This window comes from Serratia sp. BNK-12 (genome assembly GCF_047456085.1).
Taxonomy (GTDB): domain Bacteria; phylum Pseudomonadota; class Gammaproteobacteria; order Enterobacterales; family Enterobacteriaceae; genus Serratia; species Serratia liquefaciens.
In genome coordinates this window covers 1326446-1381678 of record NZ_CP179896.1, presented here as the reverse complement: position 1 = coordinate 1381678, position 55233 = coordinate 1326446, and the positions used below count along the sequence as shown (strand labels likewise).

General features: G+C 55.3%; 55 protein-coding genes and 7 tRNA genes (2 of these 62 only partly in view). 24 read left to right on the top strand and 38 right to left on the bottom strand.

Annotation, left to right across the window (positions count from 1 at the left end):
• The 5 genes from ACMGG1_RS06255 to prmB all read right to left on the bottom strand — a co-directional run.
• A protein-coding gene (locus tag ACMGG1_RS06255) for an elongation factor P hydroxylase (protein WP_020827907.1) crosses the window boundary here: on the bottom strand, positions 1-103 show its start. 455 nt of this gene lie to the left of the window's left edge; the window shows 103 of its 558 coding nt (coding positions 1-103); its start codon is at positions 101-103; its stop codon lies beyond the left edge, outside the window.
• A 66-nt stretch (positions 104-169) separates the two neighbouring features.
• On the bottom strand, positions 170-970 hold the full coding sequence (locus tag ACMGG1_RS06250; protein WP_046373022.1) for a sulfite exporter TauE/SafE family protein: 801 nt from the start codon (positions 968-970) through the stop codon (positions 170-172).
• A gap of 128 nt (positions 971-1098) precedes the next feature.
• Positions 1099-1926, bottom strand: coding sequence for a penicillin-insensitive murein endopeptidase (mepA, locus tag ACMGG1_RS06245; protein WP_115058389.1), 828 nt, complete (start codon positions 1924-1926; stop codon positions 1099-1101).
• Positions 1927-1931: 5 nt separating this feature from the next.
• Complete coding sequence (gene aroC / locus ACMGG1_RS06240) at positions 1932-3017, bottom strand: chorismate synthase (protein WP_020827910.1); 1086 nt, start codon at positions 3015-3017, stop codon at positions 1932-1934.
• 62 nt (positions 3018-3079) lie between these two features.
• A complete protein-coding gene (gene prmB, locus ACMGG1_RS06235; RefSeq protein ID WP_041415542.1) occupies positions 3080-4012 on the bottom strand; it encodes a 50S ribosomal protein L3 N(5)-glutamine methyltransferase in 933 nt (310 codons plus the stop codon).
• Positions 4013-4182: 170 nt separating this feature from the next.
• Between prmB and smrB the strand changes: the two genes are divergently transcribed.
• On the top strand, positions 4183-4713 hold the full coding sequence (gene smrB / locus ACMGG1_RS06230; protein ID WP_187961723.1) for an endonuclease SmrB: 531 nt from the start codon (positions 4183-4185) through the stop codon (positions 4711-4713).
• A 66-nt stretch (positions 4714-4779) separates the two neighbouring features.
• Here the strand turns inward: smrB and sixA are convergent, their stop codons facing one another.
• The 4 genes from sixA to ACMGG1_RS06210 form a co-directional block, all read right to left on the bottom strand.
• Complete coding sequence (gene sixA, locus ACMGG1_RS06225; RefSeq protein ID WP_041414795.1) at positions 4780-5262, bottom strand: phosphohistidine phosphatase SixA; 483 nt, start codon at positions 5260-5262, stop codon at positions 4780-4782.
• Between the two features lie 405 nt (positions 5263-5667).
• Positions 5668-7833, bottom strand: a complete 2166-nt coding sequence (fadJ, locus tag ACMGG1_RS06220) for a fatty acid oxidation complex subunit alpha FadJ (RefSeq protein ID WP_048762974.1) — start codon at positions 7831-7833, stop codon at positions 5668-5670.
• Positions 7833-9143 (bottom strand): acetyl-CoA C-acyltransferase FadI, encoded by a 1311-nt coding sequence (fadI, locus tag ACMGG1_RS06215; protein ID WP_044552712.1) that lies wholly within the window; start codon positions 9141-9143, stop codon positions 7833-7835. Before fadI ends, fadJ begins: the two co-directional genes overlap by 1 nt.
• 193 nt (positions 9144-9336) lie before the next feature.
• Entirely contained in the window at positions 9337-9633 is a 297-nt protein-coding gene (locus ACMGG1_RS06210) for a YfcZ/YiiS family protein (RefSeq protein WP_142814749.1), read from the bottom strand.
• A 405-nt stretch (positions 9634-10038) separates the two neighbouring features.
• On the opposite strand from ACMGG1_RS06210, the gene fadL reads away from it, so the two are divergent.
• Positions 10039-11361, top strand: coding sequence for a long-chain fatty acid transporter FadL (gene fadL / locus ACMGG1_RS06205; protein ID WP_048762973.1), 1323 nt, complete (start codon positions 10039-10041; stop codon positions 11359-11361).
• A 116-nt stretch (positions 11362-11477) separates the two neighbouring features.
• Here fadL and mlaA read toward each other — a convergent pair whose 3' ends face one another.
• The 10 genes from mlaA to ccmA form a co-directional block, all read right to left on the bottom strand.
• Entirely contained in the window at positions 11478-12236 is a 759-nt protein-coding gene (gene mlaA / locus ACMGG1_RS06200; protein WP_020827918.1) for a phospholipid-binding lipoprotein MlaA, read from the bottom strand.
• A gap of 35 nt (positions 12237-12271) precedes the next feature.
• On the bottom strand, positions 12272-13483 hold the full coding sequence (gene ccmI / locus ACMGG1_RS06195) for a c-type cytochrome biogenesis protein CcmI (protein ID WP_414161222.1): 1212 nt from the start codon (positions 13481-13483) through the stop codon (positions 12272-12274).
• Entirely contained in the window at positions 13483-13956 is a 474-nt protein-coding gene (locus ACMGG1_RS06190) for a cytochrome c-type biogenesis protein CcmH (RefSeq protein ID WP_020827920.1), read from the bottom strand. The genes ccmI and ACMGG1_RS06190 overlap by 1 nt, the downstream gene beginning before the upstream one ends.
• Positions 13953-14504: a DsbE family thiol:disulfide interchange protein gene (locus tag ACMGG1_RS06185; RefSeq protein ID WP_020827921.1), complete on the bottom strand. Its 552-nt coding sequence runs from the start codon at positions 14502-14504 to the stop codon at positions 13953-13955. Before ACMGG1_RS06185 ends, ACMGG1_RS06190 begins: the two co-directional genes overlap by 4 nt.
• On the bottom strand, positions 14501-16471 hold the full coding sequence (locus ACMGG1_RS06180; protein ID WP_020827922.1) for a heme lyase CcmF/NrfE family subunit: 1971 nt from the start codon (positions 16469-16471) through the stop codon (positions 14501-14503). Before ACMGG1_RS06180 ends, ACMGG1_RS06185 begins: the two co-directional genes overlap by 4 nt.
• Positions 16468-16962, bottom strand: a complete 495-nt coding sequence (ccmE, locus tag ACMGG1_RS06175; RefSeq protein ID WP_012146100.1) for a cytochrome c maturation protein CcmE — start codon at positions 16960-16962, stop codon at positions 16468-16470. The genes ACMGG1_RS06180 and ccmE overlap by 4 nt, the downstream gene beginning before the upstream one ends.
• Positions 16959-17195, bottom strand: a complete 237-nt coding sequence (gene ccmD / locus ACMGG1_RS06170) for a heme exporter protein CcmD (protein WP_020827923.1) — start codon at positions 17193-17195, stop codon at positions 16959-16961. Before ccmD ends, ccmE begins: the two co-directional genes overlap by 4 nt.
• The gene (locus ACMGG1_RS06165; RefSeq protein ID WP_020827924.1) at positions 17192-17929 is read right to left on the bottom strand and encodes a heme ABC transporter permease; all 738 of its coding nucleotides are present in this window, start codon (positions 17927-17929) and stop codon (positions 17192-17194) included. Before ACMGG1_RS06165 ends, ccmD begins: the two co-directional genes overlap by 4 nt.
• 118 nt (positions 17930-18047) lie before the next feature.
• Positions 18048-18707 carry a heme exporter protein CcmB gene (gene ccmB / locus ACMGG1_RS06160; RefSeq protein WP_044552718.1) on the bottom strand — a complete coding sequence of 220 codons (660 nt, stop codon included), beginning with the start codon at positions 18705-18707 and terminating at the stop codon, positions 18048-18050.
• Positions 18707-19339, bottom strand: coding sequence for a cytochrome c biogenesis heme-transporting ATPase CcmA (ccmA, locus tag ACMGG1_RS06155; protein ID WP_020827926.1), 633 nt, complete (start codon positions 19337-19339; stop codon positions 18707-18709). Before ccmA ends, ccmB begins: the two co-directional genes overlap by 1 nt.
• Before the next feature lie 251 nt (positions 19340-19590).
• On the opposite strand from ccmA, the gene ACMGG1_RS06150 reads away from it, so the two are divergent.
• From ACMGG1_RS06150 to dsdC, 4 genes are all read left to right on the top strand, one after another.
• Positions 19591-20520 carry a formate/nitrite transporter family protein gene (locus ACMGG1_RS06150; protein WP_198639930.1) on the top strand — a complete coding sequence of 310 codons (930 nt, stop codon included), beginning with the start codon at positions 19591-19593 and terminating at the stop codon, positions 20518-20520.
• A gap of 129 nt (positions 20521-20649) precedes the next feature.
• Positions 20650-20724, top strand: a tRNA-Arg gene (locus ACMGG1_RS06145).
• Positions 20725-20925: 201 nt separating this feature from the next.
• On the top strand, positions 20926-21465 hold the full coding sequence (locus ACMGG1_RS06140; protein ID WP_020827932.1) for a DUF2058 domain-containing protein: 540 nt from the start codon (positions 20926-20928) through the stop codon (positions 21463-21465).
• A gap of 247 nt (positions 21466-21712) precedes the next feature.
• Positions 21713-22642, top strand: coding sequence for a DNA-binding transcriptional regulator DsdC (dsdC, locus tag ACMGG1_RS06135; RefSeq protein WP_020827933.1), 930 nt, complete (start codon positions 21713-21715; stop codon positions 22640-22642).
• 28 nt (positions 22643-22670) lie between these two features.
• On the opposite strand, the gene ACMGG1_RS06130 is transcribed toward dsdC, so the two are convergent.
• From ACMGG1_RS06130 to ACMGG1_RS06120, 3 genes are all read right to left on the bottom strand, one after another.
• Positions 22671-22970 carry a hypothetical protein gene (locus tag ACMGG1_RS06130; RefSeq protein ID WP_048762969.1) on the bottom strand — a complete coding sequence of 100 codons (300 nt, stop codon included), beginning with the start codon at positions 22968-22970 and terminating at the stop codon, positions 22671-22673.
• Positions 22971-22973: 3 nt separating this feature from the next.
• A complete protein-coding gene (locus ACMGG1_RS06125) occupies positions 22974-23897 on the bottom strand; it encodes a DMT family transporter (RefSeq protein WP_414161221.1) in 924 nt (307 codons plus the stop codon).
• 94 nt (positions 23898-23991) lie between these two features.
• Positions 23992-24282: a hypothetical protein gene (locus ACMGG1_RS06120; RefSeq protein WP_414161220.1), complete on the bottom strand. Its 291-nt coding sequence runs from the start codon at positions 24280-24282 to the stop codon at positions 23992-23994.
• Positions 24283-24701: 419 nt separating this feature from the next.
• Between ACMGG1_RS06120 and ACMGG1_RS06115 the strand changes: the two genes are divergently transcribed.
• On the top strand, positions 24702-25853 hold the full coding sequence (locus ACMGG1_RS06115) for a porin (protein ID WP_020827937.1): 1152 nt from the start codon (positions 24702-24704) through the stop codon (positions 25851-25853).
• Positions 25854-26056: 203 nt separating this feature from the next.
• On the opposite strand, the gene mltB is transcribed toward ACMGG1_RS06115, so the two are convergent.
• The gene (mltB, locus tag ACMGG1_RS06110) at positions 26057-27142 is read right to left on the bottom strand and encodes a lytic murein transglycosylase B (RefSeq protein WP_414161219.1); all 1086 of its coding nucleotides are present in this window, start codon (positions 27140-27142) and stop codon (positions 26057-26059) included.
• Positions 27143-27435: 293 nt separating this feature from the next.
• On the opposite strand from mltB, the gene ACMGG1_RS06105 reads away from it, so the two are divergent.
• From ACMGG1_RS06105 to ypdK, 3 genes are all read left to right on the top strand, one after another.
• The gene (locus tag ACMGG1_RS06105; protein WP_401423894.1) at positions 27436-27876 is read left to right on the top strand and encodes a hypothetical protein; all 441 of its coding nucleotides are present in this window, start codon (positions 27436-27438) and stop codon (positions 27874-27876) included.
• Between the two features lie 74 nt (positions 27877-27950).
• Positions 27951-28391, top strand: a complete 441-nt coding sequence (locus tag ACMGG1_RS06100; RefSeq protein WP_130015424.1) for a hypothetical protein — start codon at positions 27951-27953, stop codon at positions 28389-28391.
• Between the two features lie 558 nt (positions 28392-28949).
• The gene (gene ypdK / locus ACMGG1_RS06095; protein ID WP_104410986.1) at positions 28950-29024 is read left to right on the top strand and encodes a membrane protein YpdK; all 75 of its coding nucleotides are present in this window, start codon (positions 28950-28952) and stop codon (positions 29022-29024) included.
• Between the two features lie 67 nt (positions 29025-29091).
• On the opposite strand, the gene ACMGG1_RS06090 is transcribed toward ypdK, so the two are convergent.
• The 3 genes from ACMGG1_RS06090 to ACMGG1_RS06080 form a co-directional block, all read right to left on the bottom strand.
• Complete coding sequence (locus tag ACMGG1_RS06090) at positions 29092-29616, bottom strand: cytochrome b (RefSeq protein ID WP_048762963.1); 525 nt, start codon at positions 29614-29616, stop codon at positions 29092-29094.
• Positions 29617-29726: 110 nt separating this feature from the next.
• The gene (gene alaC, locus ACMGG1_RS06085) at positions 29727-30965 is read right to left on the bottom strand and encodes an alanine transaminase (protein WP_258090612.1); all 1239 of its coding nucleotides are present in this window, start codon (positions 30963-30965) and stop codon (positions 29727-29729) included.
• A gap of 121 nt (positions 30966-31086) precedes the next feature.
• A complete protein-coding gene (locus ACMGG1_RS06080) occupies positions 31087-31626 on the bottom strand; it encodes a GNAT family N-acetyltransferase (protein ID WP_115058379.1) in 540 nt (179 codons plus the stop codon).
• A 169-nt stretch (positions 31627-31795) separates the two neighbouring features.
• On the opposite strand from ACMGG1_RS06080, the gene ACMGG1_RS06075 reads away from it, so the two are divergent.
• The 3 genes from ACMGG1_RS06075 to ACMGG1_RS06065 all read left to right on the top strand — a co-directional run bounded on the left by ACMGG1_RS06075 (position 31796) and on the right by ACMGG1_RS06065 (position 35571).
• Positions 31796-33040, top strand: a complete 1245-nt coding sequence (locus tag ACMGG1_RS06075; RefSeq protein ID WP_046373009.1) for a DUF1479 domain-containing protein — start codon at positions 31796-31798, stop codon at positions 33038-33040.
• 108 nt (positions 33041-33148) lie between these two features.
• Positions 33149-34840 (top strand): sensor histidine kinase, encoded by a 1692-nt coding sequence (locus ACMGG1_RS06070; RefSeq protein WP_041415550.1) that lies wholly within the window; start codon positions 33149-33151, stop codon positions 34838-34840.
• Positions 34837-35571, top strand: coding sequence for a LytR/AlgR family response regulator transcription factor (locus tag ACMGG1_RS06065; RefSeq protein ID WP_020827947.1), 735 nt, complete (start codon positions 34837-34839; stop codon positions 35569-35571). Before ACMGG1_RS06070 ends, ACMGG1_RS06065 begins: the two co-directional genes overlap by 4 nt.
• A gap of 10 nt (positions 35572-35581) precedes the next feature.
• Here the strand turns inward: ACMGG1_RS06065 and ACMGG1_RS06060 are convergent, their stop codons facing one another.
• Positions 35582-35914, bottom strand: a complete 333-nt coding sequence (locus ACMGG1_RS06060; RefSeq protein WP_122079940.1) for a DUF2502 domain-containing protein — start codon at positions 35912-35914, stop codon at positions 35582-35584.
• Positions 35915-36311: 397 nt separating this feature from the next.
• On the opposite strand from ACMGG1_RS06060, the gene ACMGG1_RS06055 reads away from it, so the two are divergent.
• Positions 36312-37538 carry an OFA family MFS transporter gene (locus tag ACMGG1_RS06055; protein ID WP_122079941.1) on the top strand — a complete coding sequence of 409 codons (1227 nt, stop codon included), beginning with the start codon at positions 36312-36314 and terminating at the stop codon, positions 37536-37538.
• Positions 37539-37603: 65 nt separating this feature from the next.
• On the opposite strand, the gene glk is transcribed toward ACMGG1_RS06055, so the two are convergent.
• The gene (glk, locus tag ACMGG1_RS06050) at positions 37604-38569 is read right to left on the bottom strand and encodes a glucokinase (RefSeq protein WP_371078266.1); all 966 of its coding nucleotides are present in this window, start codon (positions 38567-38569) and stop codon (positions 37604-37606) included.
• Positions 38570-38911: 342 nt separating this feature from the next.
• On the opposite strand from glk, the gene ACMGG1_RS06045 reads away from it, so the two are divergent.
• Positions 38912-40165: an ion channel protein gene (locus ACMGG1_RS06045; RefSeq protein ID WP_142814737.1), complete on the top strand. Its 1254-nt coding sequence runs from the start codon at positions 38912-38914 to the stop codon at positions 40163-40165.
• Here the strand turns inward: ACMGG1_RS06045 and ACMGG1_RS06040 are convergent.
• Together ACMGG1_RS06040 and ACMGG1_RS06035 are read right to left on the bottom strand one after the other, a co-directional pair.
• On the bottom strand, positions 40162-40854 hold the full coding sequence (locus tag ACMGG1_RS06040) for an aspartate/glutamate racemase family protein (protein WP_115058375.1): 693 nt from the start codon (positions 40852-40854) through the stop codon (positions 40162-40164). The two genes, ACMGG1_RS06045 and ACMGG1_RS06040, sit on opposite strands and share 4 nt — an antisense overlap.
• A 67-nt stretch (positions 40855-40921) precedes the next feature.
• Positions 40922-41374, bottom strand: a complete 453-nt coding sequence (locus ACMGG1_RS06035) for a multidrug/biocide efflux PACE transporter (RefSeq protein ID WP_020827953.1) — start codon at positions 41372-41374, stop codon at positions 40922-40924.
• A 158-nt stretch (positions 41375-41532) separates the two neighbouring features.
• On the opposite strand from ACMGG1_RS06035, the gene ACMGG1_RS06030 reads away from it, so the two are divergent.
• Positions 41533-42393: a LysR family transcriptional regulator gene (locus ACMGG1_RS06030; protein ID WP_020827954.1), complete on the top strand. Its 861-nt coding sequence runs from the start codon at positions 41533-41535 to the stop codon at positions 42391-42393.
• 5 nt (positions 42394-42398) lie between these two features.
• On the opposite strand, the gene ACMGG1_RS06025 is transcribed toward ACMGG1_RS06030, so the two are convergent.
• A complete protein-coding gene (locus tag ACMGG1_RS06025; protein WP_115058374.1) occupies positions 42399-44060 on the bottom strand; it encodes an alpha-keto acid decarboxylase family protein in 1662 nt (553 codons plus the stop codon).
• A gap of 245 nt (positions 44061-44305) precedes the next feature.
• Between ACMGG1_RS06025 and mgrA the strand changes: the two genes are divergently transcribed.
• Both mgrA and ACMGG1_RS06015 read left to right on the top strand, forming a co-directional pair.
• Positions 44306-45295, top strand: a complete 990-nt coding sequence (mgrA, locus tag ACMGG1_RS06020; protein WP_128864636.1) for an L-glyceraldehyde 3-phosphate reductase — start codon at positions 44306-44308, stop codon at positions 45293-45295.
• Positions 45296-45525: 230 nt separating this feature from the next.
• Complete coding sequence (locus tag ACMGG1_RS06015; protein WP_020827957.1) at positions 45526-45927, top strand: DUF2502 domain-containing protein; 402 nt, start codon at positions 45526-45528, stop codon at positions 45925-45927.
• 134 nt (positions 45928-46061) lie between these two features.
• Here ACMGG1_RS06015 and ACMGG1_RS06010 read toward each other — a convergent pair whose 3' ends face one another.
• Positions 46062-47294, bottom strand: a complete 1233-nt coding sequence (locus ACMGG1_RS06010) for an Nramp family divalent metal transporter (protein WP_020827958.1) — start codon at positions 47292-47294, stop codon at positions 46062-46064.
• Positions 47295-47672: 378 nt separating this feature from the next.
• Between ACMGG1_RS06010 and ACMGG1_RS06005 the strand changes: the two genes are divergently transcribed.
• Positions 47673-48860 (top strand): NupC/NupG family nucleoside CNT transporter, encoded by a 1188-nt coding sequence (locus ACMGG1_RS06005; RefSeq protein WP_020827959.1) that lies wholly within the window; start codon positions 47673-47675, stop codon positions 48858-48860.
• Positions 48861-49015: 155 nt separating this feature from the next.
• Here ACMGG1_RS06005 and ACMGG1_RS06000 read toward each other — a convergent pair.
• Positions 49016-49091: transfer RNA gene (locus ACMGG1_RS06000), tRNA-Ala, on the bottom strand.
• Between the two features lie 60 nt (positions 49092-49151).
• Positions 49152-49227, bottom strand: a tRNA-Ala gene (locus tag ACMGG1_RS05995).
• A 307-nt stretch (positions 49228-49534) separates the two neighbouring features.
• Here ACMGG1_RS05995 and ACMGG1_RS05990 point away from each other — a divergent pair.
• On the top strand, positions 49535-50320 hold the full coding sequence (locus ACMGG1_RS05990; protein WP_217331684.1) for a formate/nitrite transporter family protein: 786 nt from the start codon (positions 49535-49537) through the stop codon (positions 50318-50320).
• A gap of 66 nt (positions 50321-50386) precedes the next feature.
• On the opposite strand, the gene gltX is transcribed toward ACMGG1_RS05990, so the two are convergent.
• Complete coding sequence (gene gltX / locus ACMGG1_RS05985) at positions 50387-51802, bottom strand: glutamate--tRNA ligase (protein WP_020827961.1); 1416 nt, start codon at positions 51800-51802, stop codon at positions 50387-50389.
• A 292-nt stretch (positions 51803-52094) separates the two neighbouring features.
• On the opposite strand from gltX, the gene ACMGG1_RS05980 reads away from it, so the two are divergent.
• From ACMGG1_RS05980 to ACMGG1_RS05965, 4 genes are all read left to right on the top strand, one after another.
• A tRNA-Val gene (locus ACMGG1_RS05980) sits at positions 52095-52170 on the top strand.
• 40 nt (positions 52171-52210) lie between these two features.
• Positions 52211-52286, top strand: a tRNA-Val gene (locus tag ACMGG1_RS05975).
• Positions 52287-52325: 39 nt separating this feature from the next.
• Positions 52326-52401, top strand: a tRNA-Val gene (locus tag ACMGG1_RS05970).
• Positions 52402-52408: 7 nt separating this feature from the next.
• Positions 52409-52484 (top strand) — tRNA-Lys (locus ACMGG1_RS05965).
• A gap of 170 nt (positions 52485-52654) precedes the next feature.
• Here the strand turns inward: ACMGG1_RS05965 and dhbA are convergent.
• The 3 genes in view from dhbA to ACMGG1_RS05950 are tightly spaced (at most 3 nt apart) and all read right to left on the bottom strand, a layout consistent with a single transcriptional unit that may run on beyond the window.
• On the bottom strand, positions 52655-53413 hold the full coding sequence (gene dhbA / locus ACMGG1_RS05960; protein WP_046373002.1) for a 2,3-dihydro-2,3-dihydroxybenzoate dehydrogenase: 759 nt from the start codon (positions 53411-53413) through the stop codon (positions 52655-52657).
• A complete protein-coding gene (locus ACMGG1_RS05955) occupies positions 53413-54267 on the bottom strand; it encodes an isochorismatase (protein WP_020827963.1) in 855 nt (284 codons plus the stop codon). Before ACMGG1_RS05955 ends, dhbA begins: the two co-directional genes overlap by 1 nt.
• A 3-nt stretch (positions 54268-54270) precedes the next feature.
• A protein-coding gene (locus ACMGG1_RS05950; protein WP_414161218.1) for a (2,3-dihydroxybenzoyl)adenylate synthase crosses the window boundary here: on the bottom strand, positions 54271-55233 show its 3' portion. The gene runs 666 nt beyond the window's last position; the window shows 963 of its 1629 coding nt (coding positions 667-1629); its start codon lies beyond the right edge, outside the window; the stop codon is at positions 54271-54273.

The following is a 55233-nucleotide window of genomic DNA, read 5'->3' as shown; positions in this document are numbered from 1 at the left end:
CATCGTCGCCTTTGACCAGTCGCGTGTTGTATTCATCGCTGAAGCACTGATTAAAAATTTCAATCAGTTGCTCATATTGATGGGTAGCCTGTGTGTCTGACATAAATAAAAATCCAATAACCACAAAAATAAAGAGGTAATTATTTCATTTTACCGCTCTTTTAGCATGCTAAAAATGCAGGGCCAGCCACTGCTGAATTTCAGCGCCGTGGTTGTCGTACAAGAGCTTGCAGCTCATCACCAGTGAAACGATAACGATCATCGGTCGGATCAGCTTTTGCCCGCGGGTCATCACCATGTGAGCCCCGAGGCGCGCACCGAGCACCTGCCCAACCAGCATCACCAGGCCAATACCCCACAGCACTTTGCCGCCAATGATAAACAACACCAGGCTGCCAAAGTTGGAAGTGAAGTTCAGCACCTTGGCGTGCGCGGTGGATTTGGCCAGGTTAAAACCGCACAGCGTCACGTAGGCCAGCGCATAGAAGGAACCGGCACCGGGCCCAAAGAAGCCATCGTAAAAACCGACGCAGCCACCGGCCACCAGCCCGAACGGCAAGGCGCTCAAACGGCGCTGCCGATCGTTTTCCCCCAACCGCGGCGTCAGCAGGAAGTACAGGCCGATGCCGATCACCAATAACGGCAGCATTTGCCGCAGCAGATCGGCGCGCATGTGCTGCACCAGCACAGCCCCGGCAACGGAACCGATCAGGGCCAGCAAAATGGTCAGCTTCTGATCGTTGAGATCGACCGCTCGTCGGCGGATAAAATACAGACTGGCGGAGAGGGAACCGCCCACCGACTGCAGCTTGTTGGTCGCCAGCGCCTGTGCCGGGGGAACCCCCACCGCCAGCAGCGCCGGTACGGTTAACAGCCCGCCGCCGCCGGCGATAGAGTCGATAAAGCCTGCGAGTAACGCCACCACAAACAAAACCCCGAGCATCTCGGGGCCAACGACGAACCAGTCCATTTATACCCCTCTTACTTGAAGCTGCATCTGTGTTGGTTGCACTCACTCACCCGAATCACTTACTCGTGTAAGCTCATCGGGATTCCTTCCCTTACCGCCTTGATGCAACTCCAATTACTTTGGGTATATTATTCCGCAGCGAAATGGTTATCCAGCAAAGCCTGACAGGTCGGCGGTAACGGCGGCGGCACCGGTTTACCCGGTTTGGCGCTCGGCTGATGCGGCACGAACCAGCTTGCCAGCTCGGCACCGCAACCGTCGCCCGGCGGCGGCGTATCCTGTTCTTTACATTCCAGGCTGCCTGCCGGGCAGCGCAGACGCACGTGCATGTGGGCACGATGACCAAACCACGGGCGCACCTTGTGCAGCCAGTCGCGATCGGCACCGGCATCCAGACACAGACGCTGCTTGATCGCCGGGTTAACGAAGATGCGCGTCACTTCCTGATCCTGTGCCGCCGCTTTGATCAGCGATTCAATCTGCGGCTGCCACTGGCGAGCAACCACCTGCTTGCCGTCGCTGGAAACCAGATCGATCGGCTGCGGCTTCAGCAACTGCTGCGCACTCCAACGCTGGCGCGGCAACTGTAACCAGATGTCGACATCAAGCCCGGACTGATGGCTGGCATGGCCGCTGCTAAAGCGCCCACCGGCCGGCATCGCCATATCGCCGATCAGCACCGTGCCCAGATTTCTTTGGTTGGCTTTGCTGCTCAGCCGCTGGATAAACGCCAGCAGATCCGGGTGGCCGAAGTAGCGGCGTTGATCGGGCCGCATCACCTGATAATCCGGTGAGTTCAGCGGTAACGGCTGAGCGCCGATAATGCAACCATTGGCAAAACCGCCCACTGCCTGCGGCGCGCCGGCCACCGGGTGGTCGATCTTCTGCCACGGCGTCAGCGCCAGGGCGGAGCCCGAAGCCATCAGGGCAAGGATGCCCAACATCCAGTTTTTCATGGGAATTACCAGCGTGGAACGTTAGAGACCACATCACCGTTTTGCGCACGCTGGCGCAGCAGGTGATCCATCAGCACAATCGCCATCATCGCTTCGGCAATCGGCACCGCACGAATGCCTACGCAAGGATCGTGACGGCCACGGGTGACCATCTCCACCGCTTCGCCCTGACGGTTAATGGTTCTGCCCGGCACCATAATGCTGGAGGTGGGTTTCAGCGCCAGGTGAGCAATGACCGGCTGACCGCTGCTGATGCCACCGAGAATGCCGCCTGCATGGTTGCTCTGGAAGCCTTCCGGAGTGATCTCATCACGGTTTTCGCTGCCGCGCTTGTTGACCACCGCGAAACCGTCGCCGATTTCCACGCCTTTCACCGCATTGATGCTCATCAACGCATGGGCCAGATCCGCGTCGAGGCGGTCAAACACCGGCTCACCGAGGCCAACCGGCACGTTTTCGGCAATCACGCTGACCTTGGCGCCAATGGAGTCGCCCTCTTTCTTCAGCGCACGCATCAGTTCATCCAGGGCTTCCAGCTTATCGGGATCCGGGCAGAAGAACGGGTTCTGTTCAACCTGCTCCCAATCTTTCAGCTCACAGACCACGTCGCCGATCTGCGCCAGATAGCCGCGCACCTGTACGCCATATTTCTGCAGCAGGTATTTCTTGGCAATAGCCCCTGCCGCAACGCGCATGGCGGTTTCACGAGCCGAAGAACGACCACCGCCGCGATAATCGCGCACGCCGTATTTCTGCTCGTAGGTGTAATCCGCATGCCCCGGACGGAACACGTCTTTGATCGCGCCGTAATCTTGTGAACGCTGGTCAGTGTTTTCTATCATCAGCCCAATGCTGGTGCCGGTGGTCACACCTTCAAACACGCCAGAAAGAATACGTACCTGATCCGGTTCGCGACGTTGAGTGGTATAGCGAGAGGTGCCTGGACGGCGACGGTCCAGGTCGTGCTGCAGATCGGCTTCGGTAAGCGGGATACCCGGCGGTACACCGTCTACGATACATCCCAGCGCCACACCGTGAGATTCACCAAATGTGGTGACGCGGAAAATCTGCCCAATACTGTTTCCTGCCATCGCGGCTCCTTACCCTTAATTATTATCTTTGTGGGGCCCGCCAAAGCAGGCCCGAAGAATGCTTAGCTGCGGTAGAGGCTGAAGTGCTCTTTGCAATCCACCAGTTGCTGCTTGGTCAGCATGAACACGCCGTCACCGCCGTTTTCAAACTCCAGCCAGGTGAACGGAATATCCGGATACTGTTCCATCAGATGTACCATGCTGTTACCCACTTCACAAATCAGCACGCCGTCGTCGCTCAGGTAGTCCGGCGCGCAGGCCAGAATACGGCGCACCAGCTTCAGGCCATCGCTGCCGGCCGCCAGGCCCAACTCTGGCTCAAAGCGGAATTCCTGCGGCAGGTCGGACATGTCTTCCGCATCCACGTACGGCGGATTGGTGACGATCAGATCGTACTGGATCGCGGGAACATCGCGGAACAGATCGGAACGGATCGGGATCACCTGTTGTTCAACGCCCAGCGCCTGAATATTGCGCTCGGTCACCGCCAGTACGTCGCTGGAGATATCGACCGCGTCAACTTCCGCTTCCGGGAAAGCGTAGCTGCAGGCAATGGCGATACAGCCGCTGCCGGTACACATGTCGAGAATATGGCGCGGCGGGTGCGGGATCAGGGCGCTGAAGCGATCGTTGATCAGTTCGCCAATCGGGGAACGCGGGACCAGCACACGCTCATCAACGTAGAATTCCAGATCGCAGAACCAGGCTTTGTTGGTCAGATAGGCTACCGGGACACGTTCGTTGACGCGGCGGATCACGCGCTCAACGATGCGGTGGCGCTCGCTGGAGGTCAAACGGGCGGTGTGCATGTCCTCTGGAATATCCAGCGGCAGGAACAGGCTTGGCAGCACCAATTGCACCGCTTCGTCCCACGGATTATCGGTTCCGTGACCATAGTAGATATCAGCGGCGTTAAAACGGCTGACCGTCCAGCGCAGCATATCTTGAATGGTGTGCAGTTCGTTCACTGCTTCCTCGACGAAAATTTTGTCCAATTTGCCCTCCGGCAGGCACTGTGATTCATGATTTAGCCGCATAGTTTGCCATGAAGCCCGCGACAAATCACGCTAACCCCTTGCGCTTTTCATTCTGGCGTGAATTTTGCGTCGACAGAGACCCGCGACAAGGTAAACTATCGCGATAAATGATTTCCGGTGAATTCCAAATGAAGAACAAGCACCCTCTGAGCAAAGATGAATTGCAGCTCTTCAGAGAGTCGGTAGTAGACGCAAAAAAGCTGCGTCAGGACACCATCGTCCACCGTAAACCCAAGCCTGTCACCAAAAAAGTTGCTCCTCAGCGCCTGCTGCAGGAACAGGTAGACGCCAGTTATTATTTCTCGGATGAATACCAGCCGCAGTTGGAAGAGGAAGGCCCGACGCGCTATGTGCGCCCCGGTTACAGTGCCTTTGAACTGAAAAAGCTGCGTCGCGGCGATTATTCACCGGAGCTGTTTCTCGATCTTCATGGCCTGACCCAGATGCAGGCCAAGCAAGAGCTGGGGGCGCTGATCGCCGCCTGCAAGCGCGAACACGTGCACTGCGCCTGCGTGATGCACGGTCACGGCAAGCACATTCTCAAACAGCAGACGCCGCTATGGTTGGCGCAGCACCCTGACGTGCTGGTGTTTCACCAGGCGCCCAAAGAATGGGGCGGCAGCGCGGCGATTTTACTGCTGGTCGAACTGGCTGAGTGAACGGCAGAAATGACAAAGGGCGATGTTTGACATCGCCCTTTCGTTTTGGCCCCGCCCTGGGGTGCCTTATACTTTAGCCATCACCTGCGATGGACTCACCTGCCACTCAAATTTACCGTAGCTGCCGTCGGCGGCCAAATCGACATTGGCAATTGCCGAGGTCGCGAACATCGGCGGGCATTCGCCCGGACAGAGTTCCGCCACCAGGTAACCCACCAGCGGTAAGTGGGAGACGATCAGCACCGCGTGAACCCCCTGCTGCGCCAGCGCCTGCAGGTAGCTGCCGACCAGGCTGGCATCTCCGCCCGGCGTCAGCTCAGGCAGCACTTCTTCGCTTGCCGGCAGGGTCAAGGCTTCGCGAACCGTAGCCAGCGTCTGCTCTGCCCGCAGGTACGGGCTGACCAGCACGCGTTCAATATCCACAGACTTGGTATTTAACCAGGCCGCCATCTGACGTGACTCATCACGGCCACAAACAGTAAGAGGTCTTACCGAATCGCTGGCCGCATCAAGTGCCGCCTCTCCGTGACGCATAATCAAAACTTGCATATTGCACCGCTGTTGTTGACAAAATAACGCTATACAGAAACGCCGAGCGTGCTGTATCGCCGAGTTTTACAACCCCAAAGCAAACGCTTTGAAACGATAACGCGCCGTCTCTTTATGGCGGCCGGGCATTTTGCCTGAAAGTTCACGTAAAGAAAATGCTGTTTTTTACATCAATGGCGCCTTAACGGGAATTCAGCGCTCACATAACAACCAATTCAACAGGTTAAATTTCAACCTTCTCATCATGAATTTTATTGATGGCGGCCAGCCTTTCACCGCCATCAGGCTACGTTACCTCGTCCCTATCTCCCTGTATAGGGTCAGGGAATACCGGTATTGCAAGGAGTGATAGTGATCACATGCAACCTTGATCCTACTCTAGTACAAATCACGTCGCCGCGCCGCTCAGGTCCCCTGCGGATAGAAGCGTTCACCCTGCTGAGCCATGCGCTGCAGGCGTTCGCAAGGCGCAAAATATTCACCGTGCTGCCGCTGCAGGTACTCCAGCGTTTTAACCACCTTATCGGCCCCCAACTGATCCATATAGCGGAAAGGCCCGCCGAGGAATGGAGGAAAACCAATGCCGAACACCGCGCCGATATCGCCGTCGCGCGCGCTGCGGATCACGCCTTCATCCAGACAACGTGCGGCTTCATTGAGCATCATCATTACGCAACGCTGCGCGATGACGGCCGGTTGTAAATGCGACTTCGGCGTGATGCCCAGCAAAAGATAGACCGAGGTATCAGCGCGCTTGCTCCGCTGACGCTGCTGGCCTTCACTGGGGTAGAGATAAAAACCACGGCCGTTTTTGCGCCCTTTGCGTCCGTCTTTCAACACCGCCTCGAAGGCGGCTGGAGCGGCAAAGCGCGGCCCTAACTGCTCTACCAGCACCGGGATAATCTTGGTACCGACGTCGATGCCCACTTCATCCAGCAGAGTTATCGGCCCAACCGGGAAACCGAAATCCACCAGCGCCTTGTCCAGCGCTTCAATCGGTTCGCCTTCCAGCAGGCAACGAGTCGCTTCATTTATATAAGGAGCCAGAATACGGTTAACGTAGAAACCGGCGCGGTCGGCCACTACAATCGCCGTTTTGCCCTGCTTGTGCGCCAGCGCCACGGTGGTGGCTATGGTTTCTTCGCTGGTGGTGGCGTGTGGGATCACCTCAACCAACGGCATTTTATCCACCGGGCTGAAATAATGCAGGCCGATCACCTGCTCAGGGCGCTGCGCCTTGGCGGCAATCTGGCCAATCGGCAGCGATGAGGTATTGGAGGCAAAGATGGTGTGTGGCGCCGCGTGCTGTTCTATCTCGGCCACCATCTGCTGCTTCAGCGCCAGGTCTTCGAACACCGCCTCAATCACCACGTCCACCCGTTCAAAACCGGTGTAATCGGTCGAACCGGAGATCAGCATCATCTGTTTTTGCCGTTCCGCCGGGCGCATGCGTTTACTGCGTACCCGCTTGCCGAGCACGTCCCAACTGTATTTTAACGCGTGGTTAATGCCCGTTTCGTTAACGTCTTTAATCCGCACCGGCAAACCACCCCGCGTGGCGGTCACACAGGCGATACCGCCGCCCATCAGGCCGCCACCCAGAATGCCGATACGGTGCAGTTCATGAGGTTGTGCATTGCCACCGCGTTCTTTCTTCAAGGAGGTAGAGGCAAAGAACAGGCTGCGCAACGCGGCGGACTGCGGGGTCATGGCCAATTCGCCAAACGCCCGCGCCTCGGCTTCATAACCGCTGGCGCTGCCGTGATCCAGACCGGTACGCACCACCTGAATAATGCGTTCTGCGGCAGGATAATTGCCGTGCGTTTTCTCCAGCGTTTTCTTGCGCACAATGCTGAACAGCAGGCTTTTACCTAGCGGGCCGTTGAGCAAACGCTCCTGCCACGGCAATTCGCGCCGGCTCTGCCAGCCTTGCTTGACCCGTTCGACGGCAGCCTGCAATAAAATTGACTGGGGCACGGCATCGTCCACTAACCCCATACGCAACGCCTGACGCGCCCGAATGTGTTTGCCGGTCAGGATCATGTCCAACGCCTTGCTGGCACCAATCAACCGCGGCAAACGCTGGGTGCCACCGGAACCCGGCAGCAAACCTAGCTGCACTTCCGGCAGGCCGAGTGCGGTTTTGTCATCCAGAGAACAAACGCGACTGTGGCACGCCAACGCCAGCTCCAGCCCACCGCCTAAGCAGGCGCCGTGAATAGCCGCCACCACAGGGACCTGGAATGCGGCAATCTGTGCCAGCGTACTTTGGCCTTTTTTCGCCAGCGCTTCGGCCTCTTTGGCAGTGGTACAGGCGGCAATCATGCTGATATCCGCCCCGGCAATAAACGAATCCGGCTTGCCGGAGATAATCACCAGCCCTTCCAGCGCCGGATGCTGCTGCGCGCGGATCAGTACGTCGTTGACCTGCTCGACAAACTCGGCCTTCAGGGTGTTTACCTTCTCCCCCGGAACATCGATGGTGATCACACCAATGTTGTCCGGACGAAGGGTCAGTTGAAAGGCCGAGGGTTTGGCCCGCTGTTCATGCAATGCGTTTTCAAAGCTCATTATTCCACCTCTACGATCATTGCGGCCCCTAACCCTCCGGCTGCGCAGGCGGTCGTCAGCCCCAGTCCGCCGCCACGACGCTTCAGCTCGTGCAACGTTTGGGTGATCATGCGCGCGCCGGTAGCGGCAAATGGGTGACCATAAGCAATTGAGCCACCCAATACGTTGAATTTTTCCATGTCCACTTCGCCAATCGCCCGGCTGCGGCCCAGCTTTTTCTGAGCAAATTCGTCGCTGGCAAACATTTTCAGGTTCGCCAGGGTCTGGGCAGCAAAAGCTTCATGCATGTCAATGAGGGTCAGGTCGGCCAGGCCGATGCCGGCGCGATCCAGCGCCAGCGGCGTAGCGTAAGACGGCCCGAGCAGCATATCTTCCCACACATCGATGGCGGAGAAGGCAAAGCTGCGCAGATAACCCAGCGGTTGCAACCCCAACTCTTTCGCTCGCGACTCACTCATCATCAGCACCGCTGCCGCGCCGTCGGTCAACGGCGTACTGTTGGCTGCGGTAACGCTGCCGTGCTTGCGATCGAATGCCGGTTTCAGCTTTGCGTAGGACGCCAGGCTGGAATCTTTGCGAACGTTGTTGTCTTCGGTGATTTGCGTACGGTATGGCGGCACATAGGCCGTCATCACCTCGTCGCGCAGCAGCCCCTGCTCCCAGGCTTTGGCAGCCAGTTGGTGAGAGCGGTGCGCCAGCGCATCCTGCTCTTCCCGGGTGATGCCGTGGCTTTTCGCCATTTGCTCTGCGGTATCGCCCATGCGCAGCCCTGTGGAATATTCCGCCACTGCCGGCGGCACCGGCATCAGGTCACGGAACTTCAGTCGGCTAAACAGCTTGAGACGCTGCGACAGGGTACGGGCTTTGTTGACGTCCACCAGCGTGCGCGCCAGCGCTTTACTGACGCCGATAGGCAGAACGGAAGAAGAGTCAGCGCCACCGGCGATGCCGATACTGATGCTGCCTGCCATGATGCTTTCCGCCACGTTGGCAATCGCCTGGAAGCTGGTAGCGCAGGCACGCGACACGCTATAAGCATCGGTATGCACGCTCATGCCGGTACCGAGCACGATTTCACGCGCAATATTCGGCGCCTCAGGCATTTGCACCACCTGGCCGAACACCAGTTGTTCAATCAGCGCCGGATCGATACCGCTGCGGGCTAACAGTTCACTTACCGCCGTTTTCCCCAGATCCACCGCTGGAATGCCGTGATAAGCGGTCGCCTGTTTGGCAAAGGGGGTCCGCAGTCCATTTACAATCGCAATACGGTCACCGTGACGGGTCACCAACGGCAGTGCCTTACTCATAAACGCTCCTGAAGAAAATAACGCCAGCGCAACGGTCAAGAAGAGGTCTGACCTGATGGGGTCATTGTTAACCAAATGTTTACATTTGGCAAACCGGCAGAAGTGAAAACTGAGAGCAGGAGCAACTTTCTAGAGGGGGATTGAGGAGGAAGCGAGCGGCGCGGGATGACCCCGCACCGTTTTAAAGCCGTGATTAACGCAGGCCGAGTTGGAAAATCAGGGTTTCTGCCTGGCAGGCGAAGGTGAAATCAGCCACCAGTTCCACGCCACCGTCAACCGGTTTAATGCTACTGCTGATGTCGCAAGGGTCGGATTCCACACCGCGGGCTTTTTCGGTCAGCGTGGCCAACATTTTTTCTGCATCCTGCTGATTGGTAAACACCTGGCTGTAGGAGGCGGTGCAATCGGTATTGTCCATCACGGTACCGACATCAACACAGCAACAGGCGGCAGTTTCCTGGGCACTACATTTATTAATTGGATTGGACATGATTCATTCTCCTCAGGGACCGCCGTTACGCGAGTCCAAATTGCCATTTAGCTACTGGCGCAAAGACACAAGATTCTGCGTTTATTTTACTCTGCGATGAAACCGATCACTAGCACTTACTTTTTATAGGTGTTTTAAGTGATGGAAATCACAAATGAAAATCGACGTCTGCTAAGGAATGGTAAGAATATTGTTATGCATCGCTGGTTTTTTGTTATGCAGATCTCCTTTTTGATATCAATTTGGAAATATCTCAAAAACATTGTTGCAACATTTTCACAGGTCGGACCTATAATTCAGCCACTGGTCTGATTTGTCTGAATGATAACGGACCCTACAATCCCGCGCTCCTTGTTACTTTGAGTAACATAGTTTAAATAATAAACACATAATGAGGTTTTGGTCATGAGCCAGAAAAACCTATTTACTAAATCAGCTCTCGCAGCTGCAGTGGCAATTATTTCTTCAAACGTGTCTGCCGCAGGATTCCAGCTGAATGAGTTTTCATCAGCTGGTTTAGGACGTTCGTATTCTGGCGAGGGCGCCATGGCGGATACTGCAGCTTCCGCCAGCCGCAACCCGGCCCTGCTGATGATGTACACCCGCCCGGAACTTTCCTTCGGTGCGGTGTTTATCGATCCGGATGTAGATATCTCCGGCAAGTCACCTTCCGGTGCCAGCCTCGATTCCAAGAACATCGCCCCTACCGCCTGGGTGCCAAACCTGCATTATGTTCAACCGATTAACGATCAGTTTGCCGTAGGCGGCTCGGTCACCAGCAACTACGGCCTGGCGACAGAATTCAACGACGGTTACACCGCAGGGGCTTACGGCGGTAAAACTGACCTGACCACACTTAACCTGAACCTGAGCGGTGCTTACCGTCTGAACCAACAATTCAGCTTCGGTCTGGGCTTTGACGCGGTTTACGCCAAAGCCAAGCTCGAGCGTTATGCCGGTGAATTGCCAAAGTTGATCGCAGGTTCTGGCCAGTTGCCACCTCAATTGGCCGGCCCGGTCTCACAGATCCCGGCGGATACTCAAATTTCTCACCTGAAGGGTGACAAATGGGGCTTTGGCTGGAACGCCGGCATTCTGTACGAAGTGGATGAAAACAACCGTTACGGTTTCACCTACCGTTCCGAAGTCAAAATCAAGTTTGACGGCGACTACAAGAGCAGCCTGCCATCCGCCTATAACTCGCGCCTTGGCGCTCTCGGCCTGCCAATGGGCACCGACGGCACCACCATCCCAGGCTCTTTGGATCTGAACCTGCCGGAAATGTGGGAAATCTCGGGTTACAACAAGGTTGCACCGCAGTGGGCTATCCACTACAGCCTGGCTTACACCAGTTGGAGCCAGTTCCAGGAGCTGAAAGCTACCGGCAACAACGGTCAAACCCTGTTTGAGAAGCACGAAGGCTTTAAAGACGCTTACCGCATCGCACTGGGTACTACCTACTTCTACGACGATAACTGGACCTTCCGTACCGGTATCGCCTTCGATGACAGCCCGGTGCCGGCCCAGAACCGTTCTATCTCTATCCCGGATCAGGACCGCTTCTGGTTGAGCGCAGGTACCAGCTACGCATTCAACAAAGACGCCTCTGTTGACGTCGGTGTTTCCTACATGCACGGCCAGAAAGTCACCATCAAAGAAGGTCCATATACCTTCGAATCCGTGGGCAAGGCCTGGCTGTACGGCGCCAACTTCAACTACCGCTTCTAATCTTTTCGATGACGAAGTCAGGAGCGCCCTTCTTAGGGCGCTTTTTTTTGCCCGCCGATCTCAAAGCATAAAAAAACCCGCCATCAAAGCGGGTTCTTTCTCTTCGCCAAGCGAGATTACTGCGAGTCGATCTCGTCCAGATCGCCCTGGATCGCCTGAGCGTTCGGGTTGATCTCAGGTTTCAGCGAGCCGCCGTTCGCCAGGAAGTCGTTACGCTGGAAGTAGGCTTCGCGCACCATCAGGTACGGATCGGAAGAGTTGCGCAGCAGGCCGTCGGAATCCAACAGCTCGGCACGGGTTTCAATCCCTTCAACCACCCATTTGCCCGCCGACATCCAGAAGGTCAGGTAGCTCAGCACCGGATAGACCGTATCCGCCCAGTCACCGCCCTCTTCACGCAGGGTGAAACTGCCGTAGCCCGGCAACATCACATAAGGACCGTAGCCGACGCCATAATGCCCCAGGGTGCTGCCGAAACGGTTAGGCTCTTCGCGAGCCAGTTTCGGGTTAGCCATCCCGGCCACGTCGATCAGACCGCCCATCCCCAGAAGGGTGTTGAGGAAGAAACGGTTAAAGTGGATCATCCCCTTATAGGGGTCGCCTTTCAGGAAGGAGTTGACCATGCTGGCCGGCTCTTCCAGGTTAGACGTAAAGTTGCTTATCCCATTACGCGCCGGCATGGGCAGGTAGTTGCGCCAGGCCACGGCCACCGGGCGAAGTACATACGGATCCAGGACGTTATAGTTGAAGTTGAACATCGTCCGGTTAAATCCTTCCAGAGGATCGGATCGCCCTTGTGGTTCATCTTGTGGCGCGCTGGCACAGCCCACCAATAACACCGTTGTGAAAGCCAGCCCAGTCAGGCGAAAGTTCATATTTTTCTCCATAAAAACACGTTCGGTCTTTTTATTTAAGGGACCTGTTTGTTTATCTGAACGTCAATCTGCTCTTTACCGCTGAAATTCTGCAGCGCACTCTCGCCGAACCAATCACCCGCCTGTGGCGTGGCCAGACCATCCTGAGAAATTCGCACCCGCACCTTGACCTGATGCTGAGCCGAAAGCAGGCGTTCAGGCATCATGGCGTTGCTGTCATCCAGAGAAAATGACAGCGGGAAACGGCTTAAGGGCAGTTGTTTTACCGCAACCGGCACTGGATTGGTGCCATCGGTCACTGAAATTACCAGCGTCCCCTGCTGCGGCAAAGCGTTCGTCGCCTGTGGCGATAACGTCACGTTAATGCCAAGTTTAACAGTTTCTTCGCCCGCCTGTGTTTTTGCTTGTTCAATGCTGCGCTTTATCACTTCGGCGCGTTGATCATTGGCTGGCAACAACTTCAGCATAACCTGCCAGGCGCCAATCGCCTGCTTGAAATCCCCCTGTTCGAAGGCGTTGAACGCCAACAGGCTCAGCACGCGCATATTGGTGTGATCTTCGGCGATCATCTTGCGCAGCATCTGAGTGGCCTGCTTGTTATCCTCCGGATCGCTGGATCTCGTCAAGACTTCTGCATAGCCGAGACGGACTTCCAGACTATTCGGATCAAGTTGATAAGCATGAGCAAATGCCTGAGTGGCGGTGGTGGCATTATTCAGCGCCATCCCCACACGACCCAGCATCATCCAGTCGTTGATATTGCGATCGTCCTGCTGCAACGCGGTACGCAGCCCCAGCCCGAGGCGAGCAATCTCTTCCATGCTCAACGGTTGGGCGCGCTCATTAGCGACGCGCGCGCGCAGATCCGGCATTTGCGCCTCGACCTGTTGCCAGTCCAATACCTGCGCCAACCCACCGGTTTTCAGATAAAAGCCAAGGGTGACCACCACCAGCAAGGCAACCCCAGGCACCAATGCCCAGCGGTTAATGGGTTTCTCCTGCGTATCCTGCTGGCCGGGGATGTCATTGAGCAGGTTTTGCTGCAGCTCTTTCACCAGTTCAGGGCGCTCAGCAACCACGCCCTGCTGTTCGTCCTGCTCCAGCTCATGCAGACGATCCTGATAAAACGCCTTGTTCAGCGTATCGCGGCTCGCAGCGGTGCTTTTACCGCTATGGCGCATCGCCGGTACCACCAGCAACGCCGCAGCGCCCACCAGCAGGACAATAATAATCAGCCAAAAAGCCATTAGGGTTTCTTCCTGTCAGTCTCTTTCAGCAGCGCCGCCAGACGCTGTTGCTCCTGCTCGGAGAATTCATCGTTAGCGTTAACAGCACCGGTACGACGGTGGCGGGTGCGCAGTATCACTACCGCACCGCCGATCAACACAAACAGCAACGGGCCTACCCACAGGATCAGCGTCGCCGGGGTCACCGGCGGTTCGTAGGTGACGAAATTACCGTAGCGCGCCACCATATAGTCGATAATCTGCTGCTTGTTCTGCCCCTGCATCATCAACTCGTACACCTTGGTACGCATATCGGCCGCGATGATGGCGTTAGAGTCGGCGATGCTGTTGTTCTGGCATTTCGGGCAACGCAGCTGTTCGGTCAGCTCCCGGTATTGCTGTTCCTGCTCGACCGAATTGAACCGATAAGTGTCGATAGCCGCCGCGGCGCTCCAACTCAGTAACGCGGCAAATATCAGGGTCAGCAGCCTCATGCCTCACCCCCATATTTTTTGTACAGCGGCAGCACTTCCTGCTGCCAAACGCGCTCGTTCATGTCTCCGGCGTGGCGGTAGCGGATAATGCCCTGCCCGTCGATCAGGAAGGTTTCCGGTGCGCCGTACACGCCCAAATCCAACCCCAGCATGCCGTCGCCGTCGTACAGGCTGAGCGCGTATGGGTTGCCCAGCGAGTTCAGCCAGGTCACCGCTTTGCCGCGATCGTCTTTATAGTTCAGCCCCACCACGCGAATGCCGCGCGCGGCCAGCGTATTGAGGTATTGATGTTCGGCGCGGCACGTCGGGCACCAGGTCGCCCAGACGTTCAGCAGCATGGGTTTGCCATTGCGCAGCACCGCTTGGTCGTAAGTTTTGCCAGGCTGGTCGAGGGATTCCAGCTTGAAAGCCGGCACCGGCTTGCCGATCAACGCCGATTCCAGCATGGTCGGGTCTTCGCCACCGGCGTTGCGCGTCAGCTGCACCATAAACGCCGCCACCAGCAGCAGGAACAGGATTAATGGGATAAACAGCAACTTACGGTTCATGCCTGCTCCTCCAGCTTGCCTTCACGCTTGAGTTTTTTGCTCATCCGATAGCGCGGATCGAGTATGCACAGGATACCGCCCAGCGCCATAAACACCCCGCCGAACCAGATCCAGCGTACGAAAGGTTTGTAGTACAACCGCACTGCCCAAGAGCCGTCGTCCAGCTCTTCGCCCAGCGCGGCGTACAGGTCGCGGCTGAAGCCGCCGTCAATCGCCGCTTCGGTCATCATGCTGCGCGCCACGCTGTAATAGCGTTTTTCCGCGTGCAACGTCGCTTCCGGTTTGCCGTTGCGCGTGACATCGATAATGCCGACGCCGCCGCTGTAGTTCGGCCCACGAATATCGTGCACGTCACGGAACACAAAGTGATAGTTATGGATATCCACGCTGTCGCCGGCTTTCATGCGGACATCACGTTCCACACTGTAGTTTTGGCTGAAGGCAATGCCGATTACCGTTACCGCCACGCCAAGGTGACCCAGCACCATCCCCCAGTGGCTGCGGGAAAGATGGCTCAGCCCACGCCAGAAACCGTGGCGATGCGTTGCACGTTCGTGCAGTTCCATCAGCGTCAGGATTATCACCCAAACGGCCATGATCAGCCCCACCACCGTCATGCCGGCGATGCTGTCTTGCAACAGCCACGGCAGCAGGATCGACAGCACCAGCGTAATCACCAGCGCCACGCTCAGGCGACGCCACAACTTGGTCGGCTCGTCGCGGCGCCAACGCACCAACGGGCCAATCCCCATCAGTAACGCCATCGGTGCCATCAGCCAGGTGAACATGGTGTTGAAGAACGGTTCGCCGATAGAAATGCTGCCCAGGCCCAACTGCTTATGCACCAGCGGCAGCAGCGTCCCCAACAGCACCACCAGCATGGCGGCGATCAGCAGTACGTTATTGCCCAGCAAGAAGGTTTCACGCGAGAAGGTTTCGTGCTGCACCCGGCTGCGCACTTGCCCGCCCTTGACCGCATACAGCAGCAGAGAACCGCCTATCACGATCACCAGATAAGCGAGGATAAACATGCCGCGTGCCGGGTCGGAAGCAAAGGAGTGCACCGAAACCAGCACCCCGGAGCGCACCAGGAAGGTGCCCAGCAGGCACAATGAGAAGGCGGTAATCGCCAGCAATACCGTCCAGGCTTTGAAAGTGCCGCGTTTCTCGGTCACCGCCAACGAGTGCATCAGCGCGGTACCGGCCAGCCACGGCATAAATGAAGCGTTCTCGACCGGATCCCAGAACCACCAGCCGCCCCAGCCCAGTTCATAATAGGCCCAGGCGGAGCCCAGCACGATGCCCATGGTGAGGAACACCCAGGCGGCCGTGGTCCACGGCCGCGACCAGCGTGCCCAGGCCGTATCCAGGCGACCGGCCATCAGTGAAGCGATGGCGAAAGCAAAGGCCACCGAGAAACCGACATACCCCATGTACAGCAGCGGCGGATGGAAAATCAGGCCGATATCCTGCAGCAGCGGGTTAAGGTCGCTACCGTCGATCGGGAAGTTCGGCAGCGTACGGGTGAAGGGGTTGGAGGTCATGATGATAAACAGCAGGAAACCTGCCGTGATCATGCCCATCACCGACAATACGCGCGCCACGGCATCTTGCGGCATCGAACGGCTGCACAGCGCCACCGCCAGCGACCAGCAGCTCAGCAACAGCACCCACAGCAGCAGCGATCCCTCGTGGGCGCCCCAGGTGGCGGCAATACGGTAATACACCGGCAGTTGGGTGTTGGAGTTGGCGGCCACATAGGCCACGGTAAAGTCATTAACGACAAAGGCGTGCACCAGACAGATGAACGCCAGGGCGATAGCCGCAAACATGCCGTAGGTCAGTGGGCGCGCCACCGCCATCATGCGACGGTCCTGACGCGCCGCGCCCCACTGCGGGTAAATGCTCAGCAGCAGCGAAATCGCCAGCGCCAGGCATAGCAGAAAACTTCCCGTTTCCGGCATCATGATTTAGCGCCCTCGTTCTGCGGGGTGGCGTAGGCCGAAGCCGGTCCCTTATGGTTTTCTTTCATCGCGTCGGCCACTTCCGGCGGCGTGTATTTTTCATCGTGTTTCGCCAACACTTCACGCGCATTCACCACGTTGCCTTCGCCCAGCACGCCCTGTGCCACCACGCCCTGCCCCTCACGGAACAGATCCGGCAGAATGCCGGTGTAAGTGACGTCGATTGCACCGCGTGCATCATAAACTTTGAAACTGACCTGCAGCGTTTTCTGATCGCGCTTTACCGAACCCGGCATCACCATGCCACCGATGCGCAGGCGTTGGCCCACCTCCGGCTTCTCATGATTTTCGCCCTTGCCCTGCAGAATTTCGCTTGGGGTATAAAACAGATCGATGTTGGAGCGCAGCGCATACAGCATCAGGGTCGCGGTCAGCGCAACGCCGATCAGCACTACGATCGCCAAATACAGGCGACTTTTACGACGAGGATTCACAATGATTTCTCCCGCGGGTTAGCGGTTTTTTGTTTCGACTGCTGCGAATGACGAATACGTCGTTCGCGTGCCTGACGGCGTCCAATCTCATCCAGCAATTGCCGGCGCTGCCAGAAAGTGTGGGCCACCAGCCCCAGCAACGAGAGCAGGGTTACGGCTACCGCCAACCAAACGTAGAAGGCATAGCCGCCCATGGCGAAAAACGCCTGCCAGGAAGTAAAGGCTGCATTCATGGTTGACGCTCCTTGTTAACCAGCCCTGCCACCCAAGGGCGCTGGCGTTCCTGAGACAAAATCAGATTGCGCAAGCGCAGCAAGGTGAGAGTGATGAAAAACAGCAGGTAACCGAGGATTGCCCAACGCAGCGGGGTGCGCATGCTTGGCGCGATGCTCTGTTGCATATTGGTGGAACCCTGATGCAGCGTGTTCCACCATTCGACCGAGAAGTGAATGATCGGGATGTTCACCACCCCGACCAGCACCAGAATGCCGGCGGCGCGGCCCGCCAGGCGGCGGTCCTCAAAGGCGTTGTACAGCGCAATGATGCCAATATAAAGAAACAGCAACACCAGTTCAGACGTCAGGCGGGCGTCCCACACCCACCAGGTACCCCACATCGGCTTGCCCCAGGCGGAGCCGGTGACCAGCGCAATAAAGGTAAACACCGCGCCGACCGGTGCCATCGCCGCCACCACGGTATCGGACATTTTCATCTGCCACACCAGGCCGATAAACGCCGCTACCGCCATTGAGCCATAGATCCCCATCGACCACATCGCCGCCGGCACATGGATATACATGATGCGGAAGCTATCGCCCTGCTGGTAATCCTTGGGTGCGAAACCGAATCCCCAGACCCAGCCCAGCAACAGGCAAGCCGCTCCGGCTAGTCCCAGCCAGGGGATAAAGCGGCCACAGACGTGATACAGCCGTTCAGGCTGGGCAAACTGATGTAACCATTTCCACATTGTCGTCATTGCTCACGGTAAATTTATACGGTGGCCGCCCCGTTTACCGGGGCGACGAAAATTGCTTGTGCGGTGGAACACGCTCTTGATGGCGTTAACCCGCGTTTCAATAAGTTAGCTAGTGTACGCTCACTCGCAGCGCTGCTGCGGTGGCGAAAGGCGCCAGCGTTATGCTTCCCGCCAGCATCGCACCCAGTATCGCCAGGTAACCGTCTATCGGCATGCCCATAGAGGCGGCGTCGATAGCGGCGGTAGAAAATATCAGCACCGGGATATACAGCGGCAGCACCAGCAGGCTCAGCAGCACGCCCCCTTTGCGCAACCCGACGGTCAGCGCCACGCCGATAGCGCCAATCAGGCTCAGCGTCGGCGTACCCAGCAACAGCGTAAACGCCACCGCCAGCCAGGTGTGAGTGTCCAACGACAGCAGCAGCGCCACCAGCGGCGACAGGATCAACAGGGGTAAGCCCGTTACTACCCAGTGAGCACACACTTTGCCTAACACCGTCATCGGCAGCGGCGTTGGCAATAACAACAGTTGTTCCAGCGAGCCGTCGAGGAAATCATCGCGAAACAAACGCTCCAGCGACAGCAGGGCCGCCAGCAGCGCCGCCACCCAGATAATCCCCGGCGATATACGCGCCAGCAGTTGCGGTTCTGGCCCAATCCCTAACGGAAACAGCGTGATAACGATCAGGAAAAACCACAACGGATTAACGATTTCCGACCCTTTGCGAAAGGCAATCTTCAGCTCACGGCGCAATACAGTCAAAAACATTAAAGAGTCTCCACGCGGTTTTCCGTCAGGCTTATTTTCCCTACCGCCTGCGTTGCGCCGGCCAAATCCTGATGCGTGGTCAACAATACCATGCCGCCCTGCTGAGCATGTTGCTCAAAAAGGCTTATTAATTCAGCCACACCCTGCTTGTCTATCGCCGTCAGCGGCTCATCCAGGATCCACAGCGGACTACTGCTGAGCCACAACCGCGCCAACGCCACACGCCGCTGTTGACCGGCGGAAAGCTGCGCCACCGGTAAATCCTCATAACCCACCAGACCGACCTGCTCCAGCGCTTGCCAAATGGCCTGACGATCGGGCGCACCCCGCACCGCCTGGTAAAACTGCAGGTTCTCAAAGGGCGTCAACATGGTTTTAATCCCCGGCTGATGGCCGAGGAATAACAAATCCTGATAATAACGTTCGCGATGACGCAACGTATTTTGCCCGTGCCAGCAGACTTCTCCGCTTTCCGGTCTTGCCAAGCCCGCCAGAATGCGCAGCAGGCTGGTTTTTCCCGCGCCGTTCGGCCCTTCTACCTGAATAATGTCGCCCGGTTTTACCGTAAAGCTTAACGCGCTAAACAGGGTGCGTTCATCACGGACGCAACTCAGATTTTTAGCTTCCAGCATCGGGAGAACTCATATTTTTCTTTGGGATAGCGATCATAGCATAAGCCATCTGTGGCTCGTAGCCCGCAGCCGGTCACTCAACTACTCCAATAGGGGTAATATTGCGCCCCAGATCAAAAATGCGTAGAAAAACCCGGCAACGTTAAACTCTTGTTACTTTTTTCTGCAATTTGCCACATCGCTTTCACAGCTTCCCTGAGCCAACTACGCTTAATCATGACCCTGACAGTCTTTGATGGAGATAACGGATAATGAGCAATCAGCAGCAGCGCCCGGATGCAGAGCAGGAAAATAGCCTGCAGGTAGAAAGCAAAGAGCATGAACAGGGCAAGAGCGAAATTGAGGTAAAGGAAGAGAACTTGCCCTCGCGCGCAGCGGCAGTGCATGAGCTGATCCGCATGGAGGGCGAAAAAGAGCTGGAGCGCGACTGGCTGGCACTGCTGTGGTCAGCGGTGGCCGCCGGGCTGTCGATGGGGGCCTCACTGATGGCGAAAGGCATCTTCCACGCCCGCCTGCCGGACGATCCCAGCCGCTTCTTTATCGAAAATATCGGCTACACCTTTGGCTTTATCATCGTGATCATGGCCCGCCAACAGCTGTTTACCGAAAATACCGTCACCGCGGTACTGCCGATCATGCAAAAACCGACGTCGAGAAACCTCTTGCTTCTGTTTCGCCTGTGGGGCGTGGTGCTGCTGGGGAACCTGGTGGGGACCGGGCTGGCGTCGCTGGCGTTTATCCACATGCCGATTTTCGACGAGAACACCCGCAGCGCCTTCGTTAGCCTGTCGGAAGAAGTGATGAAAAACTCGCCGTCTGAAATGTTCGCCAACGGCATTCTGGCGGGCTGGATCATCGCCACCATGGTGTGGATGTTCCCTTCCGCCGGGGCCGCCAAGATTTGGGTGATTGTACTGATGACCTACCTGGTGGCGATCTGCGATCTGACCCACATCGTGGTGGGATCGGTAGAGATCCTTTATCTGGTGTTTAGTGGCGTCATTCCCTGGCAAGATTTTATCTACCCGTTCGCTATTCCAACGCTGGCCGGCAACATTATTGGCGGCACCTTTATCTTTGCGTTGATCAGCCATGCGCAGATCCGCAACGACATGAGCGACAAAAACAAGGCAGAGCGGCTGGTGGCGGAAAAACAAACCGACAAGGCGAGAAAACCGTGATCGCGATCAGCGCAGCGCGCGAAAATCACCGCATATTGGCGAGGGAATGAGCAAACGCACCGCTAAGCGCTTATTCTGCGGGTAAAAAAAGGTATACTGCCCCGGCAGCCTAGGTTGCCGGCCCGCAGCGTCCCCGTAGTTAAACGGATATAACAAGCCCCTCCTAAGGGCTAGTTACTGGTTCGATTCCAGTCGGGGACACCATAAATTTATATACTCACCTCTACCGCACCCACTAACCCACGACGTACGCCCCCTCCAATCCTGAGCGATTTATCGAACTTCAAATTTGGTCAATAAACCCCGTTTTATCAGAATGATGCATCCTCTCGCCCACAATCTGGCACAACGTCGAATATTAAAGGTATAATCTCAGATACTATTTGATCGATTTTAGAAACGAACATGACAAAGCTGACATTACAAGAGCAGATGCTCAAAGCGGGATTAGTAAGCAGTAAAAAGCTGGAGAAAGTACAAAGAACCACGAAAAAATCACGCGTTCAGGCTCGCGAGGCAAGAGAAGCCGTTGAAATCAACAAAAAGGCGCAAATAGAGCGCGATAAACAGCTGAGTGAACAGCAAAAGCAGGCCGCTTTATCTAAAGAATATAAAGCTCAGGTAAAACAGCTGATTGAAATGAACAGGATCGTCATTTCAAATGGTGACATTAGTTATAATTTCACAGACAACAATTTAATTAAAAATGTACGCGTAGATAAACTGACTCAATCTCAGTTAATTAATGGGCGTCTCGCCATTGCACGGCTGGTTAGTGATAATAACCCTGAGGGTGAATATGCCATTATCCCTGCGGTCGTGGCCAATAAAATTGCACAGCGAGATGCAAGCTATATTGTACTGAGCGCTGAACTCAGCCAGGAAGCCAAAGACGAAGAAGATCCTTACGCCGATTTTGTCGTCCCTGATGATTTGATGTGGTAATCAGAACTTTAGGGCAACGGACTCTCCCTCTTGCCCTAACATCAAAAATCCGTATTCCTGCCGCACCACGAAAAGGTCACTTACTGCAAATCAATGATTAGTGTCCGCAGGCTAAAAAATATTTTCATCACGCTTAAAACTGACAAATTAAACGGTCACACCTACAGCATTAAAAAACTTAAAATCGTATTTTAGTTCCCTTCGTTAAAATGTTAATATTGGCAAATGATCCGGATGGAGTAATAGCATGTTTCCCAACAAAAAATATTCACGACGAGCAAACCCGCTGACCAGCTATCAATTTTCTCGTCTGCATACTTTTGAATGCGTCGCCCGTCATTTATCTTTTTCACTGGCGGCAGAAGAACTGTCTATTACTCCCAGCGCCGTAAGCCACAGAATTAACCTGCTGGAAAAAGAGCTGGGGTTTCTTTTATTTCAACGATTCCACCGCAGAATTACGTTAACGCCGGATGGCGAGAGAATGCAATGGGCGTTAAATCATTCCTTCGATGCCCTGACACAGGAAATCCTGGATATCAAAAACCGCGAGCTGACGGGCAGCCTGACCATTTATTCTCACCCGTCTCTGGTCCAGTGTTTGCTGATACCCCGCATCGGCGATTTTATTGCTCTGCATCCGACCATTCATTTAAACATTCTCACCGGGCAGGAAAATATCAATTTGGCCAATCGGGGCGTGGATTTAGCCATGTATTTTGGCCGTCCACCATCGGATAAACAGCTGGACGAAATCTTTATGCGGGAGTCCATGGTTCCAATCTGCACGGAGAAATACGCCAAAACGCATAACCTTTATAATGCGCCTGGGAACCTGGCAGACTGCACTCTATTGCATGACAGATACAACTCCGGTGAAGACGAGTGGCAGATCTGGTCACAGCATTTTGATTTGGGCCTGGATACCGACGCCAAAAGCATGGAGTTCGACCGTTCGGACCTGGCGGTGTTGGCGGCAACTCAGCATCTTGGCGTGGCGATGGGGCGACTCAATCTGGTGCAGGACTGGATCAAAAGCGGCGAACTGATTATCCCGTTTACCGACATGATCTTGCCCTGCGAACACAGCTATTTTATGTCGACGCTCTCTGGGCGTCAGTGGCCTAAGATTATCGCATTCAAAGAATGGATGATGAAAATAACCCCTCTGGTCTGAGGGGCTAAAGGCGAAAAGATCGAAATGATCACCATTTTTTCGGAGTATACGAAAACTCAAGCGCACAGCTGTACAATCGTCCGGCCTTTGAATAATAAATATGCTTGCGGTTGTTATCCCACACCACAGCATAGTTATTAGCAAAGTTTATTATTTCAACCGGAGTTTGGTTTGATAATTTCCCCCGTTTCGTATTTTTCACCACAAAGAAATCACCATTATCGCTTAAGGTGATCAAAGGATAACCCCAGGCATATTTTGACACTTGTACAGTAATAATGAATTGGCTTTCACAGTTTATCTGATAGGTATGAATATCAACGTCCATAGTTTATATTTTTGGTGCAATCCTTCTGGTAAAATAAAACAAATATGAGCAGCTCACGACAATAAGCCCCAAAACGATCAGCACTGAACCCAAGACGAACTCGATCTGCAGCGGTTCTCCCAAGATCACCACGCCAGCCAGAATGCCAAAAATAGGCGTCATAAACGTCAGGATACCCAGCGAAGAAGCCTGGTAATGACGCAGCAGGGAGAACCAAATTAAATAACTGATAAATGAGACGATAACCGTTTGAAATACCAAACTGCTCCAGGCCACGGAACTCAGCGTGAAATGTACGTTCTGCATCGTCATCGCCAGCAGGGATAGCACAATGCAGGCGCCCGTCAGTTGGAACAGCAGCGTCTGTTTTGACGAGCAATTCGCCAAACCGGTTGTTCGAATAAGGATTGTAGAGCCGCCCCAGGATAACCCCGCTAATAAGCCATAAATATCCCCACGCAGCTGATTCACGCCCCCAGAGCTCTCGCCCATAGCGGAAATCGCAAGCACCACACCGCCGAAAGCGATGGCAATACCGGCCCACTGTACAGCCGACAAACGCTCGTGCCTGATGAAAAAATGCAGTCCGATGGCAGAAAAAAGGGGGGCAGTGTACAGAAAGACCGCCATGTGCGAGGCGCTGGTATAGCGCAAACCTTCAGAAACGAAAAAGAACTCCAGCGCGAACGACAGCCCAACGCCGAAACCGGCTAACAGCGTGCGGGGATCGAATAAAAGCTTTTCGCCTTTAAAACGCGCCAAGAGATAGACTGCCAAAGCGGCAATCCCTGATCGGATGGCAATTTGCAGCACGGCGGAAATATCCGGCTCGGCTGCCTTGATCGCCACCTGCTGCAGCCCCCATATGGCGCATATCATCACCATGGCGGCGCCAGCTTTGCCGTCTATATTATTTCTGGCACTCATCTAGCCTCCCGCAAACCGCTGAGTTATAAATGCACGTCTCCCTCACCACAAATAATCAGGTGATATACAATAAAATCGAGGGAAGCCGAAAAAATTATTCTTTAAAGACCAATATTTCCTGGTACATTTTAATCACTTCACTGTCGCTGTCAGTATCCCCGGTATATTCAGTTTGTTGTGCCACATGAATGACCTTCCAACCTCGTTTAGCGAGATCCGGAATAGTCATGCGGCCAATGTCGCGACAGTTAAACAAGGTATCATCACTCAACCGCATCTCACCGACACTGGCATAATCATAATATTTTGACTGACAAACATGCGACTCAGCCGCCATTAACGGCATTGAAAAAAGCCCGATTAACAGTATGAAACATACTTTCATAATAACCTCCACAACCCTTATCAATTTCATCTGACTTGTAAATAACCCGTGTTAAATAACAAGGCGTAAAATCCATTTAAATATATTTCGTTACGATGAAATTACACGGTATATGCCATTCTCTGACAAGTGATAAATATAGAGCTTTGTGTTAGATGAATTCATCCGAAGATTGACCTCCCCCACGCCCTTCAATTGAGCATGTTTCGCACACCTCGCCTCTCCCCAGCATCGAGCCGGTTAAAAACAAACCAAATAATTAGCAAGAAAAGTAACTCATTGTGACGCACATTGTGTTACATATGCGTTCCGCTTTACTCACGCCAAAAAACAATGAAAACGCTCAGAAAACAGCCTGGGCAACTCACTGATGCCAGAGGGTTTCGGAGAGGTTGGCAATCTATACACAGGGATAAAAAATGACATACAAATTGCGTACATTAACTCAGGCTATTGCTCTGGGACTGGTCGTTGGCAGTGCTTCTTTCGCTGCCCAGGCTGAGATCACATTGTTGAAGCAAGACCCGCAGGCCGGCGATCCGTTGAGCCGTCTTAACTTTACCGTTGGCGGCAGCATCCGCCCGCAGTTCAACAATATGACCGGCGATGGCGATAAGGGCTCTTACAAACGTAACGGTTTCGACGGCGGCACCCGCTTCCGTTTTGCCGCCGATTACTACCTGTTCGACGATATTAGCTGGATCAGCTATTACGAGCTGGGTGTCAATATTCCTGCGCTGTTCAACTGGGATAACCACTACGCCGACGGCGCCAATGACACCAGCCGCCGTATGCTCTACACCGGCCTGAAAAGCAAAACCTGGGGGCAACTGACCTTCGGCCAGCAAAACAGCATTTACTATGACGTGGTCGGTGCCAAAACCGATATCTGGGACTATGACATGTTGGCTCAGGCGCCAGGCAACGGCATCAACGGCGACTACGACGGTTCCTACCGTTCACGCAAGATGCTGAAGTACAAAAACAGCTTCGGCGATGCGGATGTTTATGCCTCTTACCTGTTCAGCGATGGCGAATACCTGCCGGGCAACGGTCTGCGCTATAAACGCCAGGGCGGCGGCTCACTGGGCGTGGACTACCATCTGACACCGGATCTGACCTGGGGTACCGCGTGGAACTATACCCGCGCCGAGATGCGCAATCCTTCCACCAGCGGCTCGAAAAATTACGATCAGAATATTGTCGGTACGGCGATCAGCTGGAAGCCGGACAACTGGACCCTGACCTTCGGCGGCGGTTGGTACAACAACTTCCTGACCACCAAAAAAGCCAACGTTAACGACTACTTCGCTGGCGATGCCTGGGGGATTGAATATCTGGCGGGGTATACTGTGCCGGTAGGCCAATATGCGGTGAAATCCGTGATGCCGTACTTTATGGGTGACCGTCTTGAGTACGTAACCGGCCGCAACTATCAGCGTATCGATAACGGTCTTGGCGTGACGGTACAATTTGATTACGGTTTCCGTGTGGACGTGGAACACGTACTGACGTCCAGCACCGATAACCTCGGCGACATGACTCTGGTGCGTTTGCGCTACGATTTCTGATTATCACCGATGTAAAAAAGGCCGCTTATGCGGCCTCTGACTGCTGACAAAATCCTCTGCACTTAAACGTTATGTTTTGTGCGCTCATAGAAACAAAGGATTCGGTCTTCAGGGTTTCCCCAAACACCCGAAAACCACGCTTTTCGGGTGTTTGTCATCTAACTAAGGCCGCTTATGCGGCCTTTTTCATTGCTGATCCGGTATCAGAATCCGCCGCGTGCCGACCGGCCCACCGCTTCACCCAACTGCCAAACCGCCATCGCATAATGGGTGCTGTGGTTGTAGCGAGTGATGGTGTAGAAGTTTGGCAGACCGTACCAATACTGATAACCGGTGCCAACATCCAGACGCAGCAGGCTGGCTTCCTGATTGTCGCCCAGCGATCCCTGTGGGCTCAACCCGGCCTCCGCCAGACTGGCGACGGAATAGCGGGTTTTAAACCCATTTTCCAATCCTGGCGCCTGGCCATTTGCCTGTACTGCCACGGGTTCGCCCTTGGCCCAACCGTGTGCTTTAAAGTAGTTGGCAACGCTGCCGATGGCATCCACCGGATCCCACAGGTTGATGTGGCCGTCACCGTTGAAGTCAACCGCATAGCTCTTGAATGAAGACGGCATAAACTGACCGTAACCCATTGCCCCGGCGAATGAACCTCGCAGCTCCAGCGGGTCATCCCCTTCTGTGCGCGACATCAGCAAGAAGGTTTCCAGCTCGCCGGCAAAGTAGTCGGCGCGACGCGGATAGTCGAAGGCCAGCGTCGCCAGCGCATCGATAATGCGGGTTTTACCCATCACGCGGCCCCAACGGGTTTCAACGCCGATAATGCCGACAATGATCTCCGGCGGCACGCCGTAAACCTGATAGGCACGCTGCAACGCGTCCTGGTACTGATTCCAGAACTGCACGCCGTTTTGCACGTTGTCCGGGGTGATGAATTTATTACGATAACGCAACCAGGAGCCGTTTGGCCCGGTCGGTCCCTGGGTGCTTGGCGTCGGCGCCTGACGATCCATCAGCCGCAGCACGGAATCCAGCCGACGGGCCTGCGCCAATACATCATGCAGTTGCTGGCGATCGAAACCGTGCTCCCGCACCATTTTATCGATAAAGCGGGCGGTGTTCGGGTTATTGGCAAAATCGCCGCCCAACGGCTGACCGGAATGCGCCGGCGTCAACAGGAATCCTCCTTTTACGGTGTTGTCCTGAGGCACGGCCGGGGTCGACTTCGGCCCGCTGCTACAGGCAGTGAGTAAGGTAAGCAGAGGGAGAAGAACAACTAAATGACGCATCGGATATCCATATAAGCCAGGCCAGTGATAAGTGTGGGTTATGTTAATCCATTGTCGGGTGCGAAAAAACTGGATTATGTCGCTCATCACAGAGCAACAAGTCGAAGTATTTTCGAAATGTGATGCAAGGCACAGAAACAAAGCACCACTTAGGGTAGGTCCGCGATACAGACAAAAACCTAAACCTTGATTAAATGAGATAAACTCTCATTTTGACTCGACGCAAAGCCTCCCTACGCTGCTTTTTTAGCGGCTCTTCCCGTCGGCAATGACTGATACAACGGAGTGTAATTTTGGATTCTCTCGGACAGATCGCTAAAAACACCTTTAAAAAATGTATTACTCGCCGCACCTACCTTTTCTCCATGCTTATTTTCGCCGCTGGCCTGACCTTGTTGTCCTATCTATCGCCCTATCTGGATGAAAATCGGTTTCGTGTCTACGCACACAGCGACATCGGCGAGTTTTTTGCGGTGTTCGTCTACCTGCTGTGCATAATGCTGTGGTCGCTGGGCTGGATAGGGTTAACCCTGTGGTTTGTCGCCCGTACCGCCTTTCGGCTCAACGACATCGGCACGCTCGGTTGGCCGCTGGCCCTGATACTGTATGGACTTAGCGTGGTGAATAACTACCATCCCGGCCCTGTCGAACGCTGGCTGATCCTGATAAGCCTGTTAGGGCTGCTGTGCGCACTGCTGCTGCCCTCAGGGTTCCTGGCACGTAAGGCCGGTTAGGCGCGTCGCCGCTGGCTATCTGCGGGGCAAGCGGTCACAATGCCACATCTCTCCCGGCCCAAACAGGAAATGCCATGTCTTGCCACTACCCCGCCCATTACGCCTTCGATAACGAAAGCGACGCCTGGCAGATTCACTTTCGCGATTTTCCTGAACAGCAGGCCGCCTGCTATAAACGTGAAGATATCGAGCTGGAAGCGCAGGAAAGCCTGCTGCTTGCCATCGCCATGGAAATGGAAGAAGGCCGTACGGTGCCAGCCCCTTCCCCTGCTCTGCCGGATGAATTGGCTATCCACCTGCCGGTGTTGGTGAAGCTAAAACTCGAACTGCATAACATTATGCTGGCCAGTGCCACCTCCAAAGCCGATCTGGCGCGCAAACTGGGCTTTAACGCCGGCCAGATGGATCGCCTGCTGGATGTGGCCTATGCCTCGAAGGTGGAAGCGCTGGAACAGGCGCTTTACCTGTTGGGCTATGAAGTCCAGACCTCGGTAGCAGAAGTTTGTCGGGGTTAAGAAAAATATTTTTGTCGGGGGCTAAATATTCTTCACTTTTCGCCGATGTGTTCGTTACCGAATCACCAAAAGCAAAAAGTGAAGGCTAAAAATGGAGTGGAGTCGCCGCAATATCTGGACCGTTATTCTGCTGTCGTGCCTTGTCTTCTGGGTCATCCTGCTGACCGGCGCCAACGCCGTCGCCTGATCCCTTTTCATAACATCACAGCAAGCATAATTATAAGGCCCGCGTCAGCGGGCTAATCCTCTATTGCCTGATAAAAAAGGTAAATAAAAATCGTTTAAAAACAGTCAGCGCTGGTTAAGAAATCGCCAAAAAATGTGATCAAAAACACAGTATTGTAATCAGGCTGGCAATGGGAGTACATTAGCGCCGATCCTGTCGTGGTTCATGTTTTACCTCAAGGACTATGAAGCGCGACGACCGGGTAATCCGTGGCCGAGGACGTTGTTCTTCCTTTTGAAGGATCCGCCTATTAGCCCTGGACTACCCACAAAACACTCAGCACAACAATCGGGATCATTGGCTTGCGAGGGACTCCAAACGGGAGTTGTTCAGTGAAATATTTTGTTATGGGCGTTTCATTCATGTTGGTGACATGGATTGGCACCTTTATGCTGATGGTTGCATAACCAAGGCATGACCGGGAATTTAGATAAAGGGGCGCACCAGCGCCCCTTTGTTGTTTCTGCTCCCCGGCTATTTCCCCGGCATCATGCGGCGCAAGGTATCGTCCTTACGCAGATAGTGGTGGTACAGCGCCGCCAACGCATGCGCGCCAATAATAAAGTAACCGGTATTGGCCAGGGTCTCATGCGTACTTTTGATTATCCGGCGCAACCACGGATCCGGCGTAACGAACTGCGGGACCTGCCAGCCCAGCAAAACCCACTCCTTTCCCCCGTAAGCCAGCGTCAGTACACCCAACACCGGCAACGTTAGAAACAGCAGATAGAGCAACGCATGAAAGATTTTTGCGCCCCATTCCTGCCACTCTTCCAGCGGCGGTGTGGTTGCCGGCGTAGCATAACGCCGACGTAATCCCAGCCGGATGAACATCAGCAAAAAGACCGCCAGGCCAAAGTTAAAATGCAGATTTTTTACCAGCGACGCCAGATCCTCCGGTACCGAGTTCTTCAGCAGCATCGCCGCATAGGTGAGGATCACCATCAGCAGCGTCAGCCAGTGCAAAACAATTTGCGATTTTGCGTAACGATTACCCATACAGGCTTCCAAATAAATAAAGAAAATCTTATTGGATCATAGTGGGTAAATAATGAAGAAAACCTTAGCGGGAAGAAAAAAGCCGGCGCGAATGCACCGGCCTGAAGGCATTACTTGGTCGCGGCCGGGGTGCTGCTCTTGACCGGCTTTATCAACCCGTCAGCACGGAACATCGCTTTGATACCGCGAACCGCCTGGCGAATACGATCCTGATTTTCAATCAATGCAAAACGCACGTGGGTGTCGCCGTAATCGCCAAAGCCAATGCCTGGCGATACGCAAACCTTGGCCTCCGCCAACAGGCGTTTGGCAAACTCAAGCGAACCGAGATGCGCATAAGGCTCGGGGATTTTGGCCCAAACGTACATCGAAGCTTTCGGATTTTCCACCATCCATCCCGCCTCATGCAGCCCTTTGACCAGCACGTTACGGCGCTGGCGATACTGTTCTGCAATATCCAGCACGCATTGTTGGTCGCCTTCCAGCGCAGCAATCGCGGCGACCTGCAGCGGGGTGAACGTCCCGTAGTCGTGATAGCTCTTGATGCGTGACAGTGCGTTGACCAGCTCCGGGTTGCCGACCATAAAGCCGATGCGCCAACCCGCCATGTTGTAGCTTTTCGACAGGGTGAAAAATTCTACCGCGATATCTTTGGCACCCGGCACCTGCATGATCGACGGCGCTTTCCAGCCGTCATAAACGATGTCGGCGTAAGCCAGATCGTGGATCACCAGCACGTCGTATTGCTTGGCCAGCGCCACCACGCGTTCGAAGAAGTCCAGCTCAACGCACTGGGCGGTAGGGTTCGACGGGAAGCCGAGGATCATCATTTTCGGACGCGGAATGGTTTCACGAATGGCGCGCTCCAGCTCACCAAAGAAATCCACGCCGTCCACCAGCGGCACAGAACGCACCTGCGCGCCGGCGATCACCGCACCGTAAATATGGATCGGGTAACTCGGGTTCGGCACCAGCACGGTATCGCCATGATCGAGCGTCGCCAGCATCAGGTGCGCCAGGCCTTCTTTCGAACCAATGGTGACAATGGCTTCAGTTTCGGGATCGATCTCCACCTGGTAGCGGTCGGCATACCAGCGTGAAATCGCACGGCGCAAACGCGGGATACCGCGCGAGGTAGAATAGCCGTGGGTGTCGTCACGCTGCGCAACGGTGCAGAGTTTTTCCACAATGTGCGGCGGCGTCGGCCCGTCGGGGTTGCCCATGCTGAAATCGATAATATCCTCGCCGCGACGGCGTGCAGCCATCTTGAGTTCGGCGGTGATGTTGAATACGTAAGGGGGGAGACGTTCAATACGCGTGAAACGGCGTTGCGGACTATTATCAGCCATAGGGACCTCAAAGTGACGTTAGCGCCCGGACCATCCGAGCGACGCTGGCCAATCTGTCGATTGACCGGATATTGAACATATCTCAGCCCCGGCAGGCTTGTCGATACCTCGCGCAATATTTTTATTTACCGGCCCTGAACTCCCTCGCCAACAGCCCGAACTGCCAGTCATCGCGCCATTGCCCCGCCAGCCGGTAGTTATCGCGCAACGTCCCCTCCAGCAAGAAACCGCATGACTCCAGCAGTCGGCGCGAGGCGATATTACCTTCGGTCACGGTGGCCGTCAGCTTATGAAAATCGCAGGCGTTAAAACCGAAATCCAGCACCGCCCGCAACGACTCCTTGCCGTAGCCCTTGCCCTGCCCGGACGGCAAACTGCCATAGCCCACTTCCGCCTGTTGGTAAGGTAACCACTGCGGACGAAAACCGGTCATCCCTACCACTTCTCCACTGGCCTTTTCTCGCATTACCAGGCACAACCACTGCTCCCCATATTTGTCCCAGACAGGGAGTCTGGCTTCAAAGCGCGTGCGAATTTCTGCTTCACTGAGCGGATCGGCGATATAACGAATCACCTCGGGATCCTGATACAAGCGCAGAAACAGCGGCCAATCGTTGGCCGTTATCGACTGCAGGGTCAAACGTTCAGTGACCAGTTTCATCTAAAATCTCCGAAAAACGAAAATGAGGAAGTTACGAATGAAAGATATCCCTTTATTTTCCTCTATTAAATTCAGATAATCATTAACGTCAAAACAACAAAACCATAACGCCTTACCCGGTCCCCTACAACCGTCCGTCGTTGCCCAGCGGCAGCGCGAGGAGAACACCATGGCTTCCTTACTGATTGACGATATTCCCAGCGCCATTACCGCCGTTAAACGGCAATTGCGACAGGCTTTGCCAAATTACCGCGAAACCTTTCTGGCGCTGGAAGACAACATCCGCCAGCAGGTTGAACAAATTCGCCAGGAACTGGCCGCCGGTCAGAACCCGGTGCCGCAAATCGATGCCGAAGATATTCTGCAGCAACGCGTCAGCGAGCAGCAAAAAGCCTTGATCAAACAGCGTGGTGCCTGCGCCATCCGCGGCGTGTTTCCTCGCGATAAAGCCGAAGCCTGGAACCGGGAAGTCGGCAACTACCTGGAGCGCAACAACTTCGTTGAACGCCTGAAAGGCGCTGCCGAAGATAACTACTTCGGTAAACTGGCCGCCAGCAAACCGCAAATCTACGGTATTTACTGGTCAAAACCGCAGGTGGAAGCGCGTCAGGACGCGCGCATGCACGCAGTGCAGGTGTTCCTCAACAGCCTGTGGGAAACCGAGAGTAACGGCAAACAGCACTTTGACCCGACGCGCGTTACCACCTATGCCGATCGCACCCGCCGCCGTCCGCCAAACTCCTCTTCGCTCGGCCTGTCGCCGCACGTCGACAGCGGCACCATCGAACGCTGGCTGGATGAGAATTTCCGTTACGTCTATCGTCACGTGTTCTCAGGCAACTGGCAGGCTTACGATCCCTTTGCCGCCGATGGTCGCACCGAAGTTCGTGAAATCGCGTCACCGGCGGTGTGTTCGATGTTCCGCACCTTCCAGGGCTGGACAGCATTAACGCCGCAGCGTACCCACGCCGGCACGCTGAACCTGGTGCCGATTGCCAACGCCATGGCCTACGTGTTGCTGCGTGCGCTGCAGGATGACGTCGCGGATGACGATTTGTGCGATGCCGCACCAGGCCGGGCGCTGTCGATCTCCGAAAAATGGCATCCCCTTTTATTAAGTGGAATTTCCCCTATTCCCGATTTGGAACCGGGCGACACGGTGTTCTGGCACTGCGACGTGATCCATGCGGTGGAAAACGAGCATAACGGCGAGTTCGACAGCAACGTGATGTACATCGCCGCCGCACCGGGCTGCGAGAAGAACGACGCTTACCTGCAACGCCAACTGCCCAGTTTTATGAGCGGCAAAACACCGCCGGACTTCGCCCCCGATGATTTCGAGGTGGATTTCGACGGGCGCGCCACGGTCGACCTGCTGACCCCACTCGGCAAAGAACAGTTAGGCATCAAATAACCGCGTCCCCGTGGTGCGCCGCCGGCCGCCACGGGGCCAATCCGCTGTGATATACTCCGCCCTATCTTTCCGCCGCAGCGAGAGTCCGTCGTGCACCCTTTTTTTGAAATGCTGTTAGCGGTATTCGATCGCGCAGCGCTGATGCTGATCTGCCTGTTTTTCCTCACCCGCACCCGGTTGTTCCGCCAGTTGCTGCAAAAAGAGGACCATACGCCGCTTGAACTGGGCATGGTCACCGCCATTTTCTCGCTGTTTGCGCTGTTCAGCACCTATTCAGGCGTCAACGTGGAAGGCTCGCTGGTCAACGTGCGGGTGATCGCCATCATGGCCGGCGGCATCCTGTTCGGCCCCTGGGTAGGGATAGTCACGGGGATTATCGCCGGGGTGCACCGCTACCTGATTGATATCGACGGTATCACCTCGGTTCCCTGTCTGATCACCAGCATCATTGCCGGTATCAGCGCCGGCTATATCAACCTGAAGGTGAAGAAAGAGCAGCGTTGGCGCGCCGGGATCGTCGGCGGCATGCTGTGCGAATGTCTGACCATGCTGTTGATTGTGCTGTGGGCCAAGCCGACCGAGCTGGGGCTGGATATTGTCTCCAAAATCGCCCTGCCGATGATCCTCGGCACGGTGTGCATCGGCCTGATCGTGCTGCTGGTGCAGAGCGTGGAAGACGAAAAAGAAGTGATTGCCGCGCGGCAAGCCAAGCTGGCGCTGGATATTGCCCGCAAAACGCTGCCCTATTTCCGTAATATCAACAGCGAAACGCTGGCCACCATTTGCGACATCATTCGTCATGACATTCAGGCCGATGCGGTGGCCATCACGGATACCCACCAGGTGCTGGCCTACGTCGGCGTGGGCGAAGAGGCATACCCCATTGGGCGTGAAGGGCTGAGTCGCGTCACCCGCGAAAGCATCCGGCACGGCAAGATCATCATCAAAAATAACCTGGAAAACCCGGCCACGCCGCAGATCCACTCGCAGTTGGTGATCCCGCTGTGGGAAAAGGGAGAAGTGACCGGCGCGCTGAAAATTTACTACTGCCACGCCCACCAGATCACCAATACGCTGAAGGTGATGGCGGTCGGTCTGTCGCAGATCATCTCCACCCAAATGGAGGTCTCGCGTATTGAGCATCTGCGTCAAATGGCGGACAAGGCGGAAATGCGCGCCCTGCAGAGCAAAATTAATCCCCATTTCCTGTTCAACGCCCTGAACGCCATTTCGTCCTCGATCCGCATCAATCCGGACACCGCTCGTCAGCTGATTATCAACCTGTCGCGCTACCTGCGTTATAATTTGGAGCTGAACGACGAGTTGATCGACATCCGCAAGGAACTGCATCAAATTCAGGATTACATCGCCATCGAACAGGCGCGTTTCGGCGCCAAGCTGACGGTGATCTATGATATCGATGACGACATCTCGGTGCGTATTCCCAGCCTGCTGATCCAGCCGCTGGTCGAGAACGCCATTGTGCACGGCATTCAACCGTGCAAGGGCAAAGGGGTAGTGGTGATTGCGGTGAAAGATCAGGGCGATCGAGTCAGGATTTCGGTCAAAGATACCGGTCACGGTATCGACCCGCAGGTCATCGAACGCGTCGCCCGCAATGAGATGCCTGGGCACAATATCGGCCTGCTGAACGTGCATCATCGCGTCTCCCTGCTGTACGGCGAAGGGTTGCGAATTCGCCGTCTGGAACCCGGCACCGAGATTGCCTTTTACATCAGCAAAAACGGCGGCAAACTGCCGGTGGATAACAGCGCGCTGCCAGCCGGAGAGCCATCATGAAAGCCATCATTGTCGAAGACGAGTTTCTCGCTCAGGAGGAGCTCAGTTATCTGATCAAGAAACACAGCAATATCGTCATCGAAGCCACCTTCGATGACGGGCTGGACGTGCTGAAATACCTGCAAAACCACCAGGTAGACGCCATTTTCCTCGACATCAATATTCCGTCATTGGACGGCGTACTGCTGGCGCAAAACATCAGCAAATTTGCGCACCGGCCTTCGATAGTGTTTATCACCGCCTATAAAGAACATGCGGTGGAAGCGTTCGAAATCGAAGCGTTTGACTACATTCTCAAGCCCTATCACGAGGCACGCATCGTCACCATGCTGCAAAAGCTGGAGGCGCTGCATAACCGCCCGGCCAACCTGCCGGAACAGGCCAGCGCACCGAACCGCAGCAGCCACAGCATTAACCTGATCAAAGACGAGCGGATTATCGTTACCGACATCAACGACATTTACTATGCCGCCGCCGATGAGAAAGTGACGCGGGTTTACACCCGGCGCGAAGAGTTTGTGATGCCGATGAACATCACCGAATTTTACGGCCGCCTGCCTGAGGAGCATTTCTTCCGCTGCCACCGCTCCTACTGCGTCAACCTGTCAAAAATTCGCGAGATCGTCCCTTGGTTCAATAACACCTATATTCTGCGGCTGAGCGACCTCGATTTTGAAGTGCCGGTCAGCCGCAGCAAGGTCAAAGAGTTTCGCAAGCTGATGCGCCTGTAATCGCCAGCGGCTACCAGCGTGGCCCCGGCCCGTAGTAATAACCTGGCGGTGGCGGAGGCGGCATGCGGTAATGTGGGCGTTCGCGCCATTCGCGCCGTGGCGGACCGTAATAGATCACCCGCGGTGGTGGGCCATAGTAATAGCCACGCGGACGTTCATAGCCACGATGTTCAGCCCACCAGCGTGGATCGCGCCAGCGACCGCCGTCCCAATAGTGACCGCGATTATCGCGATCGCCGATATGCAACGAAAGCCCCGGCACATTCACACCGATGGACACGTCCGCATGGCTCACTAACGGCAGCGACAGCAGTGCGGCCAGTAACAACACTGTTTTTTTCATCTTAACGACTCCTGCAAAGCGGAACCCGTCCGTTCACCGCTAACATAGGCCTGTGCCCGCCGCCGCTCTATAGGAACAGTGCCCATTTACGCCTTTCGCACACATCCTTCACAATTTACCCACAATCTTGCACCGATGATTTACAATAAATCGCTGATATTCTTGATGTAGATCACGTGGCATCAGCTGCATTTCATCCCCTTTTCCCCCCTAAAACGGCAACTCATGCGCTGCCAGATGCATTTCATTCCTTCCCTTGTGCAACTCATTCCCGATCCGCCGCCGAGTGGTACTACCAGCCATATAATATGCCCATACCGCGGGGCTACAGACGCTACCGCAAATTCTCGCCAACGGCTGACCGCCCGGCAATACACACACAGGAAGGAGACCGGCCATGAACACTAAACCGGTAAATCGCAGCTTAATCGTTCTGGGCACCATCATCTGCCAGATGGGTCTCGGCACTATCTATACCTGGAGCCTGTTCAACCAGCCGCTGGTCGACAAGTTCCACTGGGGCCTCGGTGACGTCGCCACCACCTTCTCCATCACCAGCTTCTTCCTGGCCTTCGCCACCCTGTTTGCCGGCAAACTGCAGGAACGCTTCGGCATCCGTAACCTGACGCTGTTCTCCGGTATCCTGGTAGGTCTTGGGCTGATTGCCAGCGCCTACGTCAGCTCGCTGGACATGATTTACCTGCTGGCCGGCGTGGTGGTCGGTTTCGCGGTAGGTATCGCCTATATCTCTACCCTGTCCAACCTGATCAAATGGTTCCCGGCCAACAAAGGCTTGATCTCGGGTATCTCTGTGGGGGCTTTTGGTAGCGGCAGCCTGTTGTTCAAATACGTCAACGCCGCGCTGATTGCCGACGTGGGCGTCTCCAGTGCCTTCTTCTACTGGGGTGCCATTGTTATGGCGCTGATTGTTCTGGGCTCCCTGCTGCTGAAAGAACCCGTACTGGCAAGCAAATCCGCACAGCAGAGCGCGGGTAACCTGGGCAACGACTTCAGCGTACGCCAGATGCTGGCGACCAAAGAAGCCTACCTGCTGTTCATGATTTTCTTCGCTGCCTGCATGAGTGGTCTCTACCTGATCGGTATCGTCAAAGACATGGGCGTGCAACTGGCCGGAATGGACCTGGCGACCGCCGCCAACACCGTGTCCGCCGTCGCTATCTTTAACACCGCAGGCCGCATCATTCTGGGCACGCTGTCTGACAAAGTGGGCCGCATGCGCGTCATCAGCTTCACCATGCTGGTTACCGTGCTGGCGATTGTGGCGCTGAGCTTCCTCACCCTGAATCACACACTGTTCTTTATCTGCGTCGGCGCAGTCGCCTTCTGCTTCGGGGGCAACATCACCGTGTTCCCAGCGATTGTCGGTGACTTCTTCGGCCTGAAAAACCACAGCAAAAACTACGGCATCATCTATCAAGGCTTCGGTTTGGGCGCGCTGGCGGGTTCATTTGTCGCCAAATACTTCGGCGGCTTCCACGCGACCTTTATGGTGATTGGCGTGCTGTCCATCGCTTCCCTGATTATCACCTTGTTCATCAAGGCACCGAAAGCGGTAGCGCAGGAAGAAGAAGCATTCGAGCCGGCGCATCTGGCTAAAGCCTGATAGCTTAGACGGCAAAAAGGGGCGCAACCCACTGGGTTGCGCCCCTTTTTTATCGCTGCGTCAGGTTACAGATGCATCCCCAGCGTCTGGCGCAGGTGGGCACCGGCACCCAGCAAGCCCGGTTGGTCATGGGTAATCATGAATACCGGGATCTCACGTACATAATCTTTGAAACGTCCTTTATCCTCGAACGCCGCACGGAAACCGGAAGCTTTAAAGAATTCCATAAAGCGCGGCACAATGCCCCCGGCGATGTAAACGCCGCCAAAGGTCCCCAGGTTCAACGCCAGATTGCCGCCGAAACGGCCCAAAATTACGCAAAACAGCGACAGGGCACGGCGGCAATCGATGCAGCTGTCGGCCAATGCGCGCTCGGTAATGTCCTTCGGCTCCAGCTTTTCCGGCAGCCGGTTATCCGACTTGACGATAGCGCGGTAAAGATTGACCAGGCCGGGACCGGACAGGACGCGTTCGGCGGAGACATGACCCACTTCGGCGCGCAACACCTCCAGAATGATGTCCTCCTCTTCGCTGTTCGGCGCAAAGTCCACATGACCGCCCTCGCCCGGCAGGCTCACCCAGCGGCGGTTGACGTGCACCAGATGCGCCACCCCCAGGCCAGTCCCGGCACCGTATACCGCAATAGGTTTGTCTTTTTGCGCGTTACCGCCGCCGAACTGCAACACGTCGTCTTCTGACAGCATCGGGATCGCCATCGACACGGCGGTGAAGTCATTAATCACTTCCAGATGGCTCAGCCCCAGGTTGGCCTTCATCTCTTTAATCGAAAACGCCCAGGTGTGATTGGTCATGGCAACCCAGTCTTCGGTGACCGGGCAGGCAATCGCGATACAGGCGTCCTGCACCTGAATATCATGCTCTTGCAAATATTGGCGGATCACCGCCTCCAGACTGTCAAACTCCAGGCCGGAATAGGTTTTCGCCTGGGTAATTTCACCCGTCGCCACAGTGCACAACGCCAGGCGGGCATTGGTGCCGCCTACATCACCTACGAGGGCATAGGTCATCAGTATCTTCTCCGCAAAATGAATAATAGAAAGCTGCCCACACTGTAAAATCCCGCCGCAAAAACAACAATCACCATCCTCCGCGCTGCCGTCCATTAGCGATCCAGATCACAAAAAACGTTTCAGCCTGGCGGCTTCAAGGCGATTTGAAACAAATTGCGGCAAAAAACGTCGCGCAGTGGCTGTTAACCGTCATAACTCGTAGGCACTATTACTCCGCTGTGGACCTGGCCCAGCCGGAAATTTCTTTGCGTGCCAGCGTGTCGATTGTCTGGCAAGCTAGCGCTATAACCCAATCACCCGTTCGCCCTGCCAGCCAGAGGGCCATTGACAAGGGATCCCCGCATGTTGCACCCGCGCGCCAATGCCATGTTGGCCTTCGCTCTGCCTGCTCTCATTATCGGTTCTGCCTCAAGTTTGGTGCTCATTCTGGTGATGAAGTTCGCCGAGGCCCTGCAACGGCTGCTCTGGGTCAATGTTCCCGCAGCGTTGAATATCGACACTCACTCCCCCTGGTGGCTGGTGGGCATGTTAACGCTCACCGGCGTCGCCGTCGGGCTGATTATCCGTTTTCTCCCCGGCCATGCAGGGCCGGATCCGGCGACCGAGTCTTTGATCGGTATGCCGTTGCCGCTTTCTGCGGTGCCTGGGCTGGGGCTGGCGTTGATTATTGGCCTGGCGGGCGGCGTCAGTTTGGGACCGGAAAATCCGATCACCGCCATCAATATTGCGCTGGTGGTGGCGGCAGGTTCGCGTTTGCTGCCGAAAGTGCCGCGTATGGACTGGATTATTCTCGCGGCGGCCGGCACCATCGGCGCGCTGTTTGGCACCCCGGTCGCCGCGGCGCTGATCTTTTCGCAAACCCTGGCGGGCAATAATGACGTTCCCTTGTGGGACAGGCTATTTGCCCCGCTGATGGCGGCAGCGGCGGGAGCGGTCACCACCCAGCTATTTTTCACCCCGAATTTCTCACTGCAAATTGATGCCTATGCCGCGACCCGGCTGGCAGATATTTTCAGCGGCTCGGTAGTCGCCCTGATCGCCATCGCGCTGGGTATGGTAGCCGTGTGGAGTTTTCCGCACATTCATCGCCTATTTCATTCGATTAAGAATCCGGTGCTGATGCTGGGGTTAGGCGGCTTTGTGCTCGGCCTGCTGGCGCTGATCGGCGGTGAAATCACGCTGTTCAAAGGGCTGGACGAAATGAAGCAGTTAGCCATCGGTGAGAATTTCTCCGTCACGGAACTGATGCTGATTACGCTGACTAAACTGGCGGCGCTGGTGATTGCCGCTGCCAGTGGTTTTCGCGGCGGGCGCATCTTCCCAGCGGTGTTTGTCGGCGTAGCCTTGGGGCTGATGCTGCATCAGCACGTGCCGGCCGTGCCGGCAGCCATTACCGTTTCCTGCGCCATTATGGGGTTGGTACTGGTGGTCACGCGTGACGGCTGGCTCAGCCTGTTTATGGCCGTTGCGGTGGTGCCGGAGCTGCATCTGCTGCCGGTGCTGTGCATCGTGATGCTGCCCGCCTGGCTGGTGCTGGCGGGCAAACCGCTGATGCTGGTGGGCAAGGGCAAACAGCTTCCCCCGCGCGAAGATTAAGCCAGCGCGAATTCCGCTGCGGCGCGCGCATGGATGTCGGTGGTGTCGAATACCGGCACTGACGCATCTTGCGCGCTGACCAGCAGGCCAATTTCGGTACAGCCGAAAATAATGCCCTGAGCCCCCTGCTGCTCCAGATCACCGATAATGCGGCGATACTCGTCACGCGACGCATCGCGGATTTTACCCAGGCACAGTTCTTCATAAATAATGCGGTGCACAATGTCACGATCGGCGGCTACGGGAGTGACCACCTCGATACCGTGCTTTTCCTGCAGTCGCCCACGGTAGAACTCCTGCTCCATGGTAAAGCGCGTACCGAGCAGCCCAACGCGACGAATATCCTGTTGGCGCACCTGCAGCGCAGTGGCGTCGGCGATGTGGATCAGCGGTAAACCGCTGGCCTGCTCGACCGCATCCGCCACCTTGTGCATGGTGTTGGTGCAAATGACAATGGCCTGCGCACCGGCGGCGCGTAACGAGGTCGCCGCGTCAGCCAACAAGCGCCCGGCGCCGTCCCAGTCGCCCTGATGCTGCAGGCGTTCCACCTCGTGAAAGTCGACGCTGTAGAGCACGATTTTAGCGGAATGCAGACCGCCCAGCCGTTGCTTAACCTGTTCATTGATCGTGCGGTAATAAGGAATGGTCGATTCCCAGCTCATACCGCCCAGCAGTCCCAGCACTTTCATCATTGCTCCTCGTTTTCATCGCCGTAATTCTTCGACATTACCTCAGAATCACGGCGGATACGACGGCTTATTTCGCACCGGAATTCACCGGCTGGCGCGCCTCGAACCAGCGCTGACGCAGCGTGTCGTACACCCAGTTATAGAGCATGGTGTACGGCAGGAAGAACAGGAAGAAACCGATCTCCAGCATAAAGGCCTGAACGAAAGAAATGCTCAGCATCCAGGCGGCAATCGGCACGCCGATCAGCACAAAACCGGCCTCAAAGCCCAGCGCGTGAAACACCCGCACTTTAAGGTTACGTGCCACACGGCTCACCGGCCACAGGCGGTCAAATACCGTGTTATAAACCATGTTCCAAACCATGGCGACGGTGGATAACATCACCGCCAACGCACCGATCTGCACCATCGAACGGTTGAGCAGCCAGGCGCCCAGCGGGGCGCAAATCATCACTGCGATAGCTTCAAAACCGACGGCGTGGACGATACGTTCAATGAAAGACTTGTTTTGCAGTTGCATACATCACCTGTTTTTTTACCTTATTAATTTATAGGGGCGCTGCAAGCCGCGCCCGTGTTACCAGGAGCGGATTTATTCGCCTCCTATGAAAACCAGGTGATTATCATCGAGTTTTTGAGTAGATTAAAGATAGATTCCATCTATAAAGTAGATACATCATGCGCTACTCCCCCGAAGCTTTGCTGGCCTTCGTTGAAGCCGCCGCCCTGGGCTCTTTTTCCGCCGCGGCCCGTAAGCTGCGTAAAAGCCAGTCAACCATCAGTACCGCCATCGCCAATCTTGAGGCCGATCTGGGTTTGATCCTGTTCGATCGCCAGGCACGCCAGCCGGTACTGACAGCCGCTGGGCGGAAAGTGCTGGGCCATGTACAGGAAATTCTTGCGGCCAGCGAACGGTTGGATGCCCTGAGCATTCGGCTGGCGGACAATATAGAGCCGCGCTTAAGCGTAGTGTTTTCCGATACCTATCAGCCGAAACACCATGACCGGCTGATGCAGCAGTTCGAGCAGCGTTATCAGGATATCGAACTGGAGTGGATGATCGCTGAAGAAGGTGACGTGATTGACCTGCTGCAAATCGGTCGCGCGCACCTGGGCATGGTTGAGGTGCAAAAACAGTATCCGCCAGACATCGCCTTTGCCCGGCTGCCGGAGCAAACCGAAATGGGGCTGTTCGTCGCACATTCGCACCCGATGGCGCAAACTGCCTCGCCCACGCCTGAACAACTGTCCAGCACGCGGCAACTTATCCTGAACACCTATACCGGTGCCGAAACCGCCCGCTCTGGCGGGCTGGTATGGTCAGCCCCCAGCTATCTGCTGTTGCTGGAAATGGCGGAACAAGGGTTTGGCTGGGCGGTACTGCCTCGCTGGCTGGTGCAGCAATACGGTCACAACAGGCTCACCGAGCTGCGTCCGCGCGGCTGGCCCAAGCTGATATCGGTGGATGCGGTTTGGTCTAAGCTGACCCCGCCGGGACCGGCGGGGTACTGGATGCTGGAGCGGCTTTTGGAAAGCTAACAGGTTCAGGCCGCCGCGTTACGTGACTGAAGGGCACTTGAGATCGTTTGCAGCAGTTCGGGAATGTCCATCTTCGGCAGCACCACTTCGACAAAGGCCAGCTGTGGGCTGTCGGCCACTTCGCTCAGCGCCTGGCGCAGCTGTTCCGGTTCGCTAACGCGTAACGCTTTCACTTGGCGTTCAGCACCTAACGCCTGCGGCAGTTGGGTCCAGTTCCAATGAGCGATGTCGTTATAACGCTGGTTCGGGCCGTGGATTGCCCGTTCAATGGTGTATCCGTCATTATTCAGCAGGAAGATCACCGGCTTCAGCCCATCGCGTAACATCGATCCCAATTCCTGCACCGTCAGCTGTGCTGAACCATCGCCGATCAGCAGCACCACTCGCCGCTCCGGCTCCGCCGTCTGTGCACCGAACGCCGCCGGCAGTGTGTAACCGATAGATCCCCACAGCGACTGGACGATGAAACGGCAGCCTTGTGGCAAGCTTAACGATGCCGCGCCAAAACAGGCAGATCCCTGCTCGGCGAGCAGGATATCGCCCGGCCGCAAAAAGCCCTGTATCTGTTGCCAGAAACCGTGCTGATCCAGACCGCTGCCGTTCGGATCCGGCAACGCTGAACGTTTAATCTCTGACCGTTGCCATTGGTTGGCCAGCGACAACGTTAACTGGTGTAACGCGATAACCGCGTCACGCATCGGGATTTGACTGAATACCTGCTGCCCCACACGCGCTTCAAAGGGCTGAAGATCAATACATTTCTCGGCAGGAAGGTGCTGACTGAATCCGGCGGTAATGGTATCGGTAAAACGTACGCCAACATTAATGATCACGTCGGCGTTCTCAATCAGCTGTTTTACCTGTGGCTCGCTAGCCGCACCGACGTAGGTCCCGGTGAAACAGGCATGAGTTTCGTCCAATACGCTCTTGCCAAGCAGCAAGGTTGAATGCGGCATATCCACCTCATTCATCCACTGCTCCAGCACCTTTTCAGCACCGAAGCGTTCGGCCAGGAAATCGGCCAACAGAGAAACCCGCCGTGCCGGTAACAGCAACTCCCGTGCGGCGGCGATAAAGCCCTGCAGTGATGCCGGTGAAAGATTGGCCTGTCGTAGCATTAATGGGGCAGGCTTTGACACCAGCGGCGCTTCAGCTACGTCGCTCGGCAGCAGCAGATAGACCGGACGACGCTCGAACAGCGCGGTAGTCAGCAGGCGATCTATTTCCCCTTCGGCGTTATCGGCGGTGAGGCTGGCCTGAGCCACGGTCACCTCTTTCGCCATGCGGGCGAAGTGACCAAAATCCCCGTCGCCCAGGGAGTGATGCAACAATTCACCAGCCCGTTGCGCACGCAGAGCCGGGGCGCCCACCACGTGGATCACCGGCAGGTATTCGGCATAGCTGCCGGCAATACCGTTGACTGCGCTCAGTTCACCTACGCCAAAAGTCGTCAACAAGGCAGCGGCTGGTTTACAGCGCGCGTAACCGTCAGCAGCATAGGCGGCATTAAGTTCATTGGCGCATCCTACCCAGGTGATTTGCGGGTGATCGATCACGTGATCAAGAAACTGCAGGTTATAGTCACCAGGCACGCCAAAGAAGTGCCGGATGCCGATCTGAGCTAAACGATCGAGTAGGTAATCAGCCACCGTATAGTTCTTATTCATGATCATCACCTGCCAAGGGTTAGGATTTTCAGTATTAAGTATCGAAGATGTTGTATAAATTTCGAACTTTATGTCTGAAAGGTAACTGGAAACCCTGCGTTACATCCCTGCCCCATTGGCTGGCATTGGGCCGCTCTGATAAGCCATGTTGATATACAGGCTGTTTAGCGTGATCGCAGCCTCTGACAAATGCGGTGAAAGCGCATACACTAAAATTCATTTCACCTCCGCTGAAAAGGGTTCGTATGCTCTACCAGGCTGATTCTTCACGTTATCAAAGAATGGAATACCGTCGCTGCGGCCGCAGCGGGCTAAAGCTCCCGGCCATTTCACTTGGCTTATGGCATAACTTTGGTGACGTCACGCTGTATGACAACGCTCGCAAGCTGATCCATTGCGCGTTTGATCTCGGCATTACCCATTTCGATCTGGCCAACAATTATGGCCCGCCGCCCGGCTCCGCCGAGGAAAACTTCGGTCGCATTCTCAAGGCGGATTTGAAGTCCTGGCGCGATGAACTGATCATCTCGTCAAAGGCCGGTTACACCATGTGGCCCGGGCCTTATGGGGATTGGGGATCGAAAAAGTACCTGGTCGCCAGCCTGAATCAAAGCCTGCAGCGTATGGGGCTGGAATACGTGGATATCTTCTATCACCATCGACCGGATCCGGATACGCCGCTGGAAGAAACCATGGCCGCCCTGGATTTGCTGGTACGACAGGGCAAGGCGCTTTACGTCGGGTTGTCCAACTACCCTGCCGATCGTGCGCGCCAGGCGTTCAGCATTCTGCAACAGCTCGGCACGCCCTGCGTGATCCATCAGCCGAAATACTCCATGTTCGAACGTTGGGTGGAGCCAGAATTGTTGGATACGCTGGAAGAACACGGTGTGGGTTCTATCGCCTTCTCACCGCTGGCCGGCGGCCTGTTGACCGATCGTTATCTGCAGGGCATTCCCCAGGATTCACGCGCTGCCAGCGGCAGCCAGTTCCTGCAACCCGATCAGCTCACCGAGGATAAACTGGGAAAAATTCGTCGACTTAATGCACTGGCGCAGCAGCGCGGACAGAAGCTATCGCAAATGGCGCTGGCCTGGGTATTGCGTGGCGATCGCGTCACTTCGGCACTGATTGGCGCCAGCAAGACCAGCCAAATTGAAGACGCCGTAGGCATGTTGGCTAACCGCACCTTTAGCGATGATGAAATTAAGCAGATCGAGCAAATATTAATGTAATCGCTTACAATTATCGCCGGTTTATCGCCGGCGATAACGCCTGCCGCGCCAGACAAATCTTAAATCACTCTCCCTGCCCCGTTTTTAAGAATGCCGCTAAGATTCAACCCTATCCACAAAGGCTAATATGCCGATATTGCAGGTAAAACTATAAGGCTGTTTTATAAACTGATGAACGCGCTTCATTAATTGTAAAACCGGCCAAGCCGCTACGGCGGAAAGGAGCATTCATGTTTAAACCTCTGTTATTGGCCGCTCTGTTGGTGGTGTCAACGCTGCCTGCCATCCAGCCAGCGCAGGCGGAAGGGCTGAGTATCGATCTGATGCCGGGCGTCTCATTACGTATCGGTGAGCAAGACAATCGCGGCCGTTACTGGGACGGTTATGACTGGCGCGACCGCGACTGGTGGCAGGGCCATCAGGGTCGGTACCTGGGTGAACGCAATCGTCGGGGCTACAACTGGGATGGTTATCGCTGGCGAGACAACAATTACTGGCGCAAGAATTATTACTATCATGAGGGGCGCTATCGTAAATACGATAAGCACTATTATAAGCACCATGAGAAGCATCACGGGAAAGGCCGACGTCACGACGATCGCGATCATCGCCACCATGACCACGATGATTGACGGCCAAAGGCCGTCAGCCCGCCTAATACCCCTCATTTAACAGAGCGAGAAACCCGGGGCGCCCGGGTTTCCGCTGATATTGAGCTTTAGTGAACCGCATTAGACTCAATCTCGGCCTTTCATTTGGTGTCCGCTCAGAGAAGGCTGCTGACCAGCAGGTAGCCGTTCAGCCCAACCACCACCAGCACGATCACTTTCCCTATCGCCTGTATGCTGCGGCTGTTGACCATCTCCCCCATCAGCTCGCGGTTGCCGGTGAACGACAACAGCGGCACCAGCGCCAGCGCAATACCGAAACTCAGCAGCACCTGGCTCAGTACCAGAATACGCGTAGCGTCCATGCCCATCATAATGACGATAAACGACGGCAGCATGGTGACCACCCGGCGCACCCACAGCGGAATATAAAAGTGTACAAATCCCTGCATCACAACCTGCCCTGCCAGCGTCCCCACCACGGTGGAAGATAATCCGGCAGCGACCAGACTCAGTCCGAAGATGGTCGCTGCCGCCTGACCCAATAGCGGTTGCAGCGTCAGATAAGCCTGATCGAGATCGGCAATGCCGCTGTGGCCGTTAAAATGGAAGGCCGCAGCGGCGGTAGCCATCATCGCCAGGTTAACAAAACCGGCTATGGTCATGGCAATGGCGACGTCAAACTTGGTGGCCGCGTAGCGATCGGCTTTTGAATGCTCACCGCCGGTCTGGGTTAATGACGAATGCAGATAAATCACGTGCGGCATGATGGTGGCGCCGAGCACCCCGGCAGCCAAAAATACCGCGTCGCCGTTCGGCAGGTCCGGTATCGCCATGCCTTTCAACAAAGGCTCCAACTGCGGTTGTGAAAATACCAATTCCACCATATAAGCTGCGGCAACAAACAGCAGCAAACCGCCGATCACCATTTCCAGCGGTTTCTGCCCGCGTTTTTGCAGCATCAGGATAAGGAACGTGGCGATACCGGTCAGGATCGCCCCTTCCAACAGCGTAACGCCCAGCAGCAGTTTGAAGCCAATCGCTGCACCAATAAACTCGGCCAAATCTGTGGCCATGGCAATGATTTCCGCCTGAACCCAATAGGCCCAAACCGCCGGACGCGGGAAACGATCGCGAATGTGCTCTGCCAGATTTTTACCGGTGGCAATACCGAGTTTTGCGGACAACAGCTGGATCAACATCGCCATGACGTTGGCCCACACCACCACCCACAACAGGGTGTAGCCAAAGGAAGCGCCTGCCTGGATGTTGGTAGCAAAATTACCGGGATCGATATAGCCGATAGCCGCTATGAATGCGGGGCCCATCAAGGAAAGTTTGATCTTCCTGGCAGGGCGACTGGTGGTTTCAACCACATCACTGTTCAGCATGTTCTGAACCCTTACTTCTATTAAGCCTGTGGTTATCTTATGTAAATGATAATAATTATCAAGTGCATTTAGAGCGGTAATGCTTATCTCTGCAATAGAAAATAACCACGGGTTTAACGAAGGGTTTGGCGGGTAAGTGAACATTTACCGCACTGAACGAAGTTCTATCCTGGGAAAAATCCTTTGGATGATCCATTTAGCGCAAGAATATGAATTTCATATGGATTGATTAACCTATTGATTTTTTATGCTTTACCGTACAAGTTTAAGATGTTTCCCCCTATGATTTTCCATATTTGCAATAGAGCTCTCGTTTTTAAACGTGGCGTTACATAAAATGACATCCGAAATTCAGCCTGCCTCAAGTTTGGAGCAAACATGTCCCATATTGCGCACTTTGCGTTGGCGTTAGTGGTCGTCGCGATCCTGGCACTTTTAGTGTGTCGCGATCGTAAAAGCATCCGCATTCGCTATGTTATTCAACTGTTGGTTATTGAAGTACTGCTGGCCTATTTTTTCCTGCATTCGGAAGCGGGTTTAGGCTTTGTAAAAGGATTTGCCGCGCTGTTTGACAAGCTGCTCGGGTTTGCTGGGCAAGGGACTGATTTTGTATTCGGCGGTATGGGCGACAAAGGTCTGGCCTTCTTCTTCCTGAAGGTACTGTGCCCAATCGTCTTTATCTCTGCGCTGATCGGTATTCTGCAATACATTAAAGTACTGCCGTTTATCATCCGCATTATTGGTACCGTGCTGTCAAAAGTAAACGGTATGGGCAAGCTGGAGTCCTTCAACGCCGTCAGCTCGCTGATCCTGGGCCAGTCTGAAAACTTCATCGCCTATAAAGATATTCTGGGCAAGATGTCAGAAAAGCGCATGTACACCATGGCGGCAACCGCGATGTCCACGGTTTCCATGTCCATCGTCGGCGCTTACATGACCATGCTGGACGCCAAGTTTGTGGTGGCGGCGCTGGTACTGAACATGTTCAGCACCTTTATCGTGCTGTCATTGGTCAACCCTTATGACACCAGTAAAGAAGAAGAGCTGCATCTGGGCAACCTGCACGAAGGCCAGAGCTTCTTCGAAATGCTGGGCGAATACATCCTGGCGGGTTTCAAAGTCGCGATTATCGTTGCTGCGATGCTGATCGGCTTTATTGCCCTGATCGCCGCGCTCAACGGCCTGTTCAGCGCCATCTTCGGCCTGAGCTTCCAGGAAATCCTGGGCTACTTCTTCTATCCATTCGCCTGGATTATGGGTATTCCTAAGCACGAAGCGTTGCAGGTTGGCAGCATCATGGCGACCAAGCTGGTTTCCAACGAATTCGTGGCGATGATGGAGCTGCAGAAGGTTTCTGCTGAACTCTCTCCGCGCAGCCTGGGTATCCTGTCGGTGTTCCTGGTTTCCTTCGCCAACTTCTCTTCCATCGGCATCGTAGCCGGTGCGATTAAAGGGCTGAACGAGCACCAGGGCAACGTGGTTTCCCGCTTTGGTCTGAAGCTGGTTTACGGTTCTACGCTGGTCAGCATCCTGTCTGCGTCGATCGCAGGCCTGGTTCTGGGCTAAGCTTAAAAGCCAGTCATGCAAAGGTCGCTTCGGCGGCCTTTTTTATTACCTGCGATTCTTCTGTAACTGCTGGCATAACAGGAGGCGTTACGGTGATTCAATATGGGAAAAGACAGAAAGCAAAAAGCCGACCCTAAGGTCGGCTTTTTAAATGGTGGTGGAGCTAGACGGGATCGAACCGTCGACCTCTTGCATGCCATGCAAGCGCTCTCCCAGCTGAGCTATAGCCCCACAAAAGTGGTACGCTTTAACCGGCGTTACGGTATTCCCCAACCCTTCTGAGATAAAGGTTGGTGGAGCTAGACGGGATCGAACCGTCGACCTCTTGCATGCCATGCAAGCGCTCTCCCAGCTGAGCTATAGCCCCAATCCACAATCACGAAATCCTGTGAACGGGGCGCATAATATGAAACCCCTGAAAAACTGTCAACGGCTAAATTGAATTAGTCGATCAAGCGCTGAAAAAGCCGCCAAATCAGCGCTTTTCACGCTAAAAAATCGCCATGACGGACAAAAATCAGCCATCGTCGCCTGACCTCACAAAAAACAAAAAACCTTATCCATTGTGTTGATTTTTAATTAACGGAATGTTAGCGAAATACCCTTGAGTCATCTCGCCCACAGGCATAGACTTCCCCGCGTCTTAAATCCCACAACAATAAACCGAGTCAGTTATGTCGTTGCATTCACCAAAAGAAATCGCTGCGTTAGCCATTCAGGCCGGCGTAAACAAAAGCCGGGCGTCGCTCGCCAACCTGCTCATTCTGGGCTTTCTCGCCGGTGCCTTTATCGCGACCGGCTTCCTGTTAGATATCCACGTGATCGGCACCCTGCCGGCCGAATGGGGCTCCTTCGGCGCATTGCTGGGCGCTGCCGTCTTCCCGATAGGGCTTATCCTGACGATTCTGGCCGGCGGCGAGCTGCTGACCGGTAATATGATGACCCTGCCGATAGCCTGGTTTGCTCGCCAAATTTCGCTGCTTGCTGTCGTGCGCAACTGGTTCTGGGTCACCCTGGCCAACTTCGTCGGTAGCCTGGCCGTCGCCTATTTCTTTGGCCACCTGCTAGGCTTGACCGAGGGCGCCTTCCTGCACAAAACCCTGTCCATCGCACAAGCCAAGGTAGATGCCGACTTCCTGCACGCCTTTATATCCGGCGTAGGCTGCAATTGGTTGGTGTGCCTGGCGGTGTGGCTGGCCTTTGCCAGCAAGGATGTGCCGGGCAAAGTGATTGGCATGTGGTTCCCGGTGATGGCGTTTGTCGCCATCGGCTTCCAGCACGTGGTGGCGAACATGTTTATTATCCCGGCGGCCATTTTTGCCGGTGGTTTAAGTTGGAGCCAATACCTGCCCAACTTCACGGCCGTGTTTCTCGGTAACGCACTGGGCGGCGCCGGTTTCGTCGGCCTGATGTACTTCCTCGCCTACCGCCCCACCGTGCCGGCCGCTGAACAGGCCTGATAGACAGCGACAAAAAAAGCCCCGGGATTGCTCCACGGGGCTTTTTCATTATGGGCTCAGAAACTATCAGGCCTGAGCTTCACGCCCAGCGATATAAGCCAATGCCAGATCGATACGCTGTAAAGAACGTGCCTGCCCGATGGCATGCACGGTCACATCCATGCCTGGTGACTGACCGGCACCGGTGACCGCTACGCGCAGCGGCATACCTACCTTGCCCATACCGACGCCCAGCTCATCAGCCGTGCCCTGAATGGCGTCATGCACGTTTTCCGGCGTCCAGGCGGTAATGGCCGCCAATTTGGCGCGTACCGCTTCCAGCGGCTGACGTGCAACCGGGCGCAGGTGTTTTTTCGCAGCGTCAGCGTCGAACTCGCTGAAGTCTTCGTAGAAGTAACGGCAAGACTCGGCCATTTCCTTCAACGTTTTGCAGCGCTCACCCAGCAGCTTAACGATATCTTTCAGCTCTGGACCGTTGCGGGTTTCAATGCCCAGTTGCTCCACGTGCCACGCCAGATACACGGCAACTTCTTCGGCCGGCATATGGTTAATGTAATGATGGTTCAGCCACTGCAGCTTTTCGGTATTGAAGGCGCTGGCGGATTTGTTGATCGCTTCCAGCGTGAAGAACTCTTTCATCTCATCAATAGAGAAGATTTCCTGATCGCCATGTGACCAACCCAGACGCACCAAATAGTTCAGCAACGCCTGCGGCAGATAGCCGTCATCGCGATACTGCATCACGCCCACGGCACCGTGACGTTTAGACAGCTTTTTACCGTCGTCACCGAGGATCATCGAAACGTGGGCGTATTCCGGTACCGGTGCGCCCAGCGCTTTCAGGATGTTGATCTGGCGCGGGGTGTTGTTGATGTGGTCTTCACCGCGGATCACGTGGGTGATTTCCATATCCCAGTCGTCGATCACCACGCAGAAGTTATAGGTCGGCGCACCGTCGGTACGACGAATGATCAGATCATCCAGTTCCTGGTTGCTGAATTCGATCGGACCACGGATCTTGTCATCGAAGATTACCGAGCCTTCCTGTGGGTTACGGAAACGCACCACGTGCGGCTCGTCGTCGGTGTGGCTGCATTGGCTGTCGCGGCAGTGGCCGTCGTAACGCGGTTTTTCACCGTTTTCCATCTGCTTTTCACGCAGCGCTTCCAGACGTTCCTTCGAGCAATAGCATTTATAAGCAGTTCCCTGCACCAGCATGTCGTCAATCACCGCGTTATAACGGTCAAAACGCTTGGTCTGGAAGTACGGGCCTTCGTCCCAATCCAGGTTTAACCAGTTCATGCCATCCATAATTGCGTCGATAGCATCCTGGGTTGAGCGTTCCAAATCGGTATCTTCGATACGCAGAACGAACTCACCGCCCGCATGGCGAGTGAATAGCCAGGAGTAAAGCGCAGTACGGGCGCCACCGACGTGAAGATAGCCGGTTGGGCTCGGTGCAAAACGGGTTTTGATTTTCATTGGGTTCACTGCCTTATTACGCAACGCATGTCAGCGGTTGCCGACGATTGCTCGGAATTTAAAAAAGTGGCCGACATTGTATCACCACGCGCTAATTCCTCAACGCTGACACGATATTGCTGCATCAGCTTTCATCATCTCTGCGGCGCTTTTCGCATAACAATGTGCAAAGAATCAGCATTGCTGGCGATAAATATCGCATCCTGTTTAAATTTGCGGCGAACGATTGAAATCATTTTAAAAACCGTTGACTCACTTTCAACTATCCCTATAATGCGACTCCAACAAGACGGGGCGATTAGCTCAGTTGGTAGAGCATCTCCTTTACACGGAGGGGGTCGGCGGTTCGAGCCCGTCATCGCCCACCATCTTGTTGAGCAGTAAAGCAGTAAGAAATGAGAAGAATGAGGGTGATTAGCTCAGTTGGTAGAGCATCTCCTTTACACGGAGGGGGTCGGCGGTTCGAGCCCGTCATCACCCACCACTCATTCTCTTGTTTAGCAGTACCTGGAAGTCCTGAAGTGGGTGATTAGCTCAGTTGGTAGAGCATCTCCTTTACACGGAGGGGGTCGGCGGTTCGAGCCCGTCATCACCCACCACTTCTGCGGGTCGTTAGCTCAGTTGGTAGAGCAGTTGACTTTTAATCAATTGGTCGCAGGTTCGAATCCTGCACGACCCACCAATACAGAAAAAAGCGCCTTTTGGCGCTTTTTTCGCATCTGCGCCCTGATAATCTCTATAAGCCTCACCACGTCCGCCCTGCCCCTGAAAATAATAATGCCCCTGCGCCGCCAATAGAAAAGGCGCTGCAAGCAGCGCCCTTGGGCTATCCTGGCGTTGTCGAGCGGATTATCAGGCCGCCAGCGTCGCCCCGCCGTCAATCACGATATCCTGCATGGTGATATGGCTGGCGCGGTCGGAAGCCAGGAACAAAATGGCATCGGCGATTTCCTGCGGCTGGGCAATTTTACCCAGCGGAATACCCAGCTTGAACTGTTCCGGGAAACCGTTGATGGTGTTCTGTTCCCCCGTTTCGTCCTGCCACATGCCGCGCTGCATCGGGGTATTGGTCGAGCCGGGCGAAACCAGATTGCAACGTACGCCATAAGGCGCCATTTCCAACCCCACGGTTTGGCACAGGCTACGCAACGCCGCTTTGGAAGCGCAATAGGCCGCCATGCCAACACGCGGCACATGCGCCGCATTGGATGCCACGCTGACAATAGCGCCACGTCTCTGGCGACGGAATACCGGCAGGGCATGGCGGAACATATTGAATGCACCACCGGCATTAACCGCCAGGCAGGCCAACCAGTCTGCGGTGCTGGTTTCGTCCGCCAGCCCCATGCGCAGAATACCGGCGCCGTTGACCAACACGTCCAACTCACCCTGCTCCACCAGCAAACGCCCGCACAGGGCATCTACCGCATCGCTGTCGGCGATATCCAGCACTTCGGTGCGAAACGCGTATTCCGGTTCGCCAAAATGCTTATCGAAACCAATTACCTCGGCACCGGCCCGCACAAACGCCAATGCGGTCTCCAGGCCAATCCCGGCGCCCGCGCCGGTAACCCAGACTCGTTTGCCGGCAAAATCGCCCTGTTGACTCATCAGGCTTTCCCCTCTGACAACAGCGCCCACCAACCATCAATGGTCGGGTTCTTGGCCAGGGCGATAAAATCGATATCGCCGCGGATCTTACGCCAGCGTGCCGCCAACTCCATGATCCGCACTGAATCCAGACCGTAGTCGATCAGGTTCTCGTCGTCACCCATGTCTTCGCTGTCTTCGTCGAGGAAAGGCATGATTTGCTGACGCAACGCCGCTTTGCTGGTGATCCCTGGCAGCAGCTCGGCGGTGGTAACCACGCGGCCACAGCGGCCGGCCGTGTAACGCAGCGCCATCAGGTGCTCTTCGCGGGAGAAGTCGGCCAGACCATCAGCAACCATAAACGGCTGAATGTTACGCATAAAGGCATCGATCGCCGTGGTCATGCAGCCGATATGGGCGTAAACACCACAGATGATCAGCTGATCGCGGCCTGACTCCTGCAGAATTTCCTGCAGCGGTGAACGGTGGAAGGCGCTGTAACGCCATTTCACCAGCACAGTGTCGTCTTCTTCCGGCGCCAGCGCGGCGACCACCGCCTGTTGCTCCGGGTGCTTGTTCAATCCAGGCCCCCACATATCATTGAGCAACGCCCGATCTTCATCGCTCTGCTGATTAGGCTGCGCGGTGTAAAACACCGGGATGCCCTGAGATTTGCAGTAGCGGCGCAGGTTGGCGATGTTCTCCACTACCTGTTTGATCAACGGGCTGTCTTCACCCCAGAAATTCAGAAAATACTGCTGCATGTCGTGGATCAACAGTGCAGCGCGCTGCGGTTCCACCGTCCAGCTCACTTTGTTGGTCGGCAGTTCAGCCTGAGTCGGCAACGCGTAATCATTAAGTTTTGGAATGGCCATGACTTATTCTCCCTGGACCTGAGTCAGTTGTTGCGCCTCCAGGCGTTGGCGCAACAGTTTTTTATCCACTTTGCCAACCGGGGTGAGCGGCAGCGTCTCAACCTGTATAAAGCGGTCGGGTAATTTGAATTCGGCCACGCCCTCGGCGCGTAAATGGCGACGCAAAACGACCGGTTTCAATGGGCTGGTGGCGATAATGTAGGCGCAGCTTTTTTCGCCCATCAACTCGTCCGGCATCGAAACCAACGCCGCATTGATCACTTCCGGGTGACGCAGCAGCAGGTTTTCGATCTCCTCGGCGGCAATCTTCTCACCACCGCGGTTGATTTGGTCTTTCTGACGCCCTTCAACCTTCACGTAGCCGTCTTCAGTCAGGCTAATCAAGTCGCCGGAGCAGTAGAAACCGTCTTTATCGAAGGCGGCGGCATTATGGTCCGGGCTTTGGTAATAACCGCGGAAGGTGTAGGGGCCACGGGTCATCAGACGCCCGGTCTCGCCGACAGGCAGCGGATTACCGTCGTCATCGGCCACCCATAGCTCGTCATCCGGCGACATCGGGCAGCCCTGAGTAGTCAAAATATGTTGGTCGTCATCATCCAGCCGGGTGTAGTTCACCAGGCCTTCCGCCATGCCGAACACCTGCTGCAGCTGACAGCCGATTTCGGTCGGAATGCGCGCGGCCAGGGTTTCCCCCAGCTTGGCACCGCCCACCTGCAACAGCTTCAGGCTGGCCAACTGCTGGCAACCGCCCCATTCCTCAATGGCCTGCAGCCACAGCGTTACCGCCGGTGGCACCAGCGCCGTCACGTTAATCTGGTGCTGTTCTATTAAGCGGAAGCATTGCCCGGCATCCGGATCGCTGGCGAACACCACCAGCCCACCACCGTAAAACACGCCCAACACGCCAGGCGAGCTCATCGGATAGTTGTGTGCTACCGGCAGTGCGCACAGATAACGGGTTTCGTC

Excerpts from the sequence above, each read along its gene's own strand:
- ACMGG1_RS06250 (WP_046373022.1), bottom strand. The coding sequence starts at position 970 with ATGGACTGGTTCGTCGTTGGCCCCGAGATGCTCGGGGTTTTGTTTGTG.
- mepA (WP_115058389.1), bottom strand. The coding sequence starts at position 1,926 with ATGAAAAACTGGATGTTGGGCATCCTTGCCCTGATGGCTTCGGGCTCC.
- aroC (WP_020827910.1), bottom strand. The coding sequence starts at position 3,017 with ATGGCAGGAAACAGTATTGGGCAGATTTTCCGCGTCACCACATTTGGT.
- smrB (WP_187961723.1), top strand. The coding sequence starts at position 4,183 with ATGAAGAACAAGCACCCTCTGAGCAAAGATGAATTGCAGCTCTTCAGA.
- sixA (WP_041414795.1), bottom strand. The coding sequence starts at position 5,262 with ATGCAAGTTTTGATTATGCGTCACGGAGAGGCGGCACTTGATGCGGCC.
- fadJ (WP_048762974.1), bottom strand. The coding sequence starts at position 7,833 with ATGAGCTTTGAAAACGCATTGCATGAACAGCGGGCCAAACCCTCGGCC.
- fadI (WP_044552712.1), bottom strand. The coding sequence starts at position 9,143 with ATGAGTAAGGCACTGCCGTTGGTGACCCGTCACGGTGACCGTATTGCG.
- ACMGG1_RS06210 (WP_142814749.1), bottom strand. The coding sequence starts at position 9,633 with ATGTCCAATCCAATTAATAAATGTAGTGCCCAGGAAACTGCCGCCTGT.
- fadL (WP_048762973.1), top strand. The coding sequence starts at position 10,039 with ATGAGCCAGAAAAACCTATTTACTAAATCAGCTCTCGCAGCTGCAGTG.
- mlaA (WP_020827918.1), bottom strand. The coding sequence starts at position 12,236 with ATGAACTTTCGCCTGACTGGGCTGGCTTTCACAACGGTGTTATTGGTG.
- ccmI (WP_414161222.1), bottom strand. The coding sequence starts at position 13,483 with ATGGCTTTTTGGCTGATTATTATTGTCCTGCTGGTGGGCGCTGCGGCG.
- ACMGG1_RS06190 (WP_020827920.1), bottom strand. The coding sequence starts at position 13,956 with ATGAGGCTGCTGACCCTGATATTTGCCGCGTTACTGAGTTGGAGCGCC.
- ACMGG1_RS06185 (WP_020827921.1), bottom strand. The coding sequence starts at position 14,504 with ATGAACCGTAAGTTGCTGTTTATCCCATTAATCCTGTTCCTGCTGCTG.
- ACMGG1_RS06180 (WP_020827922.1), bottom strand. The coding sequence starts at position 16,471 with ATGATGCCGGAAACGGGAAGTTTTCTGCTATGCCTGGCGCTGGCGATT.
- ccmD (WP_020827923.1), bottom strand. The coding sequence starts at position 17,195 with ATGAATGCAGCCTTTACTTCCTGGCAGGCGTTTTTCGCCATGGGCGGC.
- ACMGG1_RS06165 (WP_020827924.1), bottom strand. The coding sequence starts at position 17,929 with ATGTGGAAATGGTTACATCAGTTTGCCCAGCCTGAACGGCTGTATCAC.
- ccmB (WP_044552718.1), bottom strand. The coding sequence starts at position 18,707 with ATGTTTTTGACTGTATTGCGCCGTGAGCTGAAGATTGCCTTTCGCAAA.
- ccmA (WP_020827926.1), bottom strand. The coding sequence starts at position 19,339 with ATGCTGGAAGCTAAAAATCTGAGTTGCGTCCGTGATGAACGCACCCTG.
- ACMGG1_RS06150 (WP_198639930.1), top strand. The coding sequence starts at position 19,591 with ATGAGCAATCAGCAGCAGCGCCCGGATGCAGAGCAGGAAAATAGCCTG.
- ACMGG1_RS06140 (WP_020827932.1), top strand. The coding sequence starts at position 20,926 with ATGACAAAGCTGACATTACAAGAGCAGATGCTCAAAGCGGGATTAGTA.
- dsdC (WP_020827933.1), top strand. The coding sequence starts at position 21,713 with ATGTTTCCCAACAAAAAATATTCACGACGAGCAAACCCGCTGACCAGC.
- ACMGG1_RS06130 (WP_048762969.1), bottom strand. The coding sequence starts at position 22,970 with ATGGACGTTGATATTCATACCTATCAGATAAACTGTGAAAGCCAATTC.
- ACMGG1_RS06125 (WP_414161221.1), bottom strand. The coding sequence starts at position 23,897 with ATGAGTGCCAGAAATAATATAGACGGCAAAGCTGGCGCCGCCATGGTG.
- ACMGG1_RS06120 (WP_414161220.1), bottom strand. The coding sequence starts at position 24,282 with ATGAAAGTATGTTTCATACTGTTAATCGGGCTTTTTTCAATGCCGTTA.
- ACMGG1_RS06115 (WP_020827937.1), top strand. The coding sequence starts at position 24,702 with ATGACATACAAATTGCGTACATTAACTCAGGCTATTGCTCTGGGACTG.
- mltB (WP_414161219.1), bottom strand. The coding sequence starts at position 27,142 with ATGCGTCATTTAGTTGTTCTTCTCCCTCTGCTTACCTTACTCACTGCC.
- ACMGG1_RS06100 (WP_130015424.1), top strand. The coding sequence starts at position 27,951 with ATGTCTTGCCACTACCCCGCCCATTACGCCTTCGATAACGAAAGCGAC.
- ACMGG1_RS06090 (WP_048762963.1), bottom strand. The coding sequence starts at position 29,616 with ATGGGTAATCGTTACGCAAAATCGCAAATTGTTTTGCACTGGCTGACG.
- alaC (WP_258090612.1), bottom strand. The coding sequence starts at position 30,965 with ATGGCTGATAATAGTCCGCAACGCCGTTTCACGCGTATTGAACGTCTC.
- ACMGG1_RS06080 (WP_115058379.1), bottom strand. The coding sequence starts at position 31,626 with ATGAAACTGGTCACTGAACGTTTGACCCTGCAGTCGATAACGGCCAAC.
- ACMGG1_RS06075 (WP_046373009.1), top strand. The coding sequence starts at position 31,796 with ATGGCTTCCTTACTGATTGACGATATTCCCAGCGCCATTACCGCCGTT.
- ACMGG1_RS06070 (WP_041415550.1), top strand. The coding sequence starts at position 33,149 with ATGCTGTTAGCGGTATTCGATCGCGCAGCGCTGATGCTGATCTGCCTG.
- ACMGG1_RS06065 (WP_020827947.1), top strand. The coding sequence starts at position 34,837 with ATGAAAGCCATCATTGTCGAAGACGAGTTTCTCGCTCAGGAGGAGCTC.
- ACMGG1_RS06060 (WP_122079940.1), bottom strand. The coding sequence starts at position 35,914 with ATGAAAAAAACAGTGTTGTTACTGGCCGCACTGCTGTCGCTGCCGTTA.
- ACMGG1_RS06055 (WP_122079941.1), top strand. The coding sequence starts at position 36,312 with ATGAACACTAAACCGGTAAATCGCAGCTTAATCGTTCTGGGCACCATC.
- ACMGG1_RS06045 (WP_142814737.1), top strand. The coding sequence starts at position 38,912 with ATGTTGCACCCGCGCGCCAATGCCATGTTGGCCTTCGCTCTGCCTGCT.
- ACMGG1_RS06040 (WP_115058375.1), bottom strand. The coding sequence starts at position 40,854 with ATGAAAGTGCTGGGACTGCTGGGCGGTATGAGCTGGGAATCGACCATT.
- ACMGG1_RS06035 (WP_020827953.1), bottom strand. The coding sequence starts at position 41,374 with ATGCAACTGCAAAACAAGTCTTTCATTGAACGTATCGTCCACGCCGTC.
- ACMGG1_RS06030 (WP_020827954.1), top strand. The coding sequence starts at position 41,533 with ATGCGCTACTCCCCCGAAGCTTTGCTGGCCTTCGTTGAAGCCGCCGCC.
- ACMGG1_RS06025 (WP_115058374.1), bottom strand. The coding sequence starts at position 44,060 with ATGAATAAGAACTATACGGTGGCTGATTACCTACTCGATCGTTTAGCT.
- mgrA (WP_128864636.1), top strand. The coding sequence starts at position 44,306 with ATGCTCTACCAGGCTGATTCTTCACGTTATCAAAGAATGGAATACCGT.
- ACMGG1_RS06015 (WP_020827957.1), top strand. The coding sequence starts at position 45,526 with ATGTTTAAACCTCTGTTATTGGCCGCTCTGTTGGTGGTGTCAACGCTG.
- ACMGG1_RS06010 (WP_020827958.1), bottom strand. The coding sequence starts at position 47,294 with ATGCTGAACAGTGATGTGGTTGAAACCACCAGTCGCCCTGCCAGGAAG.
- ACMGG1_RS06005 (WP_020827959.1), top strand. The coding sequence starts at position 47,673 with ATGTCCCATATTGCGCACTTTGCGTTGGCGTTAGTGGTCGTCGCGATC.
- ACMGG1_RS05990 (WP_217331684.1), top strand. The coding sequence starts at position 49,535 with ATGTCGTTGCATTCACCAAAAGAAATCGCTGCGTTAGCCATTCAGGCC.
- gltX (WP_020827961.1), bottom strand. The coding sequence starts at position 51,802 with ATGAAAATCAAAACCCGTTTTGCACCGAGCCCAACCGGCTATCTTCAC.
- dhbA (WP_046373002.1), bottom strand. The coding sequence starts at position 53,413 with ATGAGTCAACAGGGCGATTTTGCCGGCAAACGAGTCTGGGTTACCGGC.
- ACMGG1_RS05955 (WP_020827963.1), bottom strand. The coding sequence starts at position 54,267 with ATGGCCATTCCAAAACTTAATGATTACGCGTTGCCGACTCAGGCTGAA.